A 53,652-nucleotide genomic window follows, 5' to 3' on the forward strand; every position below is an offset into this window, starting at 1 on the left:
AATGGCGACACGAGAGTGAAGCGGTTGGAATGAAACAGAATTTGCCTGGCGGCAATAGCGCGGTGGTCCCACCTGACCCCATGCCGAACTCAGAAGTGAAACGCCGTAGCGCCGATGGTAGTGTGGGGTCTCCCCATGCGAGAGTAGGACACTGCCAGGCATCAAATAAAGCCGAAAGCCCTGAACTGACGTTCAGGGCTTTTTGCTATGCGTAAAATGGAAAATCCGCGTTGTAACCCGCTTCATCTTTCATCTCACCACTCTTCCCTCCTTCTGATGCCAGAGAGACAGCCAGAGAAAAGGCCCCGAAGGGCCTTTGATTAGGGTGTGTTTGCTTTTTTCACTTATTATTCGGTTAATGCGAGCTGCCCTGAGAGATGCCCAGCCCGGTTTGCGAACGCACAAACTGGGCCCGGAAGCGTTCCCGCTCCTGCTGGCCGGCCAGCGAACCATCGGTAATCGAGAACAGCCAGGTGCCCACAAAGGCCACAATCATCGAGAACAGCGCAGGGTATTCATAAGGGTAAATCGGTTTTTCATGGCCGAGGATTTGCACCCAGATCGTCGGGCCGAGGATCATCAGAATCACCGCAGTCAGCAAGCCCAGCCAGCCGCCGATCATCGCGCCGCGGGTGGTCAAACGCGACCAGTACATCGACAGGATGATGATCGGGAAGTTACAGCTGGCGGCGATGGAGAACGCCAATCCGACCATAAAGGCGATGTTCTGCTTCTCGAACAAAATCCCCAGCGCGATGGCGACCAGGCCCAGCACGATGACGGTGATCTTGGAGACCTTCAGCTCATCGCGCTCGGTCGCCTTGCCGTTTTTAATCACGCTGGCGTACAGGTCGTGGGAAACGGCGGAGGCGCCGGCCAGCGTCAGGCCTGCGACGACCGCCAGAATGGTAGCGAAGGCCACCGCCGAGATAAAGCCGAGGAAGAAGTTGCCGCCAACGGCATTGGCCAGATGCACCGCCGCCATGTTGGTGCCGCCCAGCAGCGCGCCGGTGGCGTCTTTGAACGCCGGATTGGCGCTGACCAACAAAATGGCGCCGAAGCCGATAATAAAGGTCAGAATATAGAAGTAACCGATAAAACCGGTGGCGTAAAACACGCTCTTGCGCGCTTCCTTGGCGTCACTCACGGTGAAGAAACGCATCAGGATGTGCGGCAACCCGGCGGTGCCGAACATCAACGCCAGGCCGAGCGACAGCGCGGAAATCGGATCGGAGACCAAGCCGCCGGGGCTCATGATGGCGATGCCTTTCGGATGCACCTTCACCGCTTCGGCGAACAGGGTATTGAAATCAAAGTTGACCGACTTCATCACCATCAGCGCCATAAAGCTGGCGCCGGCCAGCAGCAGCACCGCCTTGATGATTTGCACCCAGGTGGTGGCCAGCATGCCGCCGAACAGTACATACAGCACCATCAGGATGCCGACCAGGATCACCGCCACATGGTAGTTGAGCCCGAACAGCAGCTGGATCAGCTTGCCGGCGCCGACCATCTGCGCGATCAAATACAGCGCCACCACCACCAAAGAGCCGCAGGCCGACAGGGTGCGGATCGGTTTTTGCTGCAGGCGGTAAGAGGCGACATCGGCGAAGGTATAGCGGCCGAGGTTGCGCAGGCGTTCCGCGATCAGAAACAGAATGATCGGCCAGCCGATCAGGAAGCCGATGGAGTAGATCAGGCCATCATAGCCCGAGGTATAGACCAGCGCGGAGATGCCGAGGAACGAGGCGGCGGACATGAAGTCGCCGGCGATCGCCAACCCGTTTTGCAGACCGGTGATGCGCCCGCCCGCGGTGTAGTAATCCTGACGGGAGCGGGTGCGTTTGGCCGCCCAGTAGGTAATGTACAGCGTGGCGCCGACAAACAAGACAAACATCACGATTGCCTGGATGTTCAGCGGCTGACGATGCACTTCGCCGCCGATGGCGTCGGCACAGGCCAGGCCCGGCAGCAACAGCAGCGCGGCGGCAGAGAATAAGCGCTTCATTGTTTCACCTCACGCAGAATCTCTGCAGTGAGGCGATCGAACTCGCCGTTGGCGCGGAACACGTAGATCCCGGTCAACACGAAGGAGATCACGATCAGCCCGATACCGACCGGGATCCCGCGGGTAATGGTCGATCCGGCGGCGATCGGCGTGCCGAGCCATTGTGGATCGAAGGCGATCAACAGAATAAAGCCGACGTACAGCGCCAGCGTAATCAGCGAAAGCAGCCAGGCGAACCGGCCGCGTTTTCTCACCAGCTCTTTAAAGCGCGGGTTTTCTTCAATCCCTTGATAAATGGTGTCATTCATCAGAGTGTCTCCAGTAGGTATTGATAGAGCACGCCGCGCAGGGCCGCTCAGCGGAGGATAATCCGGATGAACGGCCTGAGGCGGCGTAAATTATGACGGCACTTTCATTGATTGTTTTTCTTCCAACAGCTTGTCGACTACGGCCGGATCCGCCAGCGTGGAGGTATCCCCCAGGTTGCTGGTGTCGCCGGCGGCAATTTTGCGCAGGATACGCCGCATGATCTTGCCGGAGCGCGTCTTGGGCAGCGAATCTGTCCAGTGCAGCACGTCAGGTGTGGCGATCGGCCCTATCTCTTTGCGCACCCAGTTGCGCACTTCGGTATAGAGCTCCGGCGTCGGTTCTTCGCCGTGGTTCAGCGTGATGTAGGCGTAGATCGCCTGGCCTTTGATGTTATGAGGAATGCCGACCACCGCCGCTTCGGCGATTTTCGGGTGCGATACCAGCGCGGACTCGATCTCGGCGGTACCCAGACGGTGGCCGGAGACGTTCAGCACGTCATCGACGCGGCCAGTGATCCAGTAGTAGCCGTCCTCGTCGCGGCGAGCGCCGTCGCCGCTGAAGTACATGCCTTTAAAGGTCGAGAAGTAGGTTTGCTCAAAGCGTTCATGGTCGCCGAACAGGGTGCGTGCCTGGCCTGGCCAGGAATCGACGATCACCAGGTTGCCTTCGCAGGCGCCTTCCTGCGGCGTGCCGACGTTATCGACCAACGCTGGCTGCACGCCGAAGAAAGGCCGCGTGGCGGAACCGGCCTTCAGCTCGGTGGCACCCGGCAGCGGGGTGATCATGAAACCGCCGGTTTCGGTTTGCCACCAGGTGTCGACGATCGGGCACTTGGCGTTACCGATCTTGTTGTAGTACCACTCCCAGGCTTCCGGGTTGATCGGCTCGCCGACCGAGCCCATGATGCGCAGCGAATCGCGTCGGGTGCCCTCGATCGCCTTGTCGCCTTCGGCCATCAAGGCGCGAATGGCGGTTGGTGCGGTATACAGAATATTGACCTGATGCTTGTCGACGACCTGCGACAGGCGGTTGACGCCCGGGTAGTTAGGCACGCCTTCGAACATTAGGGTGATGGCGCCGCAGGCCAGCGGGCCGTACAGCAGGTAGCTGTGGCCGGTGACCCAGCCTACGTCGGCGGTGCACCAGTAAACGTCGCCGTCATGATAGTCGAACACATACTTAAAGGTCATCGCGGCGTACACCAGGTAGCCGCCGGTAGTGTGCAATACGCCTTTCGGCTTGCCGGTCGAACCGGAGGTGTACAGGATAAACAGCGGATCTTCGGCGTTCACTTCTGCCGGCGGGCAGTCGGCGGAAACGCCCTGGGTCAGTTCATGCCACCACAAATCGCGGCCTTCCTGCCAATAGCCCGGTTTGCCGGTGCGTTGGAACACCACCACGTTGGCGACGCTGACCACGCCGGGATTTTTCAGCGCATCGTCGACATTCTTTTTCAACGGCACGGCACGGCCGGCGCGCAGCCCTTCATCGGCGGTGATCACCAGCTTGGCGTTGGAGTCGATAATGCGTCCGGCGACAGCTTCCGGCGAGAAGCCGCCGAAGATCACCGAATGTACGGCGCCAATGCGCGCGCAGGCCAGCATGGCGACCGCCGCTTCCGGCACCATCGGCATATAGATAGCCACCACGTCGCCTTTTTTCACGCCGAGCTTTTTCAGCACGTTGGCGAACTGGCACACATCATGGTGCAGCTGTTTATAGGTGACTTTCTTGGACTGGGCCGGGTCATCGCCTTCCCAAATAATGGCGGTCTGGTCACCGCGTTCAGCGAGATGGCGGTCCAGACAGTTGGCCGACAGGTTCAGCGTACCATCTTCGAACCAACGAATGCTGACGTGGCCCGGATCGAACGAGGTGTTTTTGACTTTGGTGTAGGGTTTGATCCAGTCCAGGATTTTGCCATGCTCACCCCAGAAGGCCTCTGGGTCTTGAACCGACTGTTGATAATATTGTTGGTATTGTGCCGGATTAATCAGGGCGCGTTCTGCAATTGCAGAAGGAATAGCGTGTTTATGCAGTTGGCTCATAGCTTTTCTCCTTGAAGTTGTTAATGATATGTCAACTGAAGGTTAAGTATAGTTTGCCCCGATTCTTTGTTTCTTTTTTGCGCGGCAGATCACGCAACAAAGATATTGATTTGTAATCGTTCTGTCGTATTTGCAGTACGTATCTATCTATTTGGCGTTAAAATCATCATAAACCCGCGTTTTTAACCAAAAACACCTATCTAAAGAACAAAAAAGAATAAACAAACCGGCAATGCTCTTTGCCTCGCTTAATACATATGAGCGAGGGTGTCGGCTATTTTTTGCTATAAATCTTTTTGGCTTATTTCTCGCTATTAATATTCGAAGTTGATATTAACGCGATATAGCGATAGACGGCGCGGCGTGAAATAACGTTTTATTAACGTTTCATTCCTGACGAAGGCTGGGTGATACGTGGTGGAATTTACGTGACGGCACCGGTCGATTTTTAAGCGAAATATAAAGTGAAGCTGCATTTATGACCGGAAATGTCATCTGATTAATTCTCAATATCGTGACTTTTAAGTAACAAAATATAAACATCCTTTGTGGACTAAATATGCAGAATGGACGAAAAATAACGCACTTTCATTGTATTCAAAAAATCTTCACCGGCGTGGTTATGTGCTTCATTACGTGAAAAATTATGTTTTTAATAACAAGCAATTATGTCATTTGAAATAGTAACGCGAAATTTTTGTGATTCGATTCAGCGCTCAGGCCTGACAAATCAAGGCTTGCAGAGCATGCCGCCCGGATGGTAAAGATTTATACTGTGCCGCACTCAAGGGCAGGTGGGCGCTTCCATTGAATTAACATAAGCCTGTATTAAATGATTAATTATTCTTTTCGCTGTGTTGCGATTTTGCACGGCGAAAAGCGTCTTTGAGGACTTTTTGGGTATGAAAAGTGTAAAAATTAGCCTGGCTTGGCAAATCCTGATAGCGTTGATACTGGGTATTATTGTTGGCGCGGTATTGCACAACCAGACAGAATCTCGTGAATGGTTGGTCAGTAATGTTCTCAGCCCGGCGGGCGACATCTTTATTCGTCTGATTAAGATGATTGTGGTGCCGATTGTTATTTCCACGCTGGTCGTCGGCATTGCCGGCGTGGGCGATGCGAAAAAGCTGGGCCGCATTGGATTGAAAACCATTATTTACTTCGAAGTGATCACTACCGTTGCCATCGTCGTGGGGCTGACGTTGGCCAACGTATTTCAGCCCGGCCACGGCATCGATATGTCGACGCTGACCATGGTGGACATTTCGCAGTATGAAAAAACCACCGAACAGGTGCAAAGCGGTTCGCACAGTCTGGTGGCGACCATTCTGTCGCTGATCCCGTCGAACGTCTTCTCGTCGATGGCCAAGGGTGACATGCTGCCGATCATTTTCTTCTCAGTGCTGTTCGGTCTGGGGCTGTCGTCGTTGCCGAAAGAGACCAAGGAGCCGCTGCTGAAGGTGTTCAAGGCGGTGTCCGAGAGCATGTTCAAGGTGACCCACATGATCATGCGCTATGCGCCGATCGGGGTGTTTGGCCTGATCGCGGTCACGGTGGCCAACTTCGGTTTCGCCTCATTGCTGCCGTTGGCCAAGCTGGTGGTGCTGGTGTACTTCGCCATCGCGTTCTTCGCCCTGGTGGTGTTGGGTGCGGTCGCCCGGCTGTGCAACCTGCGCATCTGGACGCTGATTCGCATCCTGAAAGACGAACTGATCCTGGCCTATTCCACCGCCAGCTCGGAAACGGTGCTGCCGCGCATCATTGAGAAGATGGAAGCCTACGGCGCGCCCAAGTCGATCACCAGCTTCGTGGTACCGACCGGTTACTCCTTTAACCTGGACGGCTCGACGCTGTATCAGAGCATCGCCGCTATCTTTATCGCCCAGCTTTACGGCATCGAACTGTCGCTGGGGCAGGAGATCGTGTTGGTGCTGACCCTGATGGTCACCTCGAAAGGGATCGCCGGCGTGCCGGGCGTCTCGTTCGTGGTACTGCTGGCTACGCTGGGCAGCGTCGGCATTCCGCTGGAAGGCCTGGCGTTCATCGCCGGCGTGGATCGTATCCTGGATATGGCGCGCACCGCGCTGAACGTGGTGGGCAACGCGCTGGCGGTGCTGGTGATCGCCAAGTGGGAACATCAGTTCGACCGCAAGAAAGCGCTGGCTTATGAAACGGAGTTTCTGGCGCAGAAGGTGAAGCCGGCCAATCAGGCTTAATTCCCTTTACCCAGATGCCCCACGCCCCGGAAAGTGACGTCCGGGGCGTTTTATTTTGGGGTTTCTCCCCGCCCGCCATTTTCTTTTCTCTGCCCCAACGACGCGACTTGCATCCCCGCTTCACAAAATCTAAAGTGTTACCAAATTAATGAAAATGATAATGGGTGTTATTATTATTTTCATTTATTGAAGATGTATGGATACACGCAAAAGCCGTTGAACGGCGGCAGCTCGCCCGTTCGGCGCTTTTATTCGGGCTTATCAAAGGTAGGTAACATGTCGGACACCGCTTTGGCCTCTGAATGGTTGCCGCTGGCGCCAGCGCAGCTTGATTTCTGGGAAGAATACACCTTGCACCCCGGGCACGCCTTGTCCACTGTCGCGCACTGCACCGAACTGTGCGGCGCGGTGGAGGAAGCGGCGCTGTGCCGGGCGATTGCCGTCACCCTCGCCGAGACGCAGGCATTCGCCCTGCGTTTTGGCGAACGGTGTGGCGACCATCCGCCGCCGTTACGGCACGATCCGCTGTGCACCCCGCCATTACAACGCATCGATCTGCAAACGCATCGCGACCCCTGGCAGGCGGCACAGAGCCTGATGCACGATGACATCGCGCAGCATCGGGTGCTGCACTGCGAACCGCTAGCCGCGGCCTGGTTGCTCAAGCTGGGGCCGGAGCGCTACCTCTGGTACGTACGTGCGCACCATATTCTGATCGACGGATTCGGTATGGCGCTGATTGAACACCGCTGCGCGGCGTTATATGCGCACTACCTCGGCCAGAGAAGCGATAACGTTCCCTTGGGTGCTTTTGCCGCCTTTCAGCAGGCTGAGCTGGCTTACGCCGGCTCCGAACGCTGTGAGCGCGACCGGCGCTTTTGGCAGGCCTATCTGCCGCCGTCGCAGGCGCTGCCGACGGTGCGCAAGGGCGGTGAGGCCTATGGCGTGCGGCGTCTGAGCACCCACCACCGGCTGCCGACGGAAGTGTCGCACCGTCTGGCGCAGCTCGCGGATCGCAGCGGCATCAATTGGCCCGACTTGCTGGTGGCGTTGTCGGCGGCCTGGCTGTTTCAGGTGATGCCGCACCACGCCCGGCAGGGCGATGCGTTGCCGATGTGGATACCGGCGATGAATCGCCGCGGGCAGGCCGCCACCAACGTCCCTTCGCTGGCGGTCAATACCCTGCCGCTGCTGGTGCCGCCGCCTCAGGCGGAGACGCTGGGGGGCTTTCTGACGACGATGACGCGGCAGCTGCGTGAGTTGCGCAGCCACGCCGGCTATCGTCTGCGCCAGCTGGCCGCCGATCGCGGCGTGGAGCCAGACTCGCGCTTCTTTATCTCCCCCTTTATCAACGTACAGCCCTTCGATCCCCCCCGTTTTTCCGGCTGTAGCGGCACCCGCCGCGTATTGGCCGGCGGTTCGGGCGACGGTTTTAACCTGACTTATCGCGGCCGCACCGACGCCCGCGATCTGCAGGTGGATATCGATATCTATCTGGAGCAGTTTCCGGCGGAGGATGCGTTGGATTACGGCGAAGCGCTACAAGAGTTCTTGCTGCGCGCGCTGCAACGGGAAGCGTGGGATCAACCGCTGGCGGCCCTGACGGCGCTGCCCGCCTGATAAAACGCGGGCGGGGTATGTCCCGCCCGCGCTGTATTGCTTCAGCTTGCCAGCAACGCCGCGACTTCGCGTGCGTTCTTGCAGGGTAAGAGCGAACTGCTCACCAGCCGGGTGCCGAAAGCGTCATTGAGACGTTCCGCCACCCGTTTGATATGCGGCAGTTTCAGCCCCATGGCGATAAACGCCGTCTCTTCTCCCCATTCCGGGCGTGGTGTCACGCCGATCGCCTGCCAGTAAATCGTCAGGATCTCGCCGCTGCGCGCCAGCGGCGCGTTCGGCGGCGGGGCCGCACAGGCGTTCAGCGCCGGTGCGGTTTGCTGGTGGCTCAGGTCGGCGCGGATGCGATGGCGATCGGTTTTGCCGTTGGCGGACAGCGGCAACGCCACGTCGTGAATAAAGCGAGTGGGAATATGGGTGCAGGGCAGATAGCCGGTGGCGAAAGCGCGGATCTCGGACAGCGGCAGCGGTTTGCCGTCGCGGGTCAGATACAGGGCGCCGAGTGCCGCTTCGCCGTTCTCTCCGCTGGGGTAATCCACCACCACCATATCCTGGATCGCCGGATGGCGGCACAGCACGTCTTCGATTTCCGGCAGTGAGACGCGAACGCCGCGGATTTTCACATAGCCGTTCACCCGGGTGGCGAACATGATGTTGCCGTCCGCGCGATAGTAGCCCTGATCGCCGGTGCGGAAAGCGCGCAGCGGTTGCCCGTCCGGCCCTTCGAGGGTGACGAAATCATGCTGTTTTAGCTCACCCTGTTCCAGGTAGCCCAGCGCCAGGTTGACCCCGGCGGTATGAATGCGGCCGACCACGCCGGCCGGGCAGTGGCTGCCGTCGTCGTGGCAAATGAAGTAGCGGTTGGCCGGCAGCGGGCGGCCGTAAGGCACGGTGCCGCTCTCCTGCGGAGCGATCGGGTGCCAGATGCTCCAGATGGTGGTTTCGGTCGGCCCGCCGAGCGAGAACAGCGCGAGATCCGGGCGCAGGGTGCGCAGGGTTTGCACCGTTGCCGGTTTGATGTAGTCGCCGCCTTGCGCCACCAGGCGTAATGAACGCAGGCTGTCAGCCGTTCTACAGGTGAGCAGCATCTCCAGAATGGCGGGCACCGAGCACCACAGGCTGACCCGATGCTTTTCCACCAGTTGGTTCCAGCTGATGGCGTCTTTTTCCTGATGCGGCGCCGGCAGCACCAGCGTGGCGCCGGCGCACAGCGAACCAAACAGATCGAACATCGACATGTCGTGGTGCGGCGGCGTCACGGAAATGAAGACGTCGTCGGCGGTGACCGCCCAGCGTTGTTGGGTCTGGTGGATGACGTTGGCGGTGGCACGGTTGTTGAGCACCACGCATTTGGGCTTACCGGTGGTGCCAGAGGTGTACAGGTAGTAGCTCGCGGCCTGGCTGGCGCTGCGTTCCGCCAATGTCTGTTCATCCGGCAGCATGGGCGCGCGATCCGTCGGTGCCAGCAGGGCAGCCGGCGTCACGCCAATTGGCGTCTCCAGATCGCCGCCGTGCACCACCAGCGTTGGTCGGCAGTTTTCCAGCAGGTAGGCGGTGCGTTCCGGCGGCGAGTTGATATCGATAGGCACCCAGATCACGCCCAGCAGGGCGCAGGCGAGGCTAAATATGATCTGTTCCGGGCTGCGTGGCAGGTACAGCGCCACCACGTTGCCCGGTTGCACGCCGTGGCGCTGCAGGTTGGCGATCGCCGTGGCGATCCGCTGGCCCAGCTCGCGGTAGGTCAGCGTTTGCTCGCCGCAGATCAGCGCGTTGCCGCCGTTTTGCGCGCCGAACAGCCGCTCGGCCAGCTGTGCCAGATAAGGATAGGCAACGTAACTCGCTTCGCTGTCGTTGTGGCGGTAATGGGCCAGATCGATGAAGTCTCGTGGGGTAATCGCCAGATCGTCGCGTTGGCAACTGTGCAGGATGCGGCGCTGCAACGCCGCCAGCATGGCTTCTACCTGCTCGCCGTGCAGCGCCTGCTCGGCGTAGTCCACGCACAGCTGCAGGTTCTTTTCGCTGTCCAGCGTCAGGCGAATATCAATGGCGACCTGTGGCGTTTGGGTCAGGCCGTCGTGGAAGCGTACCGGTGCCTGGGCCGGCAGCGTCTCCCAGCCCAGGCAGTTGGTGAGGATCACCGGCAGCGCCGGGCCGCCCTGGCTTTGGCCGAGCAACTGCCGCGCCAGATCGACGCCGGAAAACGTCAGGTGGTCGAGCGCGCCGAGCACGTCGTCCTGCAGGGTTTGCGCGCGCTGAATAAAGTCTTCGCCGTGGCGGGAATAGCGCACCGCCACGAAGCTGGAGGCGTTGCCCAGGGTGCCGTCGGCGGCGGGGAACGCCACCGGCACCCCGACGCACAGCTCGCCGTCGGTGGTCCAGTGGGCCAGCGTATCGAGGATCAGCGCCGAGAGCAGGCTGTTGCGCAGCAGCGCATGCGGCGATCCCAGGCGGCCGAGTTGTTTTACCGTGTCGTGCGGCAGCGTCAGGGTGGCGCGGCGATAGCGCGATGAGGTGAGATGGGCGAGCGGGGCGCGCCACGGCAACGCCGACGGGGTGGTGACATCCTGCAGCTTGTCGCGCCAGTAGGCCGCGTCGGCCTGGCGCTGCGCCGCCGGTGCGGCGGGGGGCGGCAGCGCGGCGGCGGTCGGCGCCAGAGGGCGATCGTCGAACAGGCGCGCGATCACGCTGGAGATCCCTTGGCCGTCGAGGATCAACGCATCGAAGCTGGTAAAGATCAGCGTATCGTACGGCGATCCCGTCGGATCCTGCTGTTCGGCCCGTAGGATCACGGCGATGCGCCACAACGGTTGGCTCGGATTGTGGCGCTGGTGGGAGTAACGCTCGCGCAGCTGTTCAACCTGGCGCTGCGCCGCTTCGCCATCAAGGGCGCGCAAGTCGTGGCGATCCAGATGCAGCATGGCTTCCGGGCGCACGTGCTGCGTGCCGCGCTGCACATCGATGCAGGTACGCAATGCCGGGTAGTGCTGTACCAGCTCGGTCAGGCGCGCTTCAAGGCGCGGTACATCCAGCTGCCGGGCGCGGTATTCGCGAAAATCGTGCATCGCCACGCCGCCGAGCGGCCATCGATCGCTGCGGCCCAGAAGATAGGCCTGCTGCAGTGCGGTTAATGCTGTCTCCATGGTACTTCCCTATAGTCGCTAACCGATTAAAACGAGCCGGGCGCCACGCGCCCGGAAACCGATCTCAGTGCTGCGGCGCCAGCGCGGCGAGCAGCGTTTTCGCATGCCGCGCCGCTTCGGGCGAGCGTTGGCAAATCAGTGCCGCCAGCGCCGCCGGGGAGGGATGCGTCGCCAGATCCTGCGCCGTCAGCGCCGCAGCCAGATACTTGTTGAGCACCTTCAGCAGCGCGTTGATCCCGGCATCCGGCAAGGCCAAGCGGTGGATATCGTCGTGGTCGCGCAAGCCGGCCTCGGGGGCCACCCGCGCCAGCAGCCGATGCAGCACCTGGCGCACCGGTGCCTGCTGCGCCAGCGCGTCGGGTGTGCATTGCGCCAGCAGCTGTGCCAGCGGGCGCTCGAACGCCCCCGCTTGCCGCGCGGCCAGGTGCAGCAGCGCCCGGTAACAGGCCAGCAGGCGTGGCAGCACCTGCTCGGGGAACGCGTCCAGCCGCACGTCCCAGTTGATCAGAATGCCGTCGTCGACGTGGGCGACCTGCGCATCCAGCGCCACCTGTGGCCCCTGAGAGATCACCCAGCCGAGATGGCCAAAGGTGTCGGTGACCCGTTCGGAAAACAGCGTTTTACCGCGGATGCCGAAACCGGCGGTAAACACCACCGGCGAAGGCTGCAGGCCGCCGTGCAGGCGCGACAGATCGCGCATCACGCTGACGCCGGGATAATCCGCATGCTTGATCAGCTCCGCCAGCTGCGTCATCAGGCGCCGGCAGAAGGCGCTCAGATTTTCCGTCGGGTTCAGTACCACGCCGAGCAGCACCAGGTTAGAGAAGTCGCCGATGAGGCGATGTGCGTCCTCCCGTTCGCTCTCGCGGTGGAACAGCGGCACGTTGAGCCGGAAGCGCGTCATGTTCCAACCCTGGCCGACGGCCAGCGCGAACAGCGCTAAAAACAGCGTCGAGAGCGAGGTGCGGTGCCGTTTGGCGACGGCTTCCAACGCGCGGGTTTCTTCCGCGCTCAGCTGTACGGCCAGGCGATCGCTGCGGCAGCGGTCTGGTGTGCGCAGCAGGCGCGGCGCCGGCGGTACCTGCGCCAGGCGTTCACGCCACCAACGTTGGCTGCGTTCGCGCCGCTGGCGCAGCGCGTCGTCGGCATCGCGTTGTGCGAGGTGATCGAAGTAGGCCGGCGGCGCGTCATGAGAAGGGGCCGGTGGGCACTGGTGATAAAACGCCGCCAGATCCTCCATCAACAGGCGAAAGCTCATGGCATCGCCGGCGATCATGTCGAGATCGACATGCAAACGGCTGCGCCCCGCCGGCAGCAGGCTCAGGCTGATGTCGCAGGGAATGCCCTGTTCCAGCGGCAGCAATTGGGTGCTTTTCGCCTGGCGTTTGGCGGCGAGCGAGGCCGACAACGTCGCTTCGTCGGCGTGGCGCCAGTCGTCGAGATGCAGCGTATGCCGGGGGCCGGGGGGAACAATCGTCTGGCGGCCATCGTCGGTGATGCGCAGGCGCAACAGCGGATGACGCAGGTACAACGCATCGACGGCCTGGCGCAGGCGAGCGACGTCCAGTTCGCCGCCGTCGAACTCCGCATACAGGTGAGCGGCCATGCCACCCAGAGGGGGAGCGGAGTGTCGGCCTACCCAGTAGGCGGCCTGCATCGTGGTCAAAGCTTTCATCGGGTATCCATTTTGATTCAGCCAACGAGACTGCAAGAATATATCTAAATGTTAATAGGAATGAAAATTATTATTATTTGATTCATTTGGATGAGGAATGCTATCTATAAGGGGTTTTAGCGGTGGCGTGCTGAGACTGCATCAGATGAAAATAATTTATTTATATTATTCTTAGCATTGTAATGATTGCTTGTTATTGCAGCGCTTGTTTTACCTACGGAAGTATAAGGTTTTCTGGCAGTTGTTATGGTCGGTACTACGCCTTTATTGATAATGATTTGCATTAAAAAATGCAAAATATTATCATTCTTAACATTATTTTACGTTTTTAAACAAGCCGCCGGCCACTCCGCCGGCGGCTTGATCGTGGATGGGGCCGCGCCCGTCCGGCCGCGAAAGGCATGGGTTTGCCGCAGGGATAAGCAACACAAAGGTCGGGAAGGCCGTAGCGTCATGGTCTGTGTGAGTGTCGATGTAGGTTGTGTAAAAAAAAATCAAATTTTGTGCACCTCTGGGATGAAAGGAGAAGACATCTATGGGCAAGCATTTTGCGGCTCAACGGCATGAAAGCGTAGGAAACGGGGAAAAGACGGGGTTGAAAGCCATTGGGGCGTTTTCCTCCGTATTTTTAGGGGTTTGTTCACTGGCGATCGGTAACGTCAACGCGGCGGAAACCAAGAGCAACGAAACCTACCAGGACGCGGAAACGCTGCTGGTCACCGGTGAGAAGATCAAACGTTCCATTTTCGACACCGGCTCCAGCGTGCAGGTGTTCGACAGCAACCGCATCGCCTCGATGCCCGACGCAGTGCAGATCCCCGATCTGCTGCGCATGACCCCCAACGTGGTGGATCTGGGCATCGGCAACGAACTGCCAACCGTGCGCGGCATCGACGGTTCCGGCCCGAACGTCGGCGCCAACGCCTTCCTCAGCGGCACCCGCCCGCGCCTCAATCTGTCATTGGACGGCCGTTCGCTGACCTATAACGAACAGGCGTTCGGCCCGCAGTCGCTGTGGGATCTGGATCGCGTCGAAGTATTCCTCGGCCCGCAAAGCTATATTCAGGGGCGTAACGCCATCGCCGGCGCCATCGTCATGGCCAGTAAAGACCCAACCTTCGAATGGGAAAGCGCCTTCAAGGGCGGGGCCGGCAATCAGCACTCTTCACAGTTGGCGGCCATGGCGTCCGGCCCGCTGGTGGAAGATCAGCTGGCATTCCGCGTCAGCGTCGATCGTCAGCGCCGCCGCAGCGAGGCCGATCTGCCGTCGTATGCGCCGGTGGGCGATCCGCGTGAAGTGGAAGCCACCACCGCCCGCGCCAAGCTGTTGTTCAACCCGGCCGGCCTGCGCGATCTGACCAGCAAGCTGACTTTTACCCACTTCGGCAGCACCGCGCCACAGAACGAAAGCCTTAATCCGCAGCCGCATCCCATCAAGCCGAACTACGAGTCGCGCCGGCCGATATTCAAAAGCAACATGAACAGCACCATCTGGGATTTGGCCTGGGAGGAGTCCGACGCGCTGACGTTGGAAAACCGCGTTATTTACACCGATTTCAACATCAACCGCCCGACGGCCTATAACATGCCTTATGCCGCCGATATCCAGGGCCAGGAGGTGCATGTGGAGCCGGTGGTGCGCTTCGGCGGGGCGGACAGCCGCCTGCACGGGCTGGCGGGGCTGCGTTATTTCCACGGCACGCAGGACGAGTTCGTCAACATCTTCGGCGGTTCGCGCTTCAAGGATAAAACCGATACCCATTCGGCGTTCGCCGAGCTGACCTATGCGCTGACGCCGCAGGTGGATGTGACCGCCGCCAGTCGCCTGGAACGCGAACACCGCCGCCGCGATGGTGGGAGCCAGTCGGTACGCATCGACTTCGACGAAACCTACACCGTGTTCCTGCCGAAGCTGGACGTGGCCTGGAAGCCGACGGATACCCAAACCTACGGCGCCAAGATCGCGCGCGGCTATAACGCCGGCGGTGGCGGCATTACTTTCGGTTCGCCGGTGGTCAGCTACACCTACGGTTCCGAATACGTCTGGAACTATGAACTGTACACCCGTCATCACCTGAAAGACGCCAACGTGGTGCTGACGGGTAACATCTTCTACAACGATTACAAGGATATGCAGCTCCCTTACTCGCTGGGTGATAACTCCAGCGTGATCCGCAACGCCGACAAGGTGGAAACCTACGGTGCGGAAATCGGCGCCACCTGGCAGCCGCGCTGGGACTTCGAGCTGTTCGGCAACCTCGGCCTGCTGAAAACCGACATCAAGAAATTCTCGGGCAGCGGCGTGGAAGGGCACGAGTTGGCGCGTGCGCCGGCCTATACCGCGAACGTGGGCGCCAAATACCAGTTCCTGAAAGGATGGGAGCTGAGCAGCAACGTGGCGTTTACCGACTCCTACTACTCTGCTTACGACAATGATTCACGCGGGCGCGTCGGTTCCTATTGGACGACCAATGCCCAGCTGGCCTACACCTTCGCCTACGGCCGCGCCACGCTGTATGCGAAAAACCTGTTTGACTCCGACCGCCGCGAAATGATCAGAAATAACGACATTTACACGGCGAATATTCAGCCAGGTCGCTTGGTCGGCGCGGCGGTTGAGCTGAATTTCTAACGCTATCGCGATGACGGGGGACGGATGTCCCCCGTTTTTATGCGCTATCCCGGCACGGCCGGGCAAAGGAGATAACGCAGTGATCGGTGATTTTGACAGCATTCTGAGCGATGAAGAGGCCCAGCGGCTGGAGAGCGCGTTTCAGGCGCTGGGCGCGGAGTCGGCGAACGGCGAGCGGCCGGTGAGCGAAACCGAAGAGCGGGCATGGTTTGCCCATCTGCAACAGGGTGACGCGCGCGGGCAGCGGGCGCTGGCCTGGCGCCTGACGGGGGACGTGGATATCGCCCGCCTGACGGCGGCGCTGCAGGCGCTGGTACGGGAAACGCCGGGCGTGGACGTACGCTACGTTTTTGATGACGAAAAGGGTCTGGTTAAACGCACCGCCGGTTCGGCGCCGTTGCCGGTGAGCCTCCGTCAGGTGGCGGATGAACAACAAGCTATTCGCTGCCTGCTGCAGGCGCAGGCAGCGCCGTTTGCACTGGAAGACGAAGCGCCGCTGCGCTGCCTGCTGTTGCTCACGCCGGGCGGTGACCTGATTTTAGGCGCGGTATTGCATGACATCCTGGCGGAAACGTTGCCGTGGCGCCTCCTGCCGGTGATGCTGTCCGCTCGTTACAACGGGGAGGCGATGCCTCTGCCTCTGGACACTGTTTTTGCGGCGGAACCGGTCGAACGGCAGGAAAGCCAGGAGCCGCAGCTGCCCTGGGCGCGCCAGGCGGTAGCGTTGTTGGATTACCGCAGCCCGACGCAGTGCGCCGAAGCGCTGCCGCCGGTTGGCGCGCGCGTCGTCACGCGCATTGCGCGCACGTTGCTGCCCGCCAACGACTCGCCACAGGCCTTGCTGGCGGCGGTGGCGGCGCGTTTTGCCGAGTTCGTCGCCGCGCAGGCCGGCGGGCAAGCGGTGCAGCTGTGCGTACCGGTGGCGGACGCGGCGGAGCTCGTCGGCCTGGAGATCGGCCTGACGTCGGCGGCGCTGATGCGCCTGACCGTGCGGCATGGCGACGGCGATGCCGGGCAACGGCTGTTGGCGCAGACCGTGGCCGAGCAGCCGGACCCGCAGCAGGCGCAGCTGCTGGTAGCCTGGTGTGACGATCTGGCTGCGGACTGGCGGCTGGAGGGCGCTCACGCCGAACGCCTGTTACTGCCGCCGTTGCATACGCCGTTTGAACTGGCGCTGCTGTTGGGTTTGCCGGAAGCGGAAGCGCTGACGCTGGAGCTGGTCACCGACCCGCGTCTGTCTCCCCATGTGGCGCCTTTCCTGTTGGAACAGTTCAGCGCGTTCCTGGCCGGGCAGCGCATTGCCGTTGCATTGACGGTGACTGAGGCCGTGTCCCCGGCGATGACCGCGCCGGCGGTGTACGGCGACGCGGACGAAAGCGTTGCGCCGCTGATCTTGCAGGCGTTCCGCGAGGCGCTGGTGGCGCCGGAAATGACCTTGGATGAAGATTTCTTCGATCGCGGCGGCCATTCGCTGGTGGCCACCCGGGTGATTGGCCGGTTGCTGAGCCTGCATCAGATCGAAATCAACATCAACGATCTGTTCAGCCACCCGACGGCGCGCACGCTGGCGGGATACGCCAAACGCCTGAGCGTCGCCCTGCCGAATGCCACGATGGCCGCCGCCGACGATCACGATCGCGCGCAGGCGCCGCTGTCGCTGGCGCAGGAATCGCTGTGGAAGGTGTATGAAGCCTTCGGCCATGACGAGATCTTCAATCTGCCGTTCTCTCTGCGCTTCTTCGATGCGGTGGATGAAACGGCGTTGCGTCAGGCGTTTATCGACGTCATGACCCGTCATACCGTGCTGCGTTCGCGCTTCGTCGAGCGGCAGGGCGAGGTGGTGCAGGTGGTGGTACCGGCCGCCGAGCTGCCGGATTATCAGTGGTTCCGCTTCTCCCACGAGACGCCGGCGGGCAACGCCGCCGCCCTGTTGGCCGACGCCGGCCAGCACCGTTTCGATCTGGCCGCCGAGCTGCCGCTGCGCGTCACGCTACTGCGCGATGCGGACAACGGCCAGCAGTTGCTGTCGCTGTTGTTCCACCACGTGGTGCTGGATGAGTGGTCGCTCAACCTGATGATGGATGAGCTGGGCGTCGCCTACCGCCATCGCGTCGCCGGCCAGGCGCCACAGTGGAGCGGGCAGCCGCCGCAGTTCCACACTTTCGCCCGGCAGCAACGGGCCTCCGGGGTGCAGCAGCAACATTTGGACTACTGGCTCGACGCGCTGCGCGGCGCGCCGGTCGGGCAGCCTATCTTCCAACAAGAGCCGTCCACCCACCCGGCGGTGCCGGCACCGGCGGACGTCAACGGCGGCTGGCTGGAGTTCGAAGTTGATCCTGCCGTGGCGGAAGGCCTGTATCAACTCGCTCGCCGCAACAACGCGTCGCTGTTCAACGTGGTGTATGCCGGCATCACCTCGGCGCTGCGCCTGCTCGGCGGCCCGGCGGATCTGCTGGTGGGTACCTCGACCTCCGGCCGTAACAACGCCGAGTTCTTCGATACCGTCGGTTACTTCACCACCGTGGTGGTGCACCGCGTACGTTTCGACGAGGGGTTGACGGTGGCGGGGTTGGTCAGCCAGGTGAAAAACACCATCAACGGCTCGCTGCCGTACACCGATATTCCGATCGATCTGGTGGAAGAAGGGCTGTTCGGCGTGGACGCCGACCGCAAGAACCACATGTTCGAAGTGTTTATCCAGATCCACAGCCGCATCAAGCTGAACGGCGAGTTCCGTCTGCAGGACGGCAGCGCGATCGCCTACCGTCAGGTGGAACCGGAAAAAGCCGAGTCGCTGCTCGGCCTGCAGTTTGAGGTGATGGAAGACGATCTGGCCGGGGTGAAATCCCTGCGGGTGATGATGACCTACCGCCAGGATCACTACAGCAAGGAACAGGCCGATCTGATCGCCGGCGGCGTTCAGCACGTCTTCACCCAGTTTGCGCAGCCCATCGCTGGCGATATCGCTCTGGCGGCATTGCCGCCCGGGCCGCAGGCATGACGTTGTTTCACTCTAACCGAAAGCATGATTTTCAAGGAGATAAAAGGATGTCTGGAACCCTAGCAACCCCGCGCGCGTTACTGTCTCTGCTGGTGGCGGCCTCTCTGGTAGTCGCCGGCGCCGCGCAGGCGGACGATGCCGGCATCAAACCGCAGGACATCAAGCGTCAGGCGCTGTCGTCGGCGGTGGTGGAGATGGCCTACAGCACATCGCAGCAGGCGCTGTTCGTCAGTGCGCCGGACTGGAAAGAAGAGGCGCGCTCCCGTGTGCTGCGTCTGGATCCCAACACGTTGGCGATCAAGGCGGAGATCCCGCTGCAGGTGAAAGGCTTCGGTGTGGCGCTGAACGATGCGGGCAATCGTCTGTACCTGACCCAGGGCTTCAACGGCGAAGTCGGGGTGGTGGACACCCGTGCCAACCATGCGCTCGGCAGTATCAAACTGCTGGATAAAGCGGTGCTGGAGCAGGCTTACAAGCAGGCGGGCATCAGCGGCAAGCGCCTGGATTTCCTGTTGGCAGAGCTGAAGAAGTTCAAAATCACCGAGGACTACCTGTACCGCATCCGCGAGATCACGTATGACGCGCCAAGCGGCCGTCTGTTCCTGCCGGGTCTGGGCTTCGGCGTCGACAGCGTGCTGTACGTGGTCGATACCAAAGCCGGCAAGCTGGAAAAAGTGATCCCGGGCTTCGGCTACAACGCGGTGGGCATCACGCTGGATGAGAAGGGCCGTCGGGTCTTCGTCTCCAACATGCAGGGGCAGGTGATCACCCTGAACGCCGACACGCTGGCGATCACCGCCACGCACGAAGTGCAGGCCGATCAGCTGCTGAACCTGGTGTATGACCCGGCGAGCAACCGCCTGCTGGGCGTCGATCAGGGCATCGATCGCGACGACTACCGCAATCATCATCTGGGGCACGACTACGTGAAGCGCAGCAGTGGCCACCGGGTGTTTGCGCTGGATGCGGACAGCGGCAAGGTGCTGGCCAGCGAGCTGACGGATGAGGTGCCGATCGGCCTGCTGCTCGACGAGCGTAGCCAGCGGCTGTACGTCGCCAACCGCAAAGGGGTGCGCGTGGAACACGGCGCCGGTACGCTGACGGTGTTCGACGCCAAGACGCTCAAGCGCCTGCAAACCGTGGATCTGCCGCCGCACCCTAACAGCCTGGCGCTGGATCCGAAAGGCGATGCGCTGTTCGTGACGGTGAAAAACGACGGCGCGGCCACCAAAGCCGGCAAACCGGAAAGCGTGGTGCGCATTCAGCTAAACGCGAAGTAACGGAATGGAAAGATAAAAAAGGGGCGCCGCGGCGCCCCTTCAGGTTGCTGACAAAGGAGGAAAAAGCGTGGTTTTTCCTCCTTTGTGGTTATCAGCCGAAAACCAATGAATTGATTTTCCTTCTTTTCTATTGCCTGCTGTAAGCTTGGCCACGCCATCAAATTTGGCATTAACGACAAGGGGCGCCGCGGTGCCCCTTGTCGTTGGGTCATGTCATCAGAAGTGGGTGTTGATGCTCATGTAGTAGGTGCGGCCCGGTTCGTTGTAGGTGGCTGCGCCTGCCCCGGCGATGTTGATCACGCCGGTGTTTGGGTCACCCACGTTCTGCGCGTTGCCGGCGCGGAACTGGCGTTTGTCGAACAGGTTGTCGATGCCGGCGGTGAGACTGACGTTTTTGGTCAGGTCATAGGTCGCGCTGGCGCCGACGACGGCGTAAGGGCTGACCTCATGGGTTTCGCCGCCGGTGGCAGGTTTACCCTGGTAGTTGTACTTCTTCGGCTTCTGGCGGCCGTACCAGGTCAGGGTGGACTGCATCGACAGATCCTGCGTAGCCTGCCAGCTGAGGGTCGAGTTGACGGTGAACTTCGGGATCACCGACAGGTAATCGCCGGTGGTCTTGTTCTTGTTCTCGATCATGTAGGTGGCGTTGTTGCTCCAGGTGACGGTCTCGCTGACCGGCACGTTCAGCGAGCCTTCCAGCCCCTGCACCACCGCCTTCGGTACGTTTTCCCATTGGTAAACCGCCGTGCCGGTGCTGCTGGTGGCGATGCGGGAGTTGCCTGCCTCGATCTTGTTGCGGTAATCGTTGCGGAAGTAGGTCACGCCGGCCAGCCAGCCGTCGTTATGGAACTCCAGCCCGATCTCTTTGTTGACGCTGGTTTCTGCCTTCAGATCGTCGTTGCCGAGCAGATAGCAGCCTGTTTTGGTGTCGCTGCCGGCACATCCCTGGCCTTTGCTGTACAGCAGGTAGTTGCCATTCGTCTGGAACAGCGTCGGCGCCTTGTAGGAACGCGCGATGCCCATCTTCAGCGTGAAGTAATCACCCAGTTCCTGCGACAGGTTCAGCGCCGGGCTCCAGTTGTTGCCGGATTCTGAATGCAGATCGTAGCGCAGGCCTGGCGTCAGCATGGTGGTGTCGGTCAGTTCGATATTGTCTTCGGCAAACAGCGAGAAGATATGCGCGGAAGCGTAAGGGCTGCGCGTACCGGTAGTCATGCCGGGAATGGTGCCGCCCATCATCGTTTGGCTGGTGGAAGAGCCGTCTTTCATGCGCTGCTGAGTCCACTCGGTGCCCAGCGTGGCGGTCTGCGCGACACCCAGCTCAAACGGCACGCTGACTTCGCTGTGCGCCAGGAAGTCGTCCAGCTTGGTGGTGCCGAAACCGGCGTTCTTGGCGTCAAAGATGCCTTCGGTACCGCCGGCCAGTCCTTCGTTTATACGGGTGTTGCGGGTGCGTTCGAACTGCACGTAGTTGTTGGTGCTCACGCCGTTATCCCAGGCGCCGCGGTGGGTCAGGCCGAAGGTTTCGCGGTAGATGCGGTTGGTTTCTTTGCCGTAGTTGCTCTGCACCAGCGGGTTGGAGTTGGTGTTCTGGGTATCGCCGGCGTACAGGTTGCCCTGGCGACCGTAGGCGTATTCGAACTCCAGCGACTGCAGATGGGCGAATTCCCAGCGCAGCAGGGCGTCGATGTTTTTATCGATCACCCCTTCGCGTCCGGCGGGAACGCTATTTTCATAGCTTGGGGTGGTTGCGGTAGCCGGAGCGCGGTACGACTTATGGGATTCGTTGATATCCCAGGCGTCGGCCTGCGTTTTGCTGTAGCCGCCGAACAGGCGGAAGCTCAGGGTATCGCTCAGCGGGCCGGACAGGCTGAAGTCGGTGCGCTTGGTGGCGCCTTCCTGCTTGTGCTGCGGCACGTTGAAGTAACCGTTCAGCGAGCCGTGTAGCGCATCGCCGGCCTTCTTGGTGATGATGTTGACCACGCCGCCCGCGGCGCCGTTGCCGTAGCGCGCCGCGGCGGGGCCGCGCAGCACTTCGATGCGTTCGATCATTTCCGGCGGCACCCAGGCGGTATCGCCGCGGGAGTCGCGCTCGCCGCGCCAGCCCTGACGTACCGAGTTGCGGCTGGAGGCCGGTTTGCCGTCGATCAGAATCAGGGTGTTTTCCGGGCCCATGCCGCGGATATCGATTTGGCGGTTGTTGCCACGCTGGCCGCTGGTGGAGTTGCCGGTCAGGTTAACCCCAGGCATGGTGCGGATCAGCTCGCTGATGTCGCGTGCCGGCGGGCGTTTCTTGATTTCGTCGGCGGTGATGGTGGACACCCCGGGCGCCTGCAGGTTCTGTTTTGCGGCGGTAACGACGATGGTGTCTTCCCCGCGCGGTTTTTTATCCGTCGCGCCGCTGTTTTCTTCCGTGGCGGCGGTGTCGGTCTGCTGCGCGGCGTTGGCGAACGCGGATGCGCCCAGCCCCAAGCCGATGAGCGTGGCTAAAGAAATACGCGATAACGTGCTTTTCATGTGTGCTTCCTACCTTGCTGCCATCCTCACCGCGTGGGAGGAAGGGCGGTTGTAGTGTTTGTGTAGTCAGGAATAGAAAATCGGCTGCGGCAAGGGATGCCATTTCTGTATCCCCGATCCCTGTCCGTTGCGCGCAATACCAGCACGATCTCCAAGGCTTACACACTATTGCAAATGAAAATAATTATCAATAGTATTCGATGTACAGTGCGTCCGGGCGGTGACCGGCGAGAGGGATCTGTCGGCATTCCTTGGAGCCGCCAACTACAAAATGGGTAGGCGTTGTGAATACAGAACTACAGTCAGAAAGCAGCAGATTATTGGCCAGCAGCAATGCGGGCAGTCCAGGGTGGTGGTTGACGGTTGCGCGTCGCGGGACGCCCTGGGTCGAACCGGTGGGTAATGGCCGGTGGCGCGCCACCTTCTTCTGGCGCGACCCTCAGGGATGTGAATTGACCTCCGCCTATCGTCGCGTGTGGATCAACATCAACTGCCTGACCGACCACCATCAGCCGAATCCGCCGCAAAGCCTGCAGCGTTTGGCCGGTACCGACGTGTGGTATTGGCAGACCGAGCTGAACGGCGCCTGGCGCGGCAGTTATTGCTTTATCCCTTGCTTTGACGATCGGCCGCCGGCCTTTAGTGGCGACGATGTCCACGCCAACATGCACAACCTGCGTCACTGGTGGCACCGGGTGTTTGCCGGCGCGACCCATGATCTGCTCAACCCGCATCGCTCCTGGCAGAGCGCCAGTGGCCACAGCGTCTCCGGCCTGCATATGCCGGATGCGCCGCCGCAGCCGGTATGGCGTCCATTCGACGAGTATGAGATCGCCAGCGGGCGCTGCACGCCGCCGCTGCCGGCGCGTTTGCAGCGCCACACCTGGCGGAGCGAGCGTCTGGGCAACAGCCGCGACGTCTGGATCTACACCACCGGCGACAGCAAACCGGCCGAACGCCCGCTGGCGATTCTGCTCGACGGCCAGTTCTGGGCGAAGCAGATGCCGGTCTGGGAGCCGTTGATGCAGCTGACCCGCGAGGGGGCATTGCCGGAAGCGGTGTATGTGCTGATCGACATCATCAATCTGCCGCACCGCGCGCGCGAGCTGACCTGCAAGGAGGATTTTTGGCTGGCGGTGCAGGAAGAGCTGATGCCGCAGCTGGCTGAATGGGCGCCGCACAGCGACAAACCGGCCGATACGGTGGTGGCGGGGCAAAGCTTTGGCGGCTTGGCCTCTCTGTACGCCGGGCTGCGTTGGCCGCAGCGATTCGGCGCGGTGATCGCTCAATCCGGCTCCTACTGGTGGCCGCGGCGCGACATGCTGCAGCTGCCGAGCATTCCCGACGATGCCTGTTGGTTGACGCAGCAGGTAGAGCTGCATGGTCTGGGCAGCCACGGTGCGCTGAAGGTGTTTATGGAAGCCGGTTCGCAGGAAAAGCTGGTGCACCGGGTCAGCGATCAGATGGCGTCATGCCTGAGAGAACGCGGCCACCGGGTGCATTACCGGGTGGTGGAAGGCGGCCACGACGCGCTGTGCTGGCGTAGCGGCCTGACCGACGGGCTGCAGATAGTATGGGCTTCCGCTTTCGACACCGCCTATCCGGCAGCGGCGACGGCAACGGTACGAGGAGCGCATGATGGAAAGCCTGAATTCGTTTGATGATCAACAGCAGCGCAGCCTGGTGCTGCGCAACGTACAACAACAATACAGCCTGTGGCCGGATTTCCGCGCCATTCCGTCCGACTGGACGATCGCGTTTGGCCCGGCGACGCGCGCAGCGTGTGCCGACTGGCTGGAACAGCATTGGCAAGACATTCTGCCGGTCACAGCACGCAAGGCGTGACCGGCGTCAGGTAATGACGGGAGCAACAAGCAGTGTCACAAATCCCTAACTCTCTCAGCGGCCCGGCGCTTGCGGGCGAATGGCCGCTGGTGGCGGCGCAACCCGGCATCTGGGTGGCCGATCAGATCTCCCCGCATCGCAATGCCTACGCGGTGGCGCACGCCATCGAACTCAACGGCCCGATCGCCGTGGAACGCCTGCTGCAGGCTATCGCTCAGGGGCTGAGCGAGGTGGACATGCTGCGCCTGCGTTTTGCGGAGCGCGATGGCGTGCCGGTGCAATGGCTGGATGACGCGCTGGCGGTGCGAACCCCGGAGCGGGTCGATTTGACGTCATCGCTGGATCCTGAAGCCGCCGCGCGTGCGCTGATGGATATCGATCTGGCGGGCGATCTGCGCGCCGGCAGCGGCGCGCCACTGTATCGCCACGTGGTGATGCGGCTGGCGGATGATCGCTGGTTCTGGTATCAGCGTTATCACCATCTGTTGGTGGACGGTTTCAGCTTCACCGCCATCGCTCGCCGCGTTGCGGCGATTTACACTCATCTCTGCCGCGGCGATGTGCTGGAACCGACGCCTTTCACCGCGTTCAGCGACGTGGTGGCGGAGTACCAGGCTTATCGGCAGGCGCCGGCCTGGCAGCGCGACGCCGATTTCTGGCTTGATAAAGCGCGCCAATTGCCACCGCCGGCCACGATCTGCCCGCAGCCGTTGGCCGGGAAAACGCCCACGCCGCGCATCCACCGGCTGGAACTGCGCTGCGATCCGCAGGCCTTCGCCGAACTGGTGCAAAACGGCGCGCAGCAGAAGCTGAACGCTGCCGATATGGCGGTGGCGCTGCTGGCGCTGTGGGTGTCGCGCCTGAGCGGCCAGCCGAGCTACAGCGCCGGTTTCATCTTCATGCGCCGTACCGGATCGGCCGCCTTGTGCGCTGCCGGCCCGGTGATCAACGTGTTGCCGATGGAGATGCATCTCGAGCCGCAGGCCACGCTGTATGAAGCCGCCGCCCGCATCAGCCGCGAACTGAAAGCGGTGCGCCGCCATCAGCGTTACGACGCCGAACAGGTGCAGCGCGATCTGGGGCGCATCGGCGACGGTGAGCCGCTGTACGGCACGGTCTTCAACTTCAAGATGTTCGATTACCAGCTGGATTTCGCCGGTATCGCAGGCATTACCCACGATTTGGCCTCCGGGCCGGTGCGCGATCTGGAAATTGCGCTGTTTATCGACGAACACCATCAATTGAAGGTTGAGCTGCTGGCCAACGCCGAGCGTTACAGCCGCCAGGAACTGCAGGCGCATCTGCAGCGGTTGCCGTTGCTGCTGGCGCAGTTCGCCGCGCAGGTGGCGTTGCCGATCGGTGAAGCCGATATGCTGACCGCCGCAGATCACGAACTGCTGGCGCGGGTCAACGACACGGCGCATCCGGTGCCGGCGACCACGCTGAGCCAACTGCTGGCGCAGCAGACGCAAACTACGCCGGACGCACCGGCGCTGGCGGATGCGCAGTTCAGCTTTACCTACCGCGAGACGCGCGAGCAGGTCACGGCGCTGGCGCGCCAGCTGGTTGCGCAGGGCGTGCGGCCGGGTGACATCGTGGCGGTGGCGCTGCCGCGTTCGGTGTTTCTGTCGCTGGCGTTGATGGCGATCGTGGAAGCGGGCGCCGCTTATCTGCCGCTGGACACCGGCTATCCGGACGAGCGGTTGGCGATGATGCTGGAAGACGCCGCACCCCGTTTGGTCATCACCAACCCGGAGCAGCAGTCGCGTTTCGCCGACAAGGGCGAAATATTGCTGTATGACGCGCCGCTGGCGGCCGATCACGCCGCCGGGGTGGCGATCGCAGGCCCGACGCCGGATCATGCGGCCTATATCATCTTTACCTCCGGCTCCACCGGGCGCCCGAAGGGCGTGCTGGTCGGCCATCAGGCGATCGTCAACCGCTTGCTGTGGATGCAGCACAAGTATCCGCTGGGGGCGGACGATGCGGTGCTGCAGAAAACGCCGTGCAGTTTCGACGTCTCGGTGTGGGAGTTCTTCTGGCCGCTGATGGTCGGCGCGCGGCTGGTAATGGCGCCGCCGGAGGCGCACCGCGATCCGCAGCAGCTGCAACAGCTGATCGCGCAACATCGCATTACCACCTTGCACTTCGTGCCGTCGATGTTGGCGGCTTTCGTCGCCGCATTGGATGACGAGGCGGCGGTGGCGAGCTGCGCCGTGCTGCGCCGGGTGTTCTGCAGCGGCGAAGCGCTGCCGGCGGAGCTGTGCCGCCTGTGGCAAAGCCGCACGGCGGTGCCGTTGCACAACCTCTACGGCCCGACCGAAGCGGCGGTGGACGTCACCTGGCATCCGGCCTACGGCGACGCGCTGGCGAAAGTGACCGGCGCCAACGTGCCGATCGGCCTGCCGGTATGGAACACCGGGCTGCGTATTCTGGATGCGCGGCTGCGGCCGGTGCCGCCGGGCGTGGCGGGCGATCTTTATCTGACCGGCGTGCAGCTGGCGCATGGCTACCTCGGCAGGCCGGAGTTGACCGCCAGCCGTTTTGTCGCCGATCCGTTCGGCACCGGCGGGCGCATGTACCGCACCGGCGACGTGGCGCGTTGGCTGCCGGACGGCGCGGTGGAATACCTGGGCCGCAGCGACGATCAGTTGAAAATCCGCGGGCAGCGTATCGAACTGAGCGAAATCGACCACGCCTTGCTGTCGCTGCCGGGCGTGCGCCAGGCGGTGACGCACGCGTTGGTGCTGCAGGGCACACCGGTGGACGCCGGCGGAGATGCGCGCCAGCTGGTGGGCTATCTGGTGCTGCAGCCCGGCGCGAGCTGGGATGCTGAAGCCTTGCGCGCGGCGCTGGCCGACCGCCTGCCGCCGCACATGGTGCCGGTAGCGCTGGTGGCAATGAGCGAACTGCCGTTGAGCGCTAACGGCAAGCTGGACCGCAAGGCCTTGCCACAGCCGCAGGGCGGTGAGCGCAAGGCAGGACGGCCGCCGCAGGCGGGGTTGGAAAGCGAAATCGCCACGGTGTTCGCCCGTTTGTTGCAGCGTGAGCAGGTGTTCGCCGACGACGACTTCTTTGCGCTCGGCGGCCATTCGCTGCTGGCGATGCGCCTGGCGGCGGAGTTGCGCCGCGATCTGGGCAAGGCGGTGTCCGTCGGCCAGGTAATGGTGGCGTCGCGTGTCGAGCAGCTGGCCGCCTTGCTGGCGGAAGATCGCACGCAGGAAGAGGCCGATCGCAGCGGATTCGATAGCGTATTGCCGCTGCGCGTGACCGAGGGGCCGACGCTGTTCTGTCTGCACCCGGCGTCCGGTTTCTCCTGGCAGTTCAGCGTATTGCCGCGCTATCTCGATCAGCACTGGTCACTGGTCGGCATCCAGTCGCCACGGCCGGATGGCCCGCTGGCGCTGAGCGAAGACATGGATCAGGTGGTGGATACCCACCTGCAGACGGTGCTGCAGGTGCAGCCGCACGGGCCGTATCACTTTATCGGCTACTCGCTGGGTGGCACGTTGGCGCAGGGCATCGCCGCCCGGTTGCAGGCGCGCGGCGAGCAGGTGGCGTTCCTCGGCCTGCTGGATACCTATCCGCCGGAGACCCAAAACTGGGACGTGATGCTGGATGACAACGTATTGAAGGAAGTTCAGCGCGAGCGCGAGCAGTTCCTGGCGGTGTCGCAGGATACACTCGATCCGGCGCTGGGCGAGGCGCGCACCGCGATGTTCGACAACATCGAGGCCAACTACGCCGATTCGGTGCGGTTGCTGTCGCGCACCCGTACCGCCCGTTTCCACGGCCAGGCGACGTTGTTTGTCGCCAAGCGCACGCTGCAGGAAGGGATGGACGTGCAGCAGACCTGGTCGCAGTACGTCGATGCGCTGCAGGCGCACGAGCTGGACTGCGCGCATGTCGATATCGTCTCGCCGGCGTCGTTCAAAGTGCTGGGGCCGCTGTTGAACCGAGTCTTGCGCACGCTGTAATGTCGCCCGCCGTTCCGCCGCCAGACACGGGCATGGCCCCACGTTTGGCGGCGTTTCTTGCGTTCGCTCACATTTGAATGTCAATGAGTTTTATTATCATTATTGATTTCTTCATCTGTGCTAGCATAGCGCCCCGCAACTGCAGAATCCCCGTTTAAAGATGTGGTGAACAACCGATGAGTAGCAAACCCTCCATCCTGCTTGATTTTAGCCTGCTGAAGAGCAACCGGGCTTTCCGCGCGGTGTTCTGCGCGCGCTTTATCTCCATTGTGGCGCTGGGGTTGATGGCGATCGCCATCCCGGTGCAGATCCAGGCGCTGACCGGTTCCACCCTGCAGGTCGGGCTGGCGGTGACGCTGGCCGGGGGCGGTATGTTCGCCGGGCTGCTGATGGGCGGCGTGCTGGCGGACCGCTATGAGCGGCGCCGGCTGATCCTGTTCGCGCGCTCTACCTGCGGTATCGGCTTCGTCGGCCTGTGCCTCAACGCCCTGCTGCCGTCACCTTCGCTGGCGGCCATTTACCTGCTGGCGGTGTGGGACGGTTTCTTCGGCGCGGTGGGGGTCACGGCACTGCTGGCGGCTACGCCGGCGTTGGTTGGCCGTGAGAACATCGTGCAGGCGGGCGCTATCAGCATGCTGACGGTGCGCTTCGGCTCGATTCTTTCTCCGGCGATCGGCGGCCTGGTGATCGCCCATATGGGCATCGCCTGGAACTACGGTCTGGCGGCGTTCGGCACCTTGCTGACGCTGCTGCCGTTGCTAAGCCTGCCGCCGTTGATGCCGCCGCCGCAGCCGCGTGAGCACCCGCTGCGCGCGTTGGCGGGCGGTTTCGCTTTCCTGTTTCAGAACAAGGTGATTGGCATGGTGGCGCTGATCGGCGCGCTGCTGACCATGGCCAGCGCGGTGCGCGTGCTGTACCCGGCGATGGCGGAGGGTTGGCACATCGACGCTGCTCACCTCGGTTATATGTACGCCGCCGTGCCGCTCGGCGCCGCCATCGGCGCGTTCACCAGCGGGCGAGTGGCACACGTGGCGCGCCCCGGTTGGGTAATGCTGCTGACGGCGGTCGCGGCGTTCGCCGCCATCGGCCTGTTCGGCCTGATGCCGTGGTACGGCCTGGCGTTGTTGTGCCTGGTGGCGTTCGGCTACCTGAGCGCGCTGAACTCGCTGCTGCAATACGGCCTGATCCAGAGTCTGACGCCGGACAACTTCCTCGGCCGCATCAACGGGCTGTGGACGGCGCAGAACGTAGTGGGGGACGCGCTGGGCGCGCTGCTGCTGGGGGCGATGGGTGCCTTTATGCTGCCGGCGATGAGCGCCAGCGGTTTCGGCTTCGGCGCGGCGCTGCTCGGCATCCTGCTGCTGTTCGTCATGACCGGTTTGCGCCAGGTCACGCTGCACAAACCGGAGCCGCAGCCCGCCACAGAAAAGTAGTCGACCGCGTTAAGACAACGCTGTGGGATCAAATAAAAGGCTGCGTCCCACCCTTGCACCCTTGGCCGCCGGCGGCCAAGGGTGGGGCGTAGCCTGGCTTATCATCGGCATGCGTAAAACCCACAGCGTTTATGTCATGATTTCGAAATGAAAGAAGTGCTTACGTTTATTGACATGGCAAATATCGGCGAGTAATTTAGCGCGGAATAAACTCAAATGATAATCATTATTATATTGGTTATCAGTTAAAATCATTGAGGGTGAAGCGATGGATACTGCCGTGAATGACATCAATCGAAAGGAAGTGCAGGCACGCGAAGATCAGCGGTTTACCGCTGATTTTTCCCCTGCATCGGGCTTCTTCTTTACCTCTCCTTTCCGCAGCCTGACCACCACCGGTTGTTTCAGCCGCCTTAGCCTGCCGGCCGCGGATGGCGCCGATCTGAACGGCGAGTTCCAGCGCTGCGTACGGCAGGCGTTTGCCGAGGCTCGTCAGGCAGGCATCAAAAAACCGCTGCTGTGCGGCGCCATCCCGTTCGATACCCGACAGCCTTCGGCACTGTTTATTCCACAGCAGAGCCGCTGGTTTGATCGCGCCGTCTTCATGGCCGGCGTTCGGCCGGCGGCGAATGGGCCGGAGCTCGCCGGCGTGACGGAGTTGCCGCCGCAGCAGCCGTTCATGGAAATGGTCAGTGATGCCGTCGACGCGATGAAGGCCGGTGAACTGGATAAAGTGGTCTTGTCACGCCTGTTGGAGATCGAAACGCGCCAGCCGGTGGATCGCCACGCGCTGATGGCGCGCGTGATCGCCCAGAACCCTCATGGTTTCCATTTCCATGTGCCGCTGGAGCAGGGCGCGCTGCTGGGCGCCAGCCCGGAGCTACTATTGCGCCAGAACGGTGGCCGCTTCTATTCCAACCCGCTGGCCGGTTCCGCTCGGCGCGAGGCCGACCCGCAGCGCGATCGCGAAGTGGGAGAACGGCTGATGGCCTCGGCGAAAGATCGCCACGAACATCGTATCGTCACCGAGAGCATGCGTGACGTGCTGGCCAGCCGCTGCCGCTACCTGAACGTGCCGCAATCCCCTGAACTGCTGACCACCACCACGCTGTGGCATCTCTCCACGCCGATCGATGGCGAGGCGGCTTCACCTGACGAAAATGCCCTGTCGCTGGCCTGCCTGCTGCACCCGACGCCGGCGCTGTGCGGCATGCCGACCCCGCAGGCGCATGCTCTGATCGGCAAGCTGGAGCCGTTCGATCGCGGCCTGTTCGGCGGCATCGTCGGCTGGTGCGACGACGAAGGCAACGGCGAGTGGGTGGTCACCATCCGCTGCGGTACCGTTGACGGTAACCGGGTGCGGCTGTTTGCCGGCGCCGGCATCGTGGCGGACTCTTCACCCGAATCTGAATGGCATGAAACAGGCACCAAACTCAGCACCATTCTGCGTGCCTTTGGTATGAATCAAGGATAACGACAAGATGAGCATTGCCTTTACCCCCTGGCCGGCGGAGTTCGCCAGCCGCTACCGCGAACGCGGCTACTGGACTGACAAGCCGCTGACCGAGATCCTCGAACGTCAGGCGAACAACGACGCTACGGCGATGATCGACGCCCAAGGCAGCCTGACCTACCGCGAGCTGGAGCAGCGTTCCGACCGCCTGGCGGCCGCTCTGATGCGCCGCGGCGTGAAATCCGGCGACACCGCGCTGGTGCAGCTGGGCAACGTGGTGGAATTTTATATCGTGTTCTTCGCGCTGCTGAAGATTGGCGTGGCGCCGGTCAACGCGTTGTTCAGCCATCAGCGCAGCGAGCTGAACGCCTATGCCGAGCAGATCAAACCGGCGCTGCTGATCGCCGATCGCCAGCATGCGCTGTTTGCCGACGATCAATTCCTGAACGCCTTCCGCGACGCGCATCCTTCGCTGCGGGTCGTGGCGCTGCGCAGCCAGGCCGAGGGCGAGCTGGCGCTGGCCGCCTGGTTGGAAGAAGCGTGCGACGGTTTTGTCGCGCAGCCTTCTGCCGCCGATCGGGTGGCGTTCTTCCAGCTTTCCGGCGGCAGTACCGGTACGCCGAAGCTGATCCCGCGTACCCACAACGACTACTACTACAGCATTCGCCGCAGCGTGGAGATCTGCCGTTTCGACGCGCAGACCCGCTATCTGTGCGCGCTGCCGGTGGCGCACAACTACCCGATGAGCTCGCCGGGCGTTCTGGGCGTGTTTTATGGCGCCGGGCTGGTGGTGTTCGCCGCCGATCCGGACGCCGGGCAGTGCTTCCGCCTGATCGAACAGCATCAAATCAACGTGACGGCGCTGGTGCCGCCGGCGGTGACGCTGTGGCTGCAGGCGATCGAAGAGTGGGGCGGCAACGCACAGCTCGCCAGCCTGAAACTGCTGCAGGTGGGCGGTGCCAAGCTGGGCGAGACGCTGGCGGCGCGCATTCAAAACGAAATCGGCTGCCAACTGCAGCAGGTGTTCGGCATGGCGGAAGGGCTGGTGAACTACACCCGGCTGGACGACGACGAACGCCACATCCTGACGACGCAAGGGCGGCCGATGTCGCCGGACGACGAGGTCTGGGTGGCGGATGACGACGGCAATCCGTTGCCGGCGGGCGAGGTTGGGCGGCTGATGACGCGCGGGCCTTATACCTTCCGCGGTTACTACCAGAGCCCGGCGCACAACGCCGACGCCTTTGACGCCGACGGTTTCTACTGCTCCGGCGATCTGATCAGCATCAGCGAAGACGGCTATATCACCGTGCAAGGGCGGCAGAAAGACCAGATCAACCGCGGCGGGGAGAAGATCGCCGCCGAGGAGATCGAGAACCTGCTGCTGCGCCACCCTGAAGTGATCAACGCCGCGCTGGTGTCGATGCCGGACGCGCTGATGGGGGAGAAGAGCTGCGCCTATATCATCGCCAACGTGCCGCTGAAACCGGTGGTGCTGCGCCGCCACCTGCGCGAGCAGGGCGTGGCGGACTTCAAGCTGCCGGATCGCTTTATTCAGGTGGACAGCCTGCCGCTGACACCGGTCGGCAAAGTGGACAAAAAACGGCTGCGCCAGCAGCTCGACGCGCAACTACAGACTCAGGCTCAGGGAGATTAATCGATGGCCATTCCAAAACTTAATGACTACGCGCTGCCGACGGCGGACGAACTGCCGCAAAATAAAGTCACCTGGCAGGTAGAACCGCAGCGCGCCGCGCTGCTGATCCACGACATGCAGCAGTATTTCCTCAATTTCTGGGGCGAAGACAGCGCGCTGATTAAACAGGTGGTGGAGAACATCGCCAACCTGCGTCGCTACTGCAAACAGCAGGGCATTCCGGTGTTCTATACCGCGCAGCCGAACCAGCAGAGCGATGAAGATCGCGCGCTGTTGAACGACATGTGGGGGCCGGGCCTGAACAAACACCCTGAGCAGCAGGCGGTGACCGCTGCGCTGGCACCGGACGAAGACGACACGGTGCTGGTGAAATGGCGTTACAGCGCCTTCCACCGTTCGCCGCTGCAGGAGATCCTGCAGGAATCCGGCCGCGATCAGCTGATTATCTGCGGCGTGTATGCGCACATCGGCTGCCTGACCACCGCCATCGACGCCTTCATGCGCAACATCCAACCGTTCATGGTGGCAGACGGCCTGGCGGATTTCTCGCGTGACGAACACCTGATGGCGCTGCGCTACACCGCCGGCCGCTGCGGGCGGGTAGTGACTACCGCGTCTCTGCTGCCGGCGGTAGGTATCGCCAGCATCGACGCGCTGCGTCAGCAAATTCTGCCGCTGCTGGATGAAGACAGCGAAGACATGGGCAACGACGAAAACCTGATCGATTACGGGTTGGACTCGGTGCGCATCATGGAATTGGCGACCCGTTGGCGCAAGTTCCGCGGCGATATCGACTTTATCGCCCTGGCGCGCAACCCGACCATCGACAGCTGGTGGACGCTGCTTTCCGAAGAGAAAGCCTGATTTTAATAATGAGAAGAGGGCGGCCGCCTGGTTTGACAGAAAAGGCCGCTATTTTGAGCCATATCCAAAATAATTGCAGTTGCATCAAGGCGGCAAGAGCATGAGCCTCAAGAGCTTACTCCGGTAAGTGACTGGGGCGAGCGAGCGCAGCCAACGCCGATGCAGCTGTAAGTAGGAAGGATATAAGGAGATTTCGATGAATACTTTGATCACCAAGGGAAAACGTGCGGCATTTCCGCTGATGCTGCTGTCTACGCTGCTGTTCTCTAACACGCTGCTGGCGCAGACCGCGCTGGAAGTGCTGCGTAAACCGGTAGGCAAGGGCGCCTATGAAATGGCTTACAGCCCGAGCGAAAACGCACTTTATCTGGCGACGTCGCAGAGCCGCAAGCTGGACAAGGGGGGCATCGTGTACCGCCTGGATCCGACCACGCTGGATGTGACCCAGATTATTCATAACGATGTCAAACCGTTTGGCGCCGCTATCAACGCCAAGACCGGCACGTTGTTCTTTGGCAACACCGTCAATTACTCGGTGACCGCCATCGACGCCAAGACCGGTGAGGTAAAGGGCCGCCTGGTGCTGGATGCGCGTAAACCTTCTGAGACCGTGAAGCCGCTGGATCCACGCGAGCTGGTGGTGGATGCCGACAGCAATACCCTGTACATCACCGGGCTGGGCGATTCCAGCGTGGTGTGGGTGGTGGACGGCAATGATCTGACCCTGCGTGCCACTGTGGCCGACACCGGCAAATACGGCACCGGCCTGGCGCTGGACGCCGCCGCCAAACGCCTGTACGTCACCAACGCCGATGGCGAGCTGGTGACCATCGACACCCAGAGCAACAAGGTGCTGTCGCGCAAGAAGCTGGATGAATCCAAAGAACACTTCTTCCTGAACATCAGCCTGGATACCGCGAGCCATCGTGCGTTCATCACCGATTCCAAGCAGCCGCAGGTGCTGGTGGTGGATACCCGCAACGGCAAGATCCTGAGCAAGATCGACGCGCCGGAATCGATGGCGGTGCTGTTTAACCCAACGCGCAATGAAGTGTATGTGACCCACCGTCAGGCGGGCGAAGTGAGCGTGATCGACGCCAAGAGTTACAAGGTGCTGAACACCATCAAAACGCCGACCCATCCGAACAGCCTGGCACTGTCGCCGGACGGCCAGACGCTGTACGTCAGCGTCAAGCAGGCGAAAGAAGCCACTGCGCCGGACGATGTGATCCGCGTAGCGCTGAAATAATCTCGTTCAGGATAAGCGCTGACGAGTTAGGATCTTGGTTGGCGCTTTTCAGTCTTATAACGCCCGATGAATCTCATCGGGCGTTTTGTATTCCAGGCCGGTGTGGGTGCCGCATTTATAATGAGGCGGCGGGCTGATAACAAGGGATCAGGCGTTTATTTATCGGCTGTTATCTTATCACCGTGTGATAAAAGATTTCGGCGTGCACTTATATGCGCCGAATCCGGTTGATAGTTTGATTGCTCACTCTCAGCGACTTTAGCGTCTTGTCACAAAACCTGTACAGTGATATTGTGCGGCAATAGCTTGACCAATTTTTTATCACCAATCACAATATTCCGGATTATTTCTAATATAAGAGTTTAGATGATGATAGACGTAAAGGAAGTTTGCGAGCAGATCTCCATTCTTGTACCCGACATTACTGTACAGCCAGATGATAAATTGGACGAAAGCGGGATTGATAGCATGACGTTGGTGCGATTGGTTCTGCAGCTTGAAAGTTTTTTTGATGTTGTGATCCCGGATGCGTTGTTGGGGGCGGAAACATTCAAGACTCCGCGCAACATTACCGAGGCTTTAAATAGCAGTAAAGATAACAGCCTGTAGTTTTCAAGTGCGAAAACCAAAGGCTCGAATAGGGCAGTGTGGGCACCCATCTTGCGCTCCGAGAGCGGAAAGATAACGCCGTCACTGCCAATATCAGCGCCTTTAGTCGTCAGCTCATGCCGTTCTTCTCGTTAGTCCCGTTTCTGTGGCTATCTTTATTCTGGCCAGGTTAAACAGGCATGCTGGTCATGATCTGTGCTATTTGCTGCAGTTGTTCTTTTCTGTACGCGGCAGAGGAATGTGACCAGTCCATAGTGACGATACCGTCTTCAACAGAAAAAATAAGCGATATATGAGAATATGCCGAATGGTCAATGGGGATCCGTGACGGTATTTTGGCAACTCGTGACAATTTATTCATACTTTGGTATGAACTGGAAATATGCCCAATAAAATTAATTTTAAACTGTGGGGATGGAATGTGCTGGAATAACTCATTGACCCTGGCGTTTCCCTTCTTATACTTCCCTAACAGGTAGCCGTATTTAGGCGGTGCCGCTGATCTTATCCCCGCAATGTCCTGAGCTATATTCAATAGCGTTCCCGAGGGCCTTTCAATAAAGAGTGGCCAAAAAGATGCGTAAGGGCCGACGGATGATCTATCTTTGAGTGAGTCTCGGCCATTGTTCCACAGTTCTATAGCCAGAGACGGTGACGATGTAAACTCATAAACGGCCAGGTTGAGCTTGGCCAGCAGAAGATCGATTAATGTGACAGATCCCCCTACCGCAGAAAGAAGCGCCTGGCTTGCTGACGGCGAAAACCTCTGCGTCCAGTTAGCCCTTGTTGCCGGCTTGTTTTCCTGGTGAATAAATGCGGGGACCCGTGCAGACTGCCCCCAGTCGGTCTCTAGCCAGTAAGGAATGTCGTTATGGAAATCGTTGTAAAAATAGTGAGACACTTCCTCAGTCCAATCTAGGAAACGGCATTTTGGTAAGGCGTTGGTTTTATTGTAAAGCAGCTTCCACAGGCAGGCTTCTATATTTCTCAACGAAAGCTTGTCGTAAACCAGATGATTGCCGATAAATAAGATCTTACGCTCTGCTCCTTTCTTTATAAGTATAAATCGGCTTAATGGACCATTGGCGACGTCGAGATGGCAACTGTAATCATAAAGAATGCGGTTGGTCGCCTCCGTGAACGATTCATTTTCATCACACTCCAGTTCGCCATAACGGCTGGAAATATCGTGTTCCTTCAGAAAGGCTTGCCACTCTCCGGATGATTTTTCAAAGGTGCTGCTTAATGCAGGGAATAACTCAAAAATGCCTTGCACGGCCTGCTTCACCTGCTGTTCGGGGACATCTTCAGGTAACGCATAGATAATTCCTATGTTTTTATGCCCCACTCGTGAGATGACTTCATTCTCAAGCATGCTATATTGAAACGGTGCGATATTTATCATCATTATTATACCCATTAATTATTAGATTGGTTTTATATATCAATGATATCCGCCGGACTGGAGTTTCCATAACCGACTATAAATACCTTTCATTTCCAACAATTGCTGGTGAGTGCCTTGCTCTACGATTTCTCCTTTACGCAAAACGATCAGCCGGTCCATAGACGTTACGGTAGAGAGACGGTGAGCTATCATAACCACGGTTTTGTCTTTCATCTTTGCAAGGATCTCTTGCTGAATAGCCGCTTCGCTTTCGCTGTCCAAAGCAGAGGAGGCCTCGTCAAAGAGGTAGATGGAAGCGTCTTTTAGCATCACGCGCGCAATCGCTATGCGTTGCCGCTGACCACCAGACAGCTTGATTCCCCGTTCGCCAACATAGGCATCGAGTCCTTTGCGCTTCTTCTTATCTTCCAGCTCAGCGATGAACTCATCGGCTCTGGCGAGCTTCACCGCTTTTTCAATATCTTCCTGGCTGACATCGTCCCTGCCCAGCACAAGATTATCCCTGACGGAACGGTGAATTAATCCGCCGTCTTGCGTGACCGCGACGACAGCGTTGTGGAGCGAAACCTGCGTCACTTTGGCGATGTCTTGCCCATCCATTAAAATTCGGCCAGCGCTCGGGTCGTATAGCCGCAGCAGCAAATTGAAGATGGTCGTCTTACCCGCCCCGGATGGCCCAACGATGGCGACTTTTTCTCCCGGTTTAATCGTGAGAGATAAGTTGTTTATGGTTTTCTTACTCGCGCGATAGCCGAAACAGACGTTTTCGAACGTGACGCCACCTCCCGATATTTTTAGCTCCGTTGCATCGGGATCATCGGTAATAACAAGCGGTTTCGCCACGAGTTTGACCGCGCTCTGCAAACTGCCCACATGACGCATTAACTGATTAAGCTGCGCCAATAAACCCGAAAGCATAGCGTTTAACCGCAGTACCAAGCCCAATGTGAACGCAATTGCCCCTGCGGTCAGGACGCCATTGGACCAACTCACAAATGAAATCCAGGCTGTCATGGCTATCATCAGGCTGGATAGCAAAGTCACCAAATTTGTCGCGTTAGAAATATGGCCGCTTAGCTGCTTCGTATCGGAATAGTACTCATCAAAGCTATTTCTAACAAAGCTTGAACCTTGCCCGTAAGAGCCAAACAGTTTCAGCGTAATGATATTGGCGAAGTTATCGACGATAGCCCCTTTGACTCTTGAGCCGCTATCAGAGTGCTGAACGGCATATTTACGTATCTTAGGCACGTAAAAGAAGGCAATAACGGCATATGCACTGACCCATAGCAGCAAGACCCCACCGATCATGGGTTCGGTCTTACCGACCAGGAATACGGTGGTGAGCGTGTAGATGATAATGAACCACAGGGTTTGGATCAGCGTGTTGACCAGATTTCCGATAGCCCCCCCGGTTTCCCACACCTTGCGTTCAACGGAGCCGGCTAAATGGTTGTTGAAAAACTCCATGCCTTGCTTGGCCACATAGGTATAAGCCTGCCAACGAACCATCATGCAGAAACTTAATGTAAACGTCAGGTTCTGGATCAACGACAACAGCCAGGTAAACAACGTTCGCGCGAAAATAATTATGAGCGCCATGATCATGAGTTCGACGCCATAATTTTTTGTCAAAACAGACAAATCTTGTGGTGATTTGTCAAGCATGTCAATGATACGGCCGATGAAATAAAACATTCCGGCTTCTATGCCGGCGACCAAACCGCTTAGTATCAACATTAAAAGAACAGGCAGCTTTGCCAATTTCAAATAATGAAGAATGAATTTTATGGGAGAGTTTGGCGGCATCTCTCCTTGGGTGTTGAAGGGTTTTATCCAGTCGGCGAACCAATCATTAATTTTTATTTTCTTATGTATGCTCATAATCTACACTTCAGCTCAATTGCATTCCAAATAAATTTAAATTAGCTTCAAAAGCCATAGATCAAAAATCTCGCGATAGAACATATCATTGTGAACCATCAGAGTGGCCGAGCGAGCATCGCGACAAAACATCTCTGCTCCCAATGGATCAAACGGCGTCATGACATATTTCGAGCCTAGCGCGTCTTCCAGCAGAGAGGCGGCATGACGAATATTCCGCGACACTTCCGTTTTAATCACATTCAGGGACGCGCTGCGAGCATGATCGGCAGCGCCATAGTTTTTATTCAGCGTGTCCTGAATCAGGCACCTGTTGGTATATTCCAAAGCGACGGCCTGGGCGATGCGGTTGCTGAAAAGCTCACTGGACACTTTCTCCTTTAACGCGCTTTTCGGCGTCCTGGCGCCGTTCCTGACCCTGGCAAGAACACCGCTCAGACCGCCGTTGTATGACGACATCCAGCCTATGTGCCCGATGGGCACAAAAGTGGAGGCAAAGACCGATGAAACCTTGCCGATCACCTGTTGCGGGTCAATCACGGTGTCGATACTGATAGGGCCGCTGCACGTCGAGCGGTTATTACTTAAATGGAATCCCTCTACAGCAGTGACCGACGCTTTGGGCAACAAGACCAGGTAGCGTTCCCTGGCCGTTTGATCTTTATACTTCATCGAAACTGCAAAAAAGTCCGCATGCGTCCGGTAACTGCATACCGGCGCTTCACGCAGGACCCGTAGCCGATCGTTCTCTTGTGCAAGCGAATTGATTGCATCTGCATATTCAGAGGTTGCTGAGGCGATAAGAGACTGTGAAGCCTGCAGCCGTTCGTATAACGGCTCGTCCAGCTGGCGGATCGCGTTGCATTGTTGGTTATGCATGACCCAGCAAAGGGATGCCGAGACAGAAAATCCGCCAATAAGGCTGGCGATTTCACTGAATGCACAGGCGGACTCATGGTCAACGATGAGGTGATAAAGTAGGTCGCTGTCTTTTAATGCCTTGAAATAGTCCGCGGGAAATTTTCCCTGATGATCGCAGCGCTGGAAGTACTCCAGGGTGAAGCTCTGCAATAGCGAGTCGTGTTTTTTAAGTCTGTTAGTCAACGATCATCTCCTCGGCGGGTTTTCTCAGGAGAAAATTCGCCAGGCCGGTGTTGGCCGCATAGGCGCCGCAGTTAGGCAGTTTCAAGACATCGCCGGGGCATAGCCGCGGCAATGACGTATCCAGCGTGAAGTAGTCGGCAGGCGTGCAGAGCGGGCCATAAATTGCCGTGGGCAATAACGCCTCACCATGCTTGCCCTCTGCGACGTAAAAACCCGGCTGGTGCCGCATCAGACGCCCGCTGGCCGATAATCCATTCAGTATGTTCACCCCAGCGCTGACGATCAGTATTTGCTGACCGTCACGCTCCTTGACGTCTAAAACTTCAGTTTCAAAAGTGCCGCAGGAGGCAACCAAATATCGGCCAAACTCAAAACATGCCTCGACATCGGTCAAAACGCCTGCCACCGTTTCCGATGAAATCGGCGACATGCCTGATTGCATAAATGGCCACGCTAAACCGCCGCCATAGTTCACATACTGCAATCGATAACCAATAATCGACTCTATTTCTTCAGCCAGTTTGTTCGTTTGATAAATAGATGCCCTAAAGTTGTTTTCATCAACCTGAGTACCATTATAAATGTGGATGCCATATACAGCGACGTCATGCTCAGATATGTACCTTCTCACTTCATCTGGCGTGATGCCGAATTTTGAGTTTGGCATCATCATATTCAGGCGGCCACTTTTACCGGGGGAGAAAATACGCAGAATACGGTTAAGCGCGTTCCCCGTTAGCTCCTCAACGCGCGCAAGCCGCTCAAGTTCGGTGAGTGACTCCAGGCTGAAATATCGCACGCCTTGCTCAGCGGCGGAATAAATGTCCGCGAAGGTTTTTCCCGGCCCGCCATAGACGATCAGCGAGGGCTCAAAACCTGCCTTCAGCGCCGCATCCAGTTCACCCAGTGAGGAAACTTCCGCCCTCAATCCCAGGCTCGCAATAAACCTCAGAATCTCTTCATGTGGGTTTGGCTTGACAGAGTAATAAATCGTTTTATCTGTAAGGACCTGCTTTAATTCATGGTAGCGCGCTTTGATTTCTTTGAGACTATAAATAAATCGCGTCGTAGGATGGTCAATATTCACTCTGGCCTCTTCGATTTATAGTTTGCCGTCCAATCCAGGTGGGTAACGATACTAATGGTGATCTTGCTGGCGATCGTGCCGAGTCTCTTCAACAATGATTGGCGAATATATTGCGGCGTTATCTGTTCCTCAACGATGCACTGTAAGTAGCATCCTAATCCATCCGCCGAAGCCTTGCATGTTTTTACTCCGGGCACAGATAATGCCGCATTTTCTATCTCTATGGGGTTTGTTCTTTGCCCCAATATCTTAATTTGCGCGTCTCGCCGGCCGGCAATATACAAGAAACCATCGTTATCGATAGAGCCTAAATCACCGGTGTTTAACACGCCATTAAAATCGATTCTGCTCACTTCACCCGAAGAGGCGAATGCCAATACCCCAAGCGCGACATTCTTACCAGAGACAATAATCTCTCCCACCCCTTGAGCATCCGGGTTGTCGATAACCACTTTCGCGCAGGAAATCGCGCGCCCCACGGACTCTTTGATGTTGGGGGCTTCCTCCGGCAGCAAAATGCTCACGCGTTTGCATTCCGTCAGGCCATACATGGTATAAAACTTAGCGTTATTAAATAAATCAGTAACTTGAGTAATAAGGCCGCTTGAGATGGACTCACCCGTTGACGTGATTTTTTTTACCGAACTTCCGTTGAAGCGTCGTCCCGCCATTGAGAGTAACGCCGTAACCATCGAAGGAACGAGAGGTAATACCGAGATCTGCACACTGTCAATATGACTGACCGAGGCCATCGACAATCCTTCATCGACAAGGCAAAGGGTCGCGTCGGCATTCTTTGTCAGCAAGTATTGATAAAAGCCGTAATCGAAGGCCATCGGTAAAAAATTCACCACGCGGTCTTCATGACAATAATCTAGCCTTTCTTGTATGGAAAGCACCGCTGCATTGACATTTTCAGAAGAGAGAAAAACAAGCTTCTTTTCACCCGTCGATCCGGACGTGAAGAAACAGAGTTCCGCCACCGCCAACCAATCTGACACAGAATCATCATGTGATTGGGTAAAAACATCGATTTGTCCATCTTTATAAACCGCAACGGAAAATGGCAGGGAGTTAATCAGGCTTGTAAGAACACCGAACTCGATTGACGCGGGAAGAGGAATAAATGGGATATTTAACAGCCGGGCCGCTTCATAACAGTAAATGTAATCTATTTTTTTTTGTGACCAGCAGCAGACCGCAAAAACCTGTTTTTTTCCATTAATGAGAGACGACACTACCTGGCTTTTGAGCATGATGTCATGCCAATTAAGCTCTGTGTCTTTAGCCGTTATAATTTTCAAGGTCATCACCCTATACTTTATGTTGTAATAGTTATCCTGAATGGATAAGGGCCGAGATGCTGCGTTTTTAGCGCGGATTGCCGGGCGTTTTGCGCATCAGTCGTCGTTCTGCATCAGGACATATATCACTGTAACTGCAGGTAAAGTAAAGGTTACGGCTGTTTACTCCGGTAATCCGCATCACGGATAAGCTTTAATCGCGCCTCTGTTTTCTCCTGCACGTTTAATCCCGGGTATTTATCGGTCAATACGTTTTCCCATGAGCCGTACATCGGATTTGGCATGATAATAAACTGACGGCCGAATTTTGGTGCATTTTCACTGACTGCACGTTTTCTTGCCGACTCCTTCTTGCGATAAAAGTCACTGCCAAAATCGTCCAGGTTATCGCCAAGATAAACCACAATGTCATAACCGGCATCGGAAATCTTATTGAAGCGCTGCTGTTTATTGGCCATGTCATCTCTAAGCAGCAGGGTTTTAGAAGAAACCTGAGGGAATCCTACTTTTATAAGGTTATTCATCGTATGCAGATAGTCAGTCTGTTTTCTATTCGATACATAGAAAACCTCACCGCCCTGACGGATGACATAATTGGCGAAGACGATTGCGCCGGGAACCGGTTTGGCGGACTCTTTCCCAATCCACTCATTCCAGTTCCGCTTACTGTATAGTTCCCCAGTCTGAACTTTATGAGCTTCATAAGGCGCATTGTTCATGATGGTCTCATCGATATCGACGACGACCGCTTTCTTTTTTCCAGGTTCGGATTCTGCCTGATCAAAGGCGTATCTGGCCATATTGAATGCTTGTGTCACCAAAGCATAGTATTCAGCCGAGTTTTGCACCCATAAGACGGCGCTGGTATTTTGCCTAGCCAAAACCGTTTCGCTCTCATGAGCAGTTTGGCTGCACCCTAACAGCAAGAGCGTTAAAGCTGGGAGCATGCAACGGAGCGTATTTTTTTTCATGCTGTTTATTATCCTTGCGCCCTGCTTGCCAATTTGAATTGTTCTATCATCTCTTTTGAATCTTTCTTGAAGCTCTTCGCCATGTAAGAAAATAGATTGAACGCAGACGTACTATTAATATCAGCCAACGTAATCTGATGCTTGAGTAAAGCATCCGTATCACCTGACAAGAGTGCAGAGATATCCCGTTCCAACGTTACATGTTCGCTGATCTCAGAGAATGTCGGTTCAGGGTTATTTTTTCTCAACAAGATAAGGTCTAAATAACTCAGAAGGAACGGGGAGCGTCCTTGAAGTGAGTTGATAAATCGTGTTTCTCGGTAAAGATGGAACATCGTATCTAAGTAAAGATAAGAGCCGCTAAGGCAGCGAATCCCTTCAATCATTTCTGTATCGGCATTATTCAGTGTAAATTCATCAGCTTGTGAGTGGCTATGCCAACAAGATGTAAAAGCCAGATCGACAACGACGGGCACGCCGTCAACTAACTTCACCATATGAGGGTGATGATCTGGACTTAAGCGATATTTGATCAGATCAAATCGGGAGTGGTTGATGATTTTTTGGTTGGTGTGATCATAGATGCCTTCAACAAACCCGTGGGAATACAGGATTTCCAGATATTGATTTATGTCGGCGCCAATAATCAAAAGGTCAAGGTCATTGTAATTTCTGTGGGTAGGGTCTTTATAGAGAGAGGTCAAAGCGTGACCTTTTCTTACCGCATAATGTAATCCATGTTCGTCAAAACTGTTATGAAGGGCTGACATCTCACATAACTTGGTTTCTTGTTCGCGCCTGATATGCGCAACATATGACGAAAGCATATAATACATTTGCCGGGTAAGTTTACCGATTGCATCGTTCTTACATATAATGTCAAACCAGATGGGAATGAGCTTATGCTTTCCGAGGAAGTGCAAGTCGGCTGAAACGACATCGTCAAAACCATCCAGGCTCTCATTCCCGAGATAGTTTTTGATAATATCACGAGCGACGCGCATGTTTTTTATATCGGCAGAGGTATTCATTAAATTTCCTTGAAAATGAATAAACACGGGTGTTAAACGGTTCTGATTTATCCTGATGCTCAGGAATGGCGAGTTATAATATTAATTGCCATGGCAATGACTATTTCCATTCGTTAATAAGAGCATGCGCAATGGCGACGGGGTTACCTGATACCGTAAACGCAGGGATCTTTTCTATAATGGAATGCAGGTTTTCGAGAGCCTGCGAGTTAATTTCATGAATATCTTCGCCTAAAATATCGACCAACCCATAGCGGTAGGTGTCTGAAAGCGAGTTGCGCAATTGCTGGGATGCGCGTTCAAAGGCTTCATTCGCCGGTAAGTGGGCGAGATGGCATGCGTCTTCTTCAGGAACGATGCGCGGGAAGATAATGGCATCTATCGAGAGCTGGCTATCAAACTCCGCAGCAAACATTTGGGTGAATTCTGACGGTGTGAGCAAGTATTTGCCCTTTCTGACATACCCCTCTCGGTGTTTGAAGTCTTTCTTGTCTGATGCCGAGGGAACAACACTGCTCAGGCACGCCAGAGTCCCTGCTCCTACAGAGATCCCACCTCCCGGCCAACCCACTGCATGGGCAGTATCACTCTGATTTTTCAACAGAGTAATATCTGAACTGATGAACTTTCCTTCATCAGCAAGAGCGGCAAGCAAAGAGGCCATCGTTGTTTTCCCTGCACCGCTATCGCCGACAAACAGGAAGCCTCTGGAGCCAAAGCCAGAAGCGGAGGCGTGAATAGGAAAATAGTTTATTGATTGATATGTTCTGAACACAATTTCACGCAGCAGACGAATACCAGGCTTTTGATATTCCAGTACGTTGTCTTTGTAGTCCGGTGTGATAACGCAGTATTCTTGTCTGGAGGCCGATCTCAGTATCAGATGACGAATACCCCCTCTGGACTCCAGTATGTCGCCCGATGCGTCTTGAAAAATAACCTCATAATAGTTATCTGGGTGGAACTCAACCCTTTTCTCGACGCGGTATTCTGCGGCAACGTTAAGAGCATGGAAAAAGAGTTCATTGCTGTGAGAATATACAATCTTTACATTGTCCATCGCTGACTGTGAGCCGATCTCAGCGCATGAAGCAAAAAAATACTCATTGAGTGCAGCAAGGAAGTCGTCCCTTTCACACTGGATCAAGGCTTTGATGCCATAAATATCGACTTCACGTAAATGGTGGCACGCTTGCGCGGAAAGATTTATCAGTTCGTTAACTTTGGCAGAGGCCATATTCATCATCCCTTATTCTTTTTTAAGCTATTTTTAATGCACGAAAATGTGCGTTCTAAAAGCATGACCCAGGGAACGAACGACTGAACGATTGGATAGGCTAATAGGATGAGTGTGGACTTGACCGGCTTGTTACCTAGAAAACGATTCTTATGCTCAATGAAGAAATAGGGGAAAGCATATGAACTCAGGATGTATGCGGCATAGGATAATAGGCTAAGAATGAAAATGCCTTTATCGATGAAAATACTTGTTCCAAGAATAAAGATAACTGGCCCACGCAGGCACCAAATCAGCAGATAATACATTCTGAATAGAATGTAATTTACCCTATGCATCCAGTTTAGCGCTTTAAAATCAAGCAGCTGATACATTTCCAGATAAGATGAACACCAGAATTTTTTCTGATTTAAATCGGCAGCCGCTCCGGCCACTTGTTCTACGCGTAAAAAGGTATCCAGTAATGTCACGCTGCAACCTTTTGCACAGAACAAGCAAGACGTTGCCAGATCATCAACGCTACAGTTTTCGGCAAAACCACCGACTGAATCAATCAATGAATATTTGATAATGGAACCATTAGCGGTATACCAGAATTTTTCCTTTAGCGCCTTTCCCTTTGCATTTAACTCTTCGCGTTGTATAAACCTTGTGCGCTCATTAGACAGCATAAAGTAATTCTGCCAGTGAGCCGCGATGTTATCATAGCTATGGTCATTCTGGTCGGCATGATAGATACACTGGGCCTGGGCAATATCGGATTCGGCGGCGGCGACAAAATCTGCAACGCACGCAAAGAAATTCCGGTCTAATACTGCATCGACGTCCAGGAACAAGATATAGTCCCGTGGGGCAAGCTGATGGTTTTCCGCAAGATACTGGCATGCGTAATTCAGCTGCCCAGAACGCTTGCACTCACCGGCGTAGCGTATCACGTCAAACCTGGACGAGAATGAGGAATATGCCGGCTTGCCAAGCGTTTCGCGAGCCACATCCCATGTAAATTGGCCGGAATTATTATTTTTTATCTCGGTATCATTACAGACAATAACTGCATGGGTTAATGCGTCTTGATGGTCTGCGAGGCGCTGTGTTAAATGCGAGATGAACAGAGGAATGCGTTCTTGCTCATTCAGCGCAGGGATGACTATAAATAACTTGGCTTTGCTTTCTGGTTTTTCTTTTTTTACCGTGTCGCTGACTTTTATGGGATGGTTGCTTTTACTCAGCCTCAGTATTCCTTTTATGTTTATGCTTATTCTCAACCATATAATCACCAGAGAGATATAGACCAAAGCAATATGCATACTCTTTGCATCCTTTTTTATTGTCTCTTACGTATTGCATCAACACATGAAGGATAATCTGTTACGACAACTGTCTTCCTCATGTATTCCTTGTTATCTTTTAGAAATAATCTCAATTTCTTTTCATAGTGATATGAAAAATTAAGAAGTTGAATGGTGTTGCGTATTGTTTCTGTGGGTTGCTTGCCTTGTAATTTTGACAGTATATATCTTTTAACTAATCTGAAGCTTCTGAGCCGGTAGCGGGTTTCTACCTTCAAAATCAAGTCACATTCATTCAGTATCTTAACCATTCTTTGATCGTATGCACCCTCTACGATCCAGCTCTCTTCATTGAGAATGCCTTTAATTTTCTGAGCCATGATATCTCCGCTGTTTCTAACGAAAACCGGCCCGCTAAGGTTCCAATAAACCTCGTCGAATTCATAATTAGGAATACCGAGCGTGTCAGACAACGCTCGGGATATGGTTGACTTACCGGCTCCAGACGGCCCCAGAATGCAGATTTTCATCGTTTTTAGTTGACATCACCCAGGTACACCGGGGAGAGTGGCGGGAATTTCTTTTCTTTGATTAATGATCGCAGCGCTGCAGGGAAGAGCGGCGTCTGTTCCAGTGCAGCCAGATCTATCCACTGTGCGGCAATTTGATGCCTGTCAGAATGAATGTCCAGGTGGAGCATATCGCTTTCATTATCAAGCAATGTAGCAAGGAACATCATTTCTAGTTGATGGACGTCACGATCAAAATCGGCGAATTCATGATTTTTACCAATGTATTCCCTGATAAAAACCAATTCTCCCGGTGTTATTTCATAACGGCTTTCTTCGCGACACTCTCTGATAAGCGTTTGAGTGAGCGGCTCGCCAAATAATTGACCGCCTCCAGGTAGAGTGAACCACTCATCTGATTCAGAACGGTATTTTATCAATAAGATTTTTTCGTGATGAATAATAATTGCTTTTGCTGAGATTCTAATATTATTCTGCTGGTTTTCGCTCACGTAGCATACTCCTGTACAATGGCGTGTTTGACTCATGTACTTGCCGAACATTGATGCCTTCTGCCTGCATGACCTGAGCAGCCAGTTCTAACGCTTTCCACCAATTATAGAGGAATTCCTCGTTAAACAGCCCCTCATCCCCTCTTTTCTTGAGGCCCCATCGTGAAGTCTCATATGACGACATCATGAATATCATCAGTTCAGGTCTTACATTTAGGCCTTTATAAAATTCTTTCTCAATTTTATAAAACGCATCCACGCTAAATTTACCCTGCAAAGCCATTTTAAAGGAGATGGTTGAGCAGAACGATCTGTCCAGAATGGAATCTCTCAACTTTTTCGCCTGTTCTATTTTATAAATATCATTGCGAATAAAGTCTGGCTCGCCATATTCCTCACGCACCAGGTCTGGCAAGAGCAGTTCTGATAAATGTTCGATTTTATACTTTTCACTGAGTCGTAACCCCAGGGTTGTTTTACCAACCCCGGGCAATCCGTCAATAGACACGATCATTTACAAGCAGCCCGATTAGGCGGGAACTTTGATTAGCCTGACAAGGCTTTCTGTAAACGCAAGTTGGAAACCGCGAGTAATTGCTTGAGAGCGGGAGTATTGGCCTGCGCCACAGTACTGATTAAATCTGGGAATAACATCGGTTGCGATGGTATTGTACTTCAGCATTGTTTCGTAAAACTTTTTGCTTTTCGGCAGATATTCCGGCTGAGCGAAGGTGTAAATAACCCCCTCATCCTTGATCAGTGCGGATGCGTTCCGTAAAAAGACATCGAGCACGTCTTTGGAAGGATCGCACCATACCAAGTCTGCCTGTTGGCGGAGATGGGCAGGGAGTTCGTTGAAGGCATTATACTCTATGGTATGCAAGTTCTTCAGACCATGCTTTTGAGCGCAGGCGTCCAGGCTTGATAAAAGCTGTTTGTCGATATCTAACGCGTAAACGTCGGCGTCAGGATAAAGATATGCCGCGACAATGCTCGTCAGATCGTCATCACCTAAGAAATAAAGCTTTTTACCTTTGAGCGTGTCACGCGTTGCAGCATATAAAATACGACGCACGCTGGTATCGGGAGTGACAAAGTTTTGGTTAAACTGACTCTCCGGCTCAGAAAGCTCGTGAAATATGTTTTCCAGAAATTGCAATGCTCGCTCGTAGGTGGCCAGCTCACCGATTGGCGGAAGCAGCCCTACCTTCAATTCCATGCCTATCTTTTCTTTGTCCTGAGTGGCCGCGCTTTCAGAATGGCTAACGGGCAGACTTTCGCTTTCCTGATAACCTTCTTGCTGCAGATGGCGAATCCCTCGTTGTACCGCCGCATCTGTCATGCCGCCATAGAAAACCAATTCAGAGCATGTAAGCTTGCCGCGGGCTTCTATCAAGGATTTTATTTTAATAGCTGCGGCTTCAGGTGACAGCGATTGATATCCCATTTATGAATTCCTTTATTATGGTCCAGTGGTAATGTAACAACGTTAGTTATCGTTGCATTAAAATTATTCTGCAGTTTTTTCAGTGTTCGATTTACAGATTCTGCTCTTTTGGCGCGTTATTGCTCACGCTGAATTATCGTCTGAATATTTACTTGAAGTCGTTCCAGGCTTTCCCTTTGTGTGATGAGTAATACTCAATGGTCTTTTTGATCCCATCGCTTGGTGAGACAAAGCTATTGATATCAACGTCGAGATGCGACAGTGTCGACAAATTGGCAATCACTTTGTTACTGAGCGACCTGACGATCGCACTTGTGGCAAAGGAAAGTCGCTCCGGGTTTTTCTCCGCAGGCAGCATTGCGCTGATGGTATCGTTTAATTTTAATTCATTGTCAGTCGACAGCAGCGGGGTGTTATTCTCACCTGGGCGCATTGGCAGATGGGCAATATTAACTTTTTTGAATCCTAGATCTGCGACATTCTTCTGCACCAACTCTGCCACTTCCAGAACGGTGAGCGGGCTATTGGAGCCAATCTCAAGGCAGTGTTCTCTCGCCCCGGTTTTCATCACTGATTCCAGTTCCAGAACAATGATCTTGGCGACATCTTCAACGTAAACAATGTCAGAGACTTGCCGGCCATCACCGTAGATTTCAATATCCCGTCCTGTCAGCGCCCGGCAAATAAATGATGGCATGATTTTTCGTACACTGCTTGTCCCAAAGGGAGCGGCAACGGATTGTCCAGGACCATATGTGTTCACAATTCGAATATTCGAAATCTGAGTCCCTCTTTCCGTATTGTACATCTGAACAAAACGTTCCATCATATTTTTTGTGATGGAGTAGGTGTTATTCATCCACCAGTTGCCCACTGTGATATTCACGCCAGGGACAGCATAGTGCGCGGCGGCTTCCAGTACATTCATTCCGCCGACGATGTTTGTTTTAACAGCAGATTCCGGGCTTTTGATCGTTTCCTGCGTTCCCAAAACGCCGGCTAAATGTATAAAGCCATCGACTTCTGACATTGCCTGATGAATGGCGGCAGGGTCGGTAATAGAACCATATACATACTCGACTCTGTCTTGGGGGGTGAGGTTGTCACTCTTCAGTTTTCTATCGAAAATGGCGACAGCATGATTTTTATTTAGCAGTTGTTGCACCACATGCTGACCAATAAATCCATTGCCGCCAGTGACAAGAACTTTCATAGATTACATCCTTGGTTTTTCTAGTATTAACTATAATATTTATAGTGTGTTTTTACGATTTGCTCTCGGGTGCTCACGGTACCCGATAATAAAATGATTCATCACTTGCCGACGGTTCCTGGCCGGCAGATTCTATTTTCCCGGCGTTGCCTGATTTGCCGGACACGTCACCGCCTGTGCGGGTTGTCAACGGCCTTGCCGGTGGCGGTTCTTAGCGTTACCGCTGCATGCTTTAGCGGTCAGCGGTATTCGCATATGAAAAGCCGGCTCAGGTGATGTCGGTTTCATGTGCTTTGGCCGGTCACTGTGCGAGGGGGCGGCTTTATTATCGCCCGGTATTTGCCTGTTTCCGGTGCCGGCGGCTGATGTCAAAACGGGAAATGAATTACGGGGCCATATTTATCGATATCGGTTATCCAGTCTGTGATGAATAAACACGCTACCGCCCTCCCAATGATGTTCAGGATACCGACCTTTTCCGAAGTCCGCTTTTCACTGCACAGCCTGCCATTCATTCAATTTGCTTATGAACCATTTTAATGGTAACAAATATCATTTGCAATAATGGTTTCGTAAGTTTCTAATTTGAAACAACTGCCCGATCGGTGGGCTTTCACTGAGAGCGTTGCCGCCATCTATTTAATGGAAATTTGCTTATGAGAGCATGGGGGGAGTTGACCCCCGCGCCGCTATTTTACGGCCTCTCAGCCGTGCCGGGCCGAGCTGGCGTTCCCGTTATCCAAGGGGCTTTGTCTGTTTAGAAAGGCCATCAATGTCATTGACATACCCCTGCATCATTTTCCGCCTTCCGTCTGAATGCTGTGCACAGTGATTGTGCCGTCAGTGCAGTTTTTATCCGCATGGATTAACGGCATCGCGGCCCGGACAGTATTAAAACCCTGGCTAATGAGGATGGGTATTTAGGGTATGCCGGTGGATCGCCCGGCTATCATGCTGATACGTTTTAGCACCGTATTAATCGCGGCTGTGTTCATCGATCTGCGGTTATTCAATGTCGGGCATGCCCGTTGATATTGAGTATTACGAGAGCGAGGTGATTTAAGTGCCGTCAAAATTTAGCGGCCAATTTAACTGAACGTTTGCGGCGTTTTTTCATTCGGCTTTCAGCGATCGTTCATCGTGCATTATTCAGATCAAATACACGCCAGGCTGTAGCATGTAGTGCGATCGCGCGAACGCTCGTAAGTTTCTTGGCTGCGGTAAGGCTCGGTTACGGCAACCCGGTAAGGCATGGCTGCCCAGGTTGATCCGGTGTAGGCAGCCGTGTGATATCGGCAGCGAAATTCCGCTCTGGTGCGCAACAATAACCTGGTGCTTTCCCGCGAAACGCTGCTGACGCAGGTGTGGGAGGCACATGACCAGGTCGCTTCAGGCAACAACCTCAACAACACCATTTCGATTCTGCGTAAGGCGTTCTCTTCGCTCGGCGAGGTGGACCTGGGGCGCCTGAAAAGCCTGTTAGAACAAAAAAATATCCCCTGTAATGTGCCAGCGACCGTTTTGTATTACGACAGTAAATCGGTTGCACCGAACACGTTGGGGTTGGTCAGAGCCTCTTATTTCTATTACTGCCCGCAGGCTGAAATGGCCACTGGCAAGGTGCAATGTGAGAATTATTATGAACACTGGGCGCAGTAGTCGCATGCGGCGTTATGGCTATCTTCTTCTACTGATGGCGGCGGCGTTATGTTACGGGATTTCGGGGTATTTTCTGTTGCTTAAGCCCCGAGTGCCGGAATGCCGAGCGGTACTGCGCTTAACCGATCAGGTTTCCGACAGACTTATACAGGGAGCGCTGTTGATAAGCGTAGTGCCCCATGGGCCGAGAGGCGTTGCTTTGCAGCTTAACGGTAGCGTCTTTGACGGTGGCACCCGCTATGTTGTCGACCGCGTTCTGACGATGGATTACCACAAGCAAGGTGAGAATTACACGTTGCGCCTGAAGGAGACATTCAAAAAAACCGCAGGATAGCTTAGCGGAAGACGAGCTGAATCGGCGATTACCGATGTCGGCGCCGATACTGCATTGGCATATTGAACAAATCGACCACCGCCATTACCTCTTTAGCGGTAACTATGCTCCATTTTTCGTTTGCGCTACGAGTGGAGAATAATTCCCCCCGGCAGCGCCGGGGAGATGGTTTGATGCCCTTGGGGGAAATATTGTGGAATTTAAGGTTGTTGGTTATCGATATAGTTTTTGATACAGGGGCTGTTGCCGGCCTTTGGGCAATAGGTAAGCCATTGTTCGTTTTTTCCCTCGCCCTCATTGCGGATATTATCGTAGTAATAAACATCGGCGTGAGTTTGGCAGCTGAAACCGACGGCTTGTATTATTTGTTTTATTTTACTTAAATTACTACGGCCTAATGTCATGCTGTAGATTTGGCAATTCTCGTAACTTCCGAGCGGATAAACATTAATGCGTGTGCTGTTTTGATACAGTACGACGGCGGCAAAAGGCACCAAGCAAGCCGCCATGATCATCACTAATCTCTGTAGCGAACGCCGTAGGCCCGGATGTTTACTTTCTGACGGTTGGAGAGTCGCGTATTCCTGTTTACTATCATCATTTTTATTATATTCCTCCTTTTCTACATCCACCTCATGAATGTTAGCGGCGCTGAATTTGAATCCCTGGCGGGGATAGGTCACGATAATGTCTTCTACACCACACTGCGCCAATGATTTGCGCAGGCCGGAGACATAATTATTCAGGTTGTTATTCGATGCTTTCAGGCCATGTTCAACCCAAACTTCATTAAACAACCTGTCACGCAGTAGCCGTTTTTCATTGTTTCTAATGAATAATGATAACAACCTGGCGCTGGGTTTAAGTAGAGATGTTTTATTGCTGGCATTATCAATATGCGCAAGTGTGCCCATTTTTGCAACATGCCAGGCGCATGAGAAAAAGGCGGTTGACCCTGCAAGAAACGAGAGTCGACAAAACGCTATGGCGATGGTTGGATAGCTAGCGCTGGCCCGCAGGGTGAGGCCTTTGGCCGAATAATCGAACGTAGTTCGATGGAGAGTCCGTACCCCAGAAAGCGAAAAACCCGCCATCGGCGGGTTCTTCTAAATATGGTGCCCGGACTCGGA

Annotated in this window: 36 protein-coding genes and 1 rRNA gene; 16 read left to right on the top strand and 21 right to left on the bottom strand. The window is 56.4% G+C overall.

The genetic code is table 11. The features are described from left to right. Positions 1-44 precede the first annotated feature (44 nt). Positions 45-160, top strand: a 5S ribosomal RNA gene (gene rrf, locus BHU62_RS21760). Between the two features lie 195 nt (positions 161-355). Here rrf and actP read toward each other — a convergent pair. The 3 genes from actP to acs form a co-directional block, all read right to left on the bottom strand. Next, positions 356-2,008 (bottom strand): cation/acetate symporter ActP, encoded by a 1,653-nt coding sequence (gene actP / locus BHU62_RS21765; protein ID WP_073534520.1) that lies wholly within the window; start codon positions 2,006-2,008, stop codon positions 356-358. Further along, positions 2,005-2,316, bottom strand: coding sequence for a DUF485 domain-containing protein (locus tag BHU62_RS21770; RefSeq protein WP_073534521.1), 312 nt, complete (start codon positions 2,314-2,316; stop codon positions 2,005-2,007). Before BHU62_RS21770 ends, actP begins: the two co-directional genes overlap by 4 nt. A gap of 90 nt (positions 2,317-2,406) precedes the next feature. Next, positions 2,407-4,365 carry an acetate--CoA ligase gene (gene acs, locus BHU62_RS21775; protein ID WP_073534522.1) on the bottom strand — a complete coding sequence of 653 codons (1,959 nt, stop codon included), beginning with the start codon at positions 4,363-4,365 and terminating at the stop codon, positions 2,407-2,409. A 902-nt stretch (positions 4,366-5,267) separates the two neighbouring features. Between acs and gltP the strand changes: the two genes are divergently transcribed. Beyond that, on the top strand, positions 5,268-6,584 hold the full coding sequence (gene gltP / locus BHU62_RS21780; RefSeq protein ID WP_073534523.1) for a glutamate/aspartate:proton symporter GltP: 1,317 nt from the start codon (positions 5,268-5,270) through the stop codon (positions 6,582-6,584). Between the two features lie 276 nt (positions 6,585-6,860). After that, positions 6,861-8,204: a condensation domain-containing protein gene (locus BHU62_RS21785; protein WP_073534524.1), complete on the top strand. Its 1,344-nt coding sequence runs from the start codon at positions 6,861-6,863 to the stop codon at positions 8,202-8,204. 41 nt (positions 8,205-8,245) lie between these two features. Here the strand turns inward: BHU62_RS21785 and BHU62_RS21790 are convergent, their stop codons facing one another. Both BHU62_RS21790 and BHU62_RS21795 read right to left on the bottom strand, forming a co-directional pair. Then, entirely contained in the window at positions 8,246-11,341 is a 3,096-nt protein-coding gene (locus BHU62_RS21790) for an amino acid adenylation domain-containing protein (protein ID WP_073534525.1), read from the bottom strand. 64 nt (positions 11,342-11,405) lie between these two features. Continuing rightward, positions 11,406-13,016 carry a condensation domain-containing protein gene (locus BHU62_RS21795; RefSeq protein ID WP_073534526.1) on the bottom strand — a complete coding sequence of 537 codons (1,611 nt, stop codon included), beginning with the start codon at positions 13,014-13,016 and terminating at the stop codon, positions 11,406-11,408. Positions 13,017-13,551: 535 nt separating this feature from the next. On the opposite strand from BHU62_RS21795, the gene BHU62_RS21800 reads away from it, so the two are divergent. The 3 genes from BHU62_RS21800 to BHU62_RS21810 all read left to right on the top strand — a co-directional run bounded on the left by BHU62_RS21800 (position 13,552) and on the right by BHU62_RS21810 (position 19,929). Then, on the top strand, positions 13,552-15,648 hold the full coding sequence (locus BHU62_RS21800) for a TonB-dependent receptor (protein ID WP_073534527.1): 2,097 nt from the start codon (positions 13,552-13,554) through the stop codon (positions 15,646-15,648). Between the two features lie 79 nt (positions 15,649-15,727). Then, positions 15,728-18,649, top strand: a complete 2,922-nt coding sequence (locus BHU62_RS21805) for a condensation domain-containing protein (protein ID WP_073534528.1) — start codon at positions 15,728-15,730, stop codon at positions 18,647-18,649. A gap of 47 nt (positions 18,650-18,696) precedes the next feature. Beyond that, on the top strand, positions 18,697-19,929 hold the full coding sequence (locus tag BHU62_RS21810; protein ID WP_073534529.1) for a YncE family protein: 1,233 nt from the start codon (positions 18,697-18,699) through the stop codon (positions 19,927-19,929). Between the two features lie 216 nt (positions 19,930-20,145). Here the strand turns inward: BHU62_RS21810 and BHU62_RS21815 are convergent, their stop codons facing one another. Continuing rightward, a complete protein-coding gene (locus tag BHU62_RS21815) occupies positions 20,146-22,446 on the bottom strand; it encodes a TonB-dependent siderophore receptor (protein ID WP_073534530.1) in 2,301 nt (766 codons plus the stop codon). Positions 22,447-22,730: 284 nt separating this feature from the next. On the opposite strand from BHU62_RS21815, the gene fes reads away from it, so the two are divergent. The 9 genes from fes (at position 22,731) to BHU62_RS21860 (ending at position 35,533) form a co-directional block, all read left to right on the top strand. Further along, complete coding sequence (gene fes, locus BHU62_RS21820; protein WP_073534531.1) at positions 22,731-24,107, top strand: enterochelin esterase; 1,377 nt, start codon at positions 22,731-22,733, stop codon at positions 24,105-24,107. Then, positions 24,085-24,291: an MbtH family protein gene (locus BHU62_RS21825; RefSeq protein WP_073534532.1), complete on the top strand. Its 207-nt coding sequence runs from the start codon at positions 24,085-24,087 to the stop codon at positions 24,289-24,291. Before fes ends, BHU62_RS21825 begins: the two co-directional genes overlap by 23 nt. Before the next feature lie 32 nt (positions 24,292-24,323). After that, positions 24,324-28,268 (top strand): enterobactin synthase subunit F, encoded by a 3,945-nt coding sequence (locus BHU62_RS21830; protein ID WP_073534533.1) that lies wholly within the window; start codon positions 24,324-24,326, stop codon positions 28,266-28,268. Positions 28,269-28,444: 176 nt separating this feature from the next. Next, a complete protein-coding gene (gene entS, locus BHU62_RS21835; protein ID WP_073534534.1) occupies positions 28,445-29,701 on the top strand; it encodes an enterobactin transporter EntS in 1,257 nt (418 codons plus the stop codon). A 268-nt stretch (positions 29,702-29,969) separates the two neighbouring features. Further along, on the top strand, positions 29,970-31,175 hold the full coding sequence (locus tag BHU62_RS21840; protein WP_073534535.1) for an isochorismate synthase: 1,206 nt from the start codon (positions 29,970-29,972) through the stop codon (positions 31,173-31,175). Positions 31,176-31,182: 7 nt separating this feature from the next. Beyond that, entirely contained in the window at positions 31,183-32,811 is a 1,629-nt protein-coding gene (locus BHU62_RS21845) for a (2,3-dihydroxybenzoyl)adenylate synthase (RefSeq protein ID WP_073534536.1), read from the top strand. Positions 32,812-32,814: 3 nt separating this feature from the next. Then, positions 32,815-33,675 (top strand): isochorismatase, encoded by an 861-nt coding sequence (locus BHU62_RS21850; protein ID WP_073534537.1) that lies wholly within the window; start codon positions 32,815-32,817, stop codon positions 33,673-33,675. A 241-nt stretch (positions 33,676-33,916) separates the two neighbouring features. Further along, positions 33,917-34,924, top strand: coding sequence for a YncE family protein (locus tag BHU62_RS21855; protein WP_415915718.1), 1,008 nt, complete (start codon positions 33,917-33,919; stop codon positions 34,922-34,924). 366 nt (positions 34,925-35,290) lie between these two features. Next, positions 35,291-35,533: a phosphopantetheine-binding protein gene (locus BHU62_RS21860; protein WP_073534539.1), complete on the top strand. Its 243-nt coding sequence runs from the start codon at positions 35,291-35,293 to the stop codon at positions 35,531-35,533. Positions 35,534-35,702: 169 nt separating this feature from the next. On the opposite strand, the gene BHU62_RS21865 is transcribed toward BHU62_RS21860, so the two are convergent. The 14 genes from BHU62_RS21865 to BHU62_RS21930 all read right to left on the bottom strand — a co-directional run bounded on the left by BHU62_RS21865 (position 35,703) and on the right by BHU62_RS21930 (position 50,529). After that, positions 35,703-36,941 (bottom strand): condensation domain-containing protein, encoded by a 1,239-nt coding sequence (locus BHU62_RS21865; RefSeq protein ID WP_171971344.1) that lies wholly within the window; start codon positions 36,939-36,941, stop codon positions 35,703-35,705. A gap of 36 nt (positions 36,942-36,977) precedes the next feature. After that, a complete protein-coding gene (locus tag BHU62_RS21870; protein WP_073534541.1) occupies positions 36,978-38,825 on the bottom strand; it encodes an ABC transporter ATP-binding protein in 1,848 nt (615 codons plus the stop codon). A 36-nt stretch (positions 38,826-38,861) separates the two neighbouring features. Continuing rightward, positions 38,862-39,929, bottom strand: coding sequence for a hypothetical protein (locus tag BHU62_RS21875; protein ID WP_073534542.1), 1,068 nt, complete (start codon positions 39,927-39,929; stop codon positions 38,862-38,864). Next, a complete protein-coding gene (locus tag BHU62_RS21880) occupies positions 39,922-41,016 on the bottom strand; it encodes a hypothetical protein (protein WP_073534543.1) in 1,095 nt (364 codons plus the stop codon). Before BHU62_RS21880 ends, BHU62_RS21875 begins: the two co-directional genes overlap by 8 nt. After that, on the bottom strand, positions 41,013-42,326 hold the full coding sequence (locus BHU62_RS21885) for an AMP-binding protein (protein WP_073534544.1): 1,314 nt from the start codon (positions 42,324-42,326) through the stop codon (positions 41,013-41,015). Before BHU62_RS21885 ends, BHU62_RS21880 begins: the two co-directional genes overlap by 4 nt. A 146-nt stretch (positions 42,327-42,472) precedes the next feature. After that, the gene (locus BHU62_RS21890; protein ID WP_073534545.1) at positions 42,473-43,291 is read right to left on the bottom strand and encodes a 5'-nucleotidase, lipoprotein e(P4) family; all 819 of its coding nucleotides are present in this window, start codon (positions 43,289-43,291) and stop codon (positions 42,473-42,475) included. Positions 43,292-43,299: 8 nt separating this feature from the next. Further along, positions 43,300-44,322: a nucleotidyltransferase family protein gene (locus tag BHU62_RS21895; RefSeq protein WP_073534546.1), complete on the bottom strand. Its 1,023-nt coding sequence runs from the start codon at positions 44,320-44,322 to the stop codon at positions 43,300-43,302. A gap of 100 nt (positions 44,323-44,422) precedes the next feature. Beyond that, positions 44,423-45,568, bottom strand: a complete 1,146-nt coding sequence (locus tag BHU62_RS21900; RefSeq protein ID WP_073534547.1) for a hypothetical protein — start codon at positions 45,566-45,568, stop codon at positions 44,423-44,425. Beyond that, positions 45,565-46,866, bottom strand: coding sequence for a glycosyltransferase (locus BHU62_RS21905; protein WP_073534548.1), 1,302 nt, complete (start codon positions 46,864-46,866; stop codon positions 45,565-45,567). The genes BHU62_RS21900 and BHU62_RS21905 overlap by 4 nt, the downstream gene beginning before the upstream one ends. Before the next feature lie 17 nt (positions 46,867-46,883). Beyond that, positions 46,884-47,228 carry a hypothetical protein gene (locus tag BHU62_RS21910; RefSeq protein ID WP_236720702.1) on the bottom strand — a complete coding sequence of 115 codons (345 nt, stop codon included), beginning with the start codon at positions 47,226-47,228 and terminating at the stop codon, positions 46,884-46,886. Between the two features lie 155 nt (positions 47,229-47,383). Next, the gene (locus BHU62_RS21915; RefSeq protein WP_201788376.1) at positions 47,384-47,869 is read right to left on the bottom strand and encodes an NUDIX domain-containing protein; all 486 of its coding nucleotides are present in this window, start codon (positions 47,867-47,869) and stop codon (positions 47,384-47,386) included. Beyond that, positions 47,847-48,383, bottom strand: a complete 537-nt coding sequence (locus BHU62_RS21920) for an AAA family ATPase (RefSeq protein WP_073534551.1) — start codon at positions 48,381-48,383, stop codon at positions 47,847-47,849. Before BHU62_RS21920 ends, BHU62_RS21915 begins: the two co-directional genes overlap by 23 nt. Positions 48,384-48,398: 15 nt before the next feature. Then, positions 48,399-49,316: a bis-aminopropyl spermidine synthase family protein gene (locus BHU62_RS21925; protein WP_073534552.1), complete on the bottom strand. Its 918-nt coding sequence runs from the start codon at positions 49,314-49,316 to the stop codon at positions 48,399-48,401. Positions 49,317-49,464: 148 nt separating this feature from the next. Beyond that, the gene (locus BHU62_RS21930) at positions 49,465-50,529 is read right to left on the bottom strand and encodes an NAD-dependent epimerase/dehydratase family protein (RefSeq protein WP_073534553.1); all 1,065 of its coding nucleotides are present in this window, start codon (positions 50,527-50,529) and stop codon (positions 49,465-49,467) included. 1,314 nt (positions 50,530-51,843) lie between these two features. On the opposite strand from BHU62_RS21930, the gene BHU62_RS21935 reads away from it, so the two are divergent. Further along, a complete protein-coding gene (locus BHU62_RS21935) occupies positions 51,844-52,188 on the top strand; it encodes a winged helix-turn-helix domain-containing protein (protein ID WP_073534554.1) in 345 nt (114 codons plus the stop codon). Positions 52,189-52,722: 534 nt separating this feature from the next. Here BHU62_RS21935 and BHU62_RS21945 read toward each other — a convergent pair. Next, positions 52,723-53,616 (bottom strand): winged helix-turn-helix domain-containing protein, encoded by an 894-nt coding sequence (locus tag BHU62_RS21945; RefSeq protein WP_236720703.1) that lies wholly within the window; start codon positions 53,614-53,616, stop codon positions 52,723-52,725. Between the last annotated feature and the right edge of the window lie 36 nt (positions 53,617-53,652).

Source organism: Serratia marcescens (assembly GCF_001902635.1).
Taxonomy (GTDB): domain Bacteria; phylum Pseudomonadota; class Gammaproteobacteria; order Enterobacterales; family Enterobacteriaceae; genus Serratia; species Serratia marcescens_F.

What these genes read in the sequence shown, in the direction of transcription:
- BHU62_RS21860 (WP_073534539.1), top strand. Translation starts at nt 35,291, where the DNA reads ATGATGATAGACGTAAAGGAAGTTTGCGAGCAGATCTCCATTCTTGTA.
- BHU62_RS21795 (WP_073534526.1), bottom strand. Translation starts at nt 13,016, where the DNA reads ATGAAAGCTTTGACCACGATGCAGGCCGCCTACTGGGTAGGCCGACAC.
- BHU62_RS21925 (WP_073534552.1), bottom strand. Translation starts at nt 49,316, where the DNA reads ATGGGATATCAATCGCTGTCACCTGAAGCCGCAGCTATTAAAATAAAA.
- BHU62_RS21920 (WP_073534551.1), bottom strand. Translation starts at nt 48,383, where the DNA reads ATGATCGTGTCTATTGACGGATTGCCCGGGGTTGGTAAAACAACCCTG.
- BHU62_RS21790 (WP_073534525.1), bottom strand. Translation starts at nt 11,341, where the DNA reads ATGGAGACAGCATTAACCGCACTGCAGCAGGCCTATCTTCTGGGCCGC.
- actP (WP_073534520.1), bottom strand. Translation starts at nt 2,008, where the DNA reads ATGAAGCGCTTATTCTCTGCCGCCGCGCTGCTGTTGCTGCCGGGCCTG.
- BHU62_RS21930 (WP_073534553.1), bottom strand. Translation starts at nt 50,529, where the DNA reads ATGAAAGTTCTTGTCACTGGCGGCAATGGATTTATTGGTCAGCATGTG.
- BHU62_RS21810 (WP_073534529.1), top strand. Translation starts at nt 18,697, where the DNA reads ATGTCTGGAACCCTAGCAACCCCGCGCGCGTTACTGTCTCTGCTGGTG.
- BHU62_RS21840 (WP_073534535.1), top strand. Translation starts at nt 29,970, where the DNA reads ATGGATACTGCCGTGAATGACATCAATCGAAAGGAAGTGCAGGCACGC.
- BHU62_RS21785 (WP_073534524.1), top strand. Translation starts at nt 6,861, where the DNA reads ATGTCGGACACCGCTTTGGCCTCTGAATGGTTGCCGCTGGCGCCAGCG.
- BHU62_RS21910 (WP_236720702.1), bottom strand. Translation starts at nt 47,228, where the DNA reads ATGGCTCAGAAAATTAAAGGCATTCTCAATGAAGAGAGCTGGATCGTA.
- BHU62_RS21855 (WP_415915718.1), top strand. Translation starts at nt 33,917, where the DNA reads ATGCTGCTGTCTACGCTGCTGTTCTCTAACACGCTGCTGGCGCAGACC.
- entS (WP_073534534.1), top strand. Translation starts at nt 28,445, where the DNA reads ATGAGTAGCAAACCCTCCATCCTGCTTGATTTTAGCCTGCTGAAGAGC.
- BHU62_RS21770 (WP_073534521.1), bottom strand. Translation starts at nt 2,316, where the DNA reads ATGAATGACACCATTTATCAAGGGATTGAAGAAAACCCGCGCTTTAAA.
- acs (WP_073534522.1), bottom strand. Translation starts at nt 4,365, where the DNA reads ATGAGCCAACTGCATAAACACGCTATTCCTTCTGCAATTGCAGAACGC.
- BHU62_RS21945 (WP_236720703.1), bottom strand. Translation starts at nt 53,616, where the DNA reads ATGGCGGGTTTTTCGCTTTCTGGGGTACGGACTCTCCATCGAACTACG.
- BHU62_RS21865 (WP_171971344.1), bottom strand. Translation starts at nt 36,941, where the DNA reads ATGATGATAAATATCGCACCGTTTCAATATAGCATGCTTGAGAATGAA.
- BHU62_RS21890 (WP_073534545.1), bottom strand. Translation starts at nt 43,291, where the DNA reads ATGAAAAAAAATACGCTCCGTTGCATGCTCCCAGCTTTAACGCTCTTG.
- BHU62_RS21850 (WP_073534537.1), top strand. Translation starts at nt 32,815, where the DNA reads ATGGCCATTCCAAAACTTAATGACTACGCGCTGCCGACGGCGGACGAA.
- BHU62_RS21870 (WP_073534541.1), bottom strand. Translation starts at nt 38,825, where the DNA reads ATGAGCATACATAAGAAAATAAAAATTAATGATTGGTTCGCCGACTGG.
- BHU62_RS21800 (WP_073534527.1), top strand. Translation starts at nt 13,552, where the DNA reads ATGGGCAAGCATTTTGCGGCTCAACGGCATGAAAGCGTAGGAAACGGG.
- BHU62_RS21905 (WP_073534548.1), bottom strand. Translation starts at nt 46,866, where the DNA reads ATGCATATTGCTTTGGTCTATATCTCTCTGGTGATTATATGGTTGAGA.
- BHU62_RS21845 (WP_073534536.1), top strand. Translation starts at nt 31,183, where the DNA reads ATGAGCATTGCCTTTACCCCCTGGCCGGCGGAGTTCGCCAGCCGCTAC.
- BHU62_RS21895 (WP_073534546.1), bottom strand. Translation starts at nt 44,322, where the DNA reads ATGAATACCTCTGCCGATATAAAAAACATGCGCGTCGCTCGTGATATT.
- BHU62_RS21815 (WP_073534530.1), bottom strand. Translation starts at nt 22,446, where the DNA reads ATGAAAAGCACGTTATCGCGTATTTCTTTAGCCACGCTCATCGGCTTG.
- gltP (WP_073534523.1), top strand. Translation starts at nt 5,268, where the DNA reads ATGAAAAGTGTAAAAATTAGCCTGGCTTGGCAAATCCTGATAGCGTTG.
- BHU62_RS21825 (WP_073534532.1), top strand. Translation starts at nt 24,085, where the DNA reads ATGGAAAGCCTGAATTCGTTTGATGATCAACAGCAGCGCAGCCTGGTG.
- BHU62_RS21900 (WP_073534547.1), bottom strand. Translation starts at nt 45,568, where the DNA reads ATGATGAATATGGCCTCTGCCAAAGTTAACGAACTGATAAATCTTTCC.
- BHU62_RS21885 (WP_073534544.1), bottom strand. Translation starts at nt 42,326, where the DNA reads ATGACCTTGAAAATTATAACGGCTAAAGACACAGAGCTTAATTGGCAT.